The following is a 57,671-nucleotide window of genomic DNA, read 5'->3' as shown; positions in this document are numbered from 1 at the left end:
CCGGCGATCCGAAGCCCCACCCAGCCCAGCGCTGCGTAGAGCAAAATCACCATCAGCGCACCGAGGAACCCGGTTTCCTCACCGATGATGGCAAAAATGAAGTCATTCTTTGCCTCCGGCAGGTATCCCCACTTCGCGCTCGACTGACCGAGACCGACACCGGTGAGGGACCCGTCGGCAAGCGAAAGAAAGCCCTGATAAGACTGGTAGGCGTCACCCTGGACATCGCCGAAGTTACCCATCAGCGAGTCGAAGTAAACCCTGATTCGCGCCGAGCGGAAACCAGCAGTAGCGGTGAAAATCACCATGGCCAATGCGGCAGCGCCGAGAAGACCGGTGATGAATATCCTCGGCAGACCTGCAAACCATGCCAGCGCCACGACAACAAACGCCATAGAAGCGACCATGCCGAGGTCGCGCTGCAACATCACCAAAGCCAGCATTAAAAAGCTGACCAGGCCGAAAGCCGCGAACAAATCGCGGTAGGACACTGCAGTGCGCACCTTTTCAGCCAGCAACTTCGACCCCCACAGGGCCAGCGCAATCTTCGCCAGCTCGGAGGGCTGCATGGTGATACCACCGACACTCAACCAGGAGCGGGCACCGGTTTCCTCCAGACCGATACCAATGCCCGGGATAATCACCAGAATCAACAGCACGAAGGATAAAATCAGCGCCGCTGTCGACAACGAGCGAATTAACTCCACCCGCATTCGCAGCACAACCCACATGGAGATAAGTCCGAACACCACCATGACCAACTGGCGGAAGAAGACGGACCACACGCTGCCCGAATCACTACCGGCGCTGGCCATAGATGCCGACAGCACCATGACCAAACCAATCGATGTCAGCAGCGCGACGATAATCATCAGCAAGTGGTAGTCGAACAGTGGGCGCGACTTCCAGTCGTCAAAACGCTCCACCCACGCAGGCCGCTTCCGAGCACTAGAGCTTGACGACGAGGACCGCCGTGAAGTGGCAGCCGTCGCGCCCTTCTGCTCAGTCGCGACGCTAGCGCTTAAATTGCGTGCCTTGCGCGAGTTATCCATCAGTTGATGTCACCTTCTGTGCCCATTGCGCGAACAAATCACCGCGTTCAGCCATTCCGGAATACATATCCAAGCTCGCACCCGCTGGTGCCAACAACACCACATCGCCTGAGCTGGCAAATTCGCTAGCTGCCATGCAGACCTTAGCCATAGCATCGACCTTGTCGGTGTCATCAATGACAACGACCGGCACCGCAGGCACAATTCGGGTCAGCGCGTCGCTTACTAGTTGCCTATCGACGCCCATAATCACGGCAGCCTGCAAACGATGAGCATGCTTCGCCACCAGCGGGTGAATATCCGCGCCCTTCAGTTGACCACCGACAATCCACACAACACGGTCGTGGCCGGACAGTGCGGCGTCGGCAGCGTGCGGGTTCGTTGCCTTCGAGTCATCAATCCATACGACACCGTTCGCCTCGTGGACAATCTGGCCGCGGTGTGCGCGAACCTCAAACGTTTCCAGCGCTGCCGCAATTTGCTCAGGAGGGGTACCAATGCTGCGCGCCATTGCGGTCGCGGCCACAGCGTCGAGTACGCCTGCGCGGCCGGGAGGAGAAATTCCTGCTACTGGAGCGATGACAACCCCCGGACCCGACTCACCATATGCGGCATCGCCGCCACCAAATGCGCGATCGACAATCATGCCGTTTCGAACGCCGACCTGGTTTGCCTCTGGTGAGGCGTCAGTGAACCCGACTACGGAATTACCGAGCTCATCGTTTTTCATCATGTTTTCCACGTGCTCAACGACATCGGCATCATCCGCACCGTAGACAGCGACAGCACCGCGCAGCGCTCGGGTCTTATCCAGCCCGTAATTTTCGTAAGAGCCGTGCCAGTCGATGTGATCTTCCGCCAGGTTCAGCAACACACCCGCATCTGGGCGAATGTTCGGAGCCCAGTGCAGCTGGAAGCTGGACAGCTCTGCAGCCAGAATCTCAATGCGCGGCTCAGCAGTCAGCGCATCGTAGAGCGCCACACCAATGTTGCCTACGGCTGCGCCCTGCTCCCCGAGCATGGCTGCCAACATGGAGGTTGTCGTAGTCTTCCCGTTTGTGCCTGTGACTACCAACCAGGTGCGCTTAGGCCCCCACAGTTGGGCGCAGTCTCCGGCGAAGGCCAATGCAACATCGCCAACAACCGGGACACCGGCCTCAGCGGCAGCGCCAAACAGCGGGCTGGTCGGACGCCATCCCGGGGAGGTCACAATCGCGACCGCGTCGGCAAGCTCATCACGAGCGTCATCGGTCGTGACATGTCGAACCGAAAAGTCCGCGGCGACGAGCGCGCCGAGGGAAGAGTCGTCGACGACGACTACCTCTGGACACCCGATGTCCTTGAGCATTGCAATGGCGCCGCGGCCGGACACCCCGGCTCCTGCCACCAGAACTCGACCAGAGCGCACCGTAGCGACTAAGTCGAGATTTCGGACATCGGTGAGGTTGGTCGGGTCTGGTGAGTTAATCATTGAAATACGCCTACCTGAGAGAGCCAGTCACTGTAGAAGATGGCTGCGCCGATCATGTTGAAAATACCTGCCAGCAGCCAGAAACGGACGACAACAGTTGTCTCCGCCCAACCGCCGTTTTCGAAATGGTGGTGGATGGGCGCCATACGGAACACACGCTTGCCAGTTGTCTGGAAAACTGCGATCTGAATTGCCACGGAGGCAACCTCCATCACGAAGATGAAGCCAATGATAACCATCAGCAGCTCAGTCTTGGTGACAAATGACAGACCCGCTACCAAGCCACCGAGGGCCAGCGAACCGGTATCGCCCATGAAGATCTTTGCCGGAGCCGCGTTCCACCACAGGAAGCCCAGGCAGGCACCCAGACCCGCGACGGAGATGACCGCAACGTCCAGCGGATCGCGCACGTTGTAGCAGCCGCTTCCGAGCGAGGCCTCACACGAGTTACGGAACTGCCAGAAAGAAATCAGCGTGTAGGTTGCCAGCAGCAAGGCAGTCGCGCCTGCGGCCAGCCCGTCGAGGCCATCAGTGAGATTGACCGCGTTCGTCCATGCAGCAATTACAATGAAGACGAATACCAAGAAGACAATCATGCCAAACCACACCGGCCCCGGAGCCAGGTTGAGGAATGAGATGTCACGAATTAGCGACAGGTTAGTCGAGCCCGGGGTCAGGCCGGACGCATCCGGGAACTGCACTAGCAGGACACCGAAAATCAACGCGGCCGCAAGCTGGCCAACGAGCTTCGCAGTCTTGTTCAGCCCCAGGTTACGGCCCTTGGACAACTTGATGAAGTCATCGGCAAAACCCAATGCGCCCATCGACAGGACAAGGAACATCACCAGCAGGCCCGAAGCCGATGGCCCCACGCCGGTCTGGAAATAAGTAATGAGGTGAGAGAGGAAGTAGCCGGCGACAATCGCCACGATGATGGCGATGCCGCCCATGGTCGGGGTACCCCGTTTGCGCAGGTGGCTCTTCGGCCCCTCTTCACGAATCTCCTGGCCAAGGCCTTCAGCGGAGAACTTGCGAATAAGCACTGGTGTCAAAAAGACGCTCACCAGGAATGCAATCGCACCACTGAGAATAAGTTGAATCACTTACTTTTCCTCTCCGCTATCACCATCTGGTTGTGTTCCCACCTTTGCGACCAACGAGTCAGCGACTCGCCACATGCCGTCGGCATAGGAAGCCTTCACCAGGACCACATCGGCCGGACCTACCTCGGTTGCTACCAAATCAGCAGCCGCCGACGTATCCGACACCCTAGAAGTATTTAACCCCAACTCTTCCGCTTTGGCGGCAAGGGCATGCACGTTGGCGCTCTCTCCTACCGCAACGAGTCGATCGATGCCGCGACTCACCAAATATTCACCCAGTGACGAATGTTCATCCTCAGCAGAGTCACCAAGCTCACCCATCTGCCCCAACACCGCCCACGACGATGCGTCCTTGTGGGTTGGACCAGCCGCAGTGCGCGCAAGTGCATCGATACCGGCACGCATCGAGTCCGGGTTGGCGTTATACGAGTCGTTGATCACCACAATGTTGCCTGTGAGCTGCTGGACGTCCATGCGGCGCTCCGATGCTGCCACATGCTCGGCCATCGCCGTGGCAACCTGCTCAGCATCAATGCCAGATTCAATCGCCACCGCGATGGCTGCCAGAGCATTAGCTACCTGGTGCGCACCGTAGACCTGTAGCTGAATCGGGAATGTACGCCCATCCGGCACATGCAAATCAAAAGATGCCCGCGCAAAATCATCGAGCTGCACATTGGTTGCACGGTAATCCGCGGTCGCATGACGGTTGGAGCGTTCATCGGCAGAGAAAAACACGACCTTCGCCTGAGTACGTGGCGCCATGCCAGTGACATAGTCGTCGTCTGCGTTGAGAACTGCTACTCCGCCCTGTTCAGCGGCTGGCAAAGCTTCCACGAGTTCGCCCTTGGCCTGCGCAATCGCTTCGCGTGAGCCAAACTCTCCCAGGTGCGCCGAGCCCACGTTGAGCACAGCACCAATTGTCGGCGGTGCAATGCGCGCCAGGTGAGCCACATGCCCAATTCCACGGGCGCTCATCTCCGCGACCAAATACTTCGTCTCCGGCGTGCACTGCAGCACCGTGTACGGATGCCCAATTTCGTTATTGAACGATCCCTTCGGCGCCACCGTCGGACCGTCGGTACGCAGCAACGTCGCCATCATGTCCTTTGTCGAAGTCTTACCCGCCGAACCAGTCACGCCAACGACGTGCAGCTGATCCTTCTTCAGCTCGTCGACGACATAGCGCGCCAATCTTCCGAGCGCCTCCAGCACCGCCGCCCCAGATCCGTCAGGGTCATGCGCAAACGCGTCAGCGTTGGAGTCCTGCTTGCCAAGGGGCTTTACGACGACCGCAGGTTGCCCAACATCTCGTGCTGCCAGTGCCAATGTTGCACCAGCGGCCACAGCCTGCTCGATGAAGTCGTGGCCGTCGACACGCGCGCCCGGCAGGGCGAGGAAGAGCGAGCCTTCGCGAATCTTTCGGGAGTCGAATTCCGCAGGCTGAGTCACCATGGCATCAGCGTCCACATGGGCGAGTTCACCTCCCACGATGCGAGCGATTTCCGCAGCGGTCAGGGCAATCATGATGTTTTACAGTCCTTGCTAGTTAGAGTTCCAGACGCTTCGCGAGCGTCTCGGCCAGCTGTTCACGGTCGTCGAATGGATAAATCACGCCACCAACATCTTGGCCGGTTTCGTGCCCCTTGCCGGCCACCACAATGCTGTCTCCGCTGTGCGCAAGCTCCACGACACGCCGGATTGCTTGGCCGCGATCTCCAATTTCCTCCACGACGGTGTCCGAAGCGGCCTTGCCACTGGCAATGGCTTGTCTTGCACCCTCTACCACGGCGGCACGGATATCCGCTGGCACCTCGGAGCGTGGGTTGTCATCGGTGATGATGACGACATCGGCGCCACAGGCTGCCTCGGCGCCCATGATTGGACGCTTGGCGCTATCTCGGTCGCCGCCAGCGCCAACAACAACCAGTACGCGGCCTTCTGTCTGTGCCCGCAGCGTGGCTAAAACTTCAGCTACGGCGGCCGGCTTGTGCGCGTAATCTACGACGGCCAGGAAGTCCTGCCCGCGGTCGATGCGTTCCATGCGGCCTGGCACACGCACCTGTGCCAGGCCGTTCTTCGCATCGTCATTGGCGTACCCAATTACGTCGAGCACAGCCCAAGCGACCGAGGCATTGGCAACGTTGAATGCGCCCGGCAGAGGAACTTCCACCTCTACTGTGTCCATGTTATTTCGCGTCAGCGCAACATGCTGTACCCCATTGGGCGCGACTGTGGCAGCCGCGGCGTGCCAATCGGTGCTCACGTCGGCGGTCGGTACCTTTTCGGTAACACGGTGTTGGGTGTGCACAGTTGTGACCTGAACTTCCGGGGCACCGGCTGCAATATCGGCCATGCGGACTCCCCAGTCGTCGTCAATGCACACCACAGCCTGCGGAGCGTGAGTTGGCCCAGCTGGGTCGAAAAGCTTGGCCTTGGCCTGGAAGTACTCTTCCAGGGTCTTATGGAAGTCCAGGTGATCCTGCGACAGGTTGAGGAAGCAGCCGACATCGAAGTTGACTCCATCGACGCGCCCCAGTGACAGGGCGTGGGAGGAGACCTCCATGACAACGTGAGTTACGCCTTCGGCGAGCATCTCATGGAACAGGCGCTGAAGTGCTGGGGCCTCCGGGGTCGTCAGGCTCGACGGAACCTTGCGCCCGTTAATACGAGTACCGGTAGTTCCGATGATGCCGGTAGAGCACCCGGCTGCCAGCAACGCACCTTCCAACATGTAGGTCGTAGTGGTCTTGCCGGAGGTGCCAGTAACTCCAATGACAGTCAGCGAATCCGACGGGTGCCCGTAGATTTCTGCAGCAACATGGCCCATGACCGCACGGACATCGTCGACAACCACGATTGGGCGTGTCTCCCCCGCTTCCCGCAGGATTTTCAGCCCTTCGTCATCGGTCAGGATTGCTGTGGCAGGTGACTGCTCGGCGTAGCGCGCGCCGTGTGTGCGAGTCCCCGGCACAGCCGCGAACATTCCGCCTTCGGGTACGTCGGCGGCATTGAGTTCGATTGCAGCAATCTCAGTGGTCTCAGCCTCTGAGTTTGTGATGCCGTCGAGTCGGCCGTGTGCGAGGTTACACAATTTCGCAAGGGTGGCGGTCATTGGCTGTTCCCTCTTTCAAGTCAGTCGTTGGTGTACAACAAGTTCGAAAATTTCATTACATTCACTCGGTAGAAACCAAGTTAATAAAAGTCTGCGTGTTAGTGCTGCTGCTATCGCTTCATCGTGGTGGTGACCTCGTTACGGTTGCAGCAGCAAAATACCCTCGCGGGGTGGCGATGGGGGCACGTTGTACCGGTTGAGGGCCCAGGCTGCAATGTCCTTGAACAATGGGGCCGCCGACTGACCGCCTTCGCCATGCACACCGCGCTCGGGCTCATCGAGCATGATGCCGATCACAAAACGGGGGTCGTCAGCAGGCGCAATGCCAGCGAAGGTGATGTGGTACTTAGAGTTCGAGTATGCCCCGGTCTCGGGGTCAACCTTTTGCGCGGTACCGGTCTTGCCTGTAAGCGAATACCCTTCAATACTGCTACCGGCCGCAGTACCTGACTGACGGCCTTCCGAATCGGACTGCATGACGCTTTCGAACATGGCGCGTACCGTACGCGCAGTCTCAGGACTGATGACGTGCACCGGGTCAGGGCGCTGCGTTGCGGTCTTGGTTCCGTCCGGGGAAATGGTAGAGCGGACAATGCGTGGCGGGATACGTTCACCGTCATTGGCAATGGTCTGGTAAATACCCGTCATTTGCAGCAGAGTCATCGCCATGCCCTGACCAATCGGCAGGTTGGCGAAGGTACCACCGGACCACTGCGGACGCTGGGGAACCAGACCGGAGGACTCGCTGGGCAGTTCAATACCTGTGGACTGTCCCAGTCCGAAGAGGTGCAACATCTCAGCGAAACGATCCTGCCCCAAACGCTCTGCCAGCATCAGGGTGCCGACGTTGGAAGACTTGCCGAATACACCGGTCGTCGTAAAAGCTTCGGTGTCGTGCTCCCACGCATCGCGCACGGTGACACCCGCCATATCAATACTGCCCGGAATCTGCAGAACCTCATCCGGCGTTGTCTTGCCATCTTCGATAGCGGTTGCAGCAGTAATGATCTTTGCCACAGAACCCGGTTCAAATGGGTTCGATACAGCGGAGTTGCCGATAGTGCGGCCCTCGTCGAGCTCAGCTCCCATATCCTTGTTCGGGTTAGCCGTATCCGCCTGAGCCATCGCCAGTACTTCGCCAGTCTTCGCATCGAGCACAACCGCCGACGCATCTGCTGCGCCCGAATTGGCCTTGGCCTGATTGACCTGCTGCTGGACGAAGTACTGCATGTCGAGGTCCAGAGTCAGTTCATACGTAGTGCCGTCAACGGCCGGGTGCACATCGCGGGTCGAACCGGGGATTGCCACACCATTAGAGGCAATGTCGATGGTCTTGCCACCGTTAATGCCCTGCAATGTGGCATCGCGTGAGGCCTCAAAACCGAACTGGCCGACACCATCCATGCCAATCTTGCCGATGACATTAGCCGCCGTCGCCCCGTTCGGATACTGGCGGATATCCTGTCGCTCCGCCACCAACTCCGGGTACTTCTCCACAATTGCCGCGGCTTTGTCCGGGTCGACATTCCGCACGAGCACCTCGTAGGTGCTGTCTTCGTTGCGCAGTTTCTCCAGGATGTCCTTCGAGCTCACGCGTGACGGCGCGCTCATCACCGAGCTCTCCTCGGTTTCTGGTTCCGCTTGACGACGGCGGCTGCTCCCCGACTTTTCAGCGTCAATGTCCTTCACACCGAGCATCTTGGGCAGGTCCTTGGAAATCTGCTTGAGCCGCTCGTCATATTCTGCGACATCGTCTGGACGCTGTCTGTGGGCATCACCGATCCACTTGCGCAGAGTGTTTGGGTGAACCGTGATACTGCGTGCTTCCATGGTGAAGGCGAGTTGCGCTCCGTTACGGTCGAGAATTGCGCCGCGCCGAGCGGCGTCAACGACTTCCACTGTGCGCTGATTCTGTGCCGCCGCTGACAGGTTCGGACCGGCAATAAGCTGTACCCACGCCAGACGAGATACTAGAACCACAACAGCGATTGCACCTATAAACTGCAGCCAATTGCGCCGCCGAATGAAGTCCTTATTACTAATGCGCATCTTCTCGCGCGGCGGCAGGCTTCGATTGGTTTTTGCTTCAGGGCTACGGCTGCGCTGACCATCTCGACCACGCCTGCTGTCGGCCCTGCGCTCACTGGCTGTAATTCGGTAAGCACGTTCGCCGAAGTCATACCCCCCTCCACGGTTGGGGTAGTCGTCTCCAGATCGAATCATGCGCTAGTGCTTTCTACTAAGTCGATTCTCCGGCGCGCGATAATGTTAGGCGATATCTCCTGCCATCGCGACAGCTGAATGTATTAGTCTACCGTCGCTTGGCAGGAAACAGTGGACCCGCCAGACTACCGAGCAGTTAACCAGTTCGACTCTACTTTCTATCTAAGCTCTTATGGTGCCGGTACCGGCGCCTCAGGTGCAGGTCCCTCAGGTGCTGGCCCTTCAGGTGCAGGCGCTTCCGGAGCCGGAGCGGGGGCTGGTGCCGGAGCCGGGGCGTGCTGCTGCGGCGCGTACGGAGCAGTCGCCGGCAGACCATTCGGGCGCGGGTGCGCCTCCTCTATGGCAGGCGCTTGCATGCCCGGAACATTCTCCGTGTCCTTCGGGTTCGACGATGGTGCATGCGGATTAGTCGGCGACTCACCATTGAGGTCGATAATCTTCTGCTGCTTCTCATCTCCCGGTCGCACTTCCACGACCTTGCCCTCTGGGTCGGTGGTCAGAACCGCAGGCTGCTCGGGGTTTACCATCCCCTCTTCGACCGCACGCTGCGCGATAGCGCCAGTGGACTTCATGTAGGCCACGTCGCGCTCGAGGACCTCGAGCTGGTTTCGCAGCTCCTTTTCCTTCGTTTGCGCAGCGTCCAATTGCAACGATGTCGAAGTCGAAATACCCGACAGGAACATCGCCATCACGATTCCCGCGACGACGAGAAAGACCATCAGAGCCGCACCGACAAATTTGTGGTTATCCCCCGAGGACGTCGTGACGCGTCGCCCGCGTACCGAGATGACCTGCTGAGACCCTGTGCGGCCAAACCGGCGGCGCTGATACAGATCTTTTTCCGTACGGGTGCTACGACCGCGCTGACGAGTCCTTACTCGAGCACCGGCGGCAGTTGCAGATGAGCCGCGGGAGGTGCGCCGAGTCGGGGCGTGCTCCGTGATTGTCGTTGCCATGCTCGAAAATTCTCCCAGTACTTAGAGTGTGAACGGTGCGGTTGGAATGGTTGGGGTCAATCAGCTCGAATTCGCTCAATACAGCGAACTCTCACCGGTGCGGCTCGGGGATTGTCTTCGATTTCGCTTACCGACGCCTTCTCCGCCCCTCGCGTAATGAGAGCGAAGTGCGGTTCATGTCCCGGAAGCTCCATCGGAAGCCCTGGCGGGGTTGTCGACTTCACTCGCTCTGCAAAGTCCTTCTTGACGATGCGGTCTTCCAGGCTTTGGTAACTCATGAACACTGCACGCCCACCAACCGCGAGCGCGTCGCAGACCTGAGGCAGTACATTTTCCAGCGCCTCGAGCTCACGGTTGACCTCGATACGCAGTGCCTGGAACGTACGTTTGGCCGGGTGCCCGCCCTTGCGTCGCGATGCCGCCGGGATGGTTTCGTACAGCAGCTCAACCAGGCGCCCCGAAGTGGTAAATGGCTCCTTTTCGCGCTCACGCAGAATCGCCGAGGCGATCTTGCCGGCAAAGCGCTCGTCGCCGTAGGTAGACAGGATGCGCGCGATATCACCGTGGGAGTAAGTATTGAGCACATCCGCGGCGGTAATACCCTGGCTCGCATCCATGCGCATATCCAGCGGGGCGTCCACACGGTACGCGAACCCACGGTTGACCTGGTCGAGCTGCATGGAGGAAACACCGAGGTCAAACAATGCCCCCGCAATGCCCTTTTCAGCTGCTCGGCCAACAATGTCCTGCGCAGCATTTCCACCAGTGGCTGCGGGAACCTCGCCGCTGAGCGCTTCGGAAAGCGAATCGAAACGCACACGGAAGCCGGCAAAGCGATTACCGAAGCGTGCGAGCCGCTCTTCTGCCCCCCGCAACGCGTTGTCATCGCGATCAAGTCCAATGACACAAAGGTTTGGGAACTGCTCCAGCAGATACTCCGTGTGGCCACCTGCACCAAGAGTGCCGTCGACGACCACGGCATCGTCGGCAAGCGCCTCAATGCCCGGGCGTAGCAAATCAGTTACCCGATGAAGCAGAACGGGGACATGACCAAACTCGCCGGACTTGCGATCGACCGCAGGTGCCGATTCGTTCATTTCCCCCTCCTTACCGGGTGTGTTTGCTCTGGCCAGAGAAACTATTGAATGTTTTGCTCCGATTTGCTTGACGACGTACACCGCGCCAGCAACCAGACTGCACCGCAAGCGCACTACCGGGAATGCTGCCATTGCTGCTTAAAACCAAAAAGCGGGGATGCTCACAGGACCCCGCCCGACAGAACCTGGTATCGGGGAAGTACACCAGGGGCTATCAGGCAGAGTCCATGCGGACATTCCCTCTTTTCCGTTATTCCAAGCGGTTTATAAAACACCGAACAGCGAGTCATCCTCACCTTCGGAGAAATCTGCTTCATGCTCCGCCTGGTAGGCCTCCCAGGACTCTTTGTCCCAGATCTCCAGAAAGTCAATTGAACCGATAACCACGCACTCTTTGGAAAGATTCGCGTACCGACGATGATCCATCGACAACGTAATTCGACCTGAACCATCGGGGCGCTGCTCATCGGTGCTTGCGGCAAGATTTCGAATGAAAGCTCGCGCCTTGGCATTCGTGCGAGAGGCCTTGGTAGCCCGCTGAGCCAATTTGACGAACTCCTCTTTCGGATACACCGCCAGAGAATGATCCTGCCCCTTAGTGACCATCAGGCCACCAGCGAGGTCCTCACGGAACTTCGCCGGCAACGTCAGGCGCCCCTTGTCATCAAGCTTCGGAGTGTAGGTGCCCAGAAACATGCGTCACTGGCCTCCTATCCCCGTGTCAACCACAATGTCGACGCACAAACGCTTGCCGTGCGGTGAGATTTAGGCATTCCCTTCAAGCGAAGCCAGTAGGCCACGCTTGTCGATGGTGCCGAAATCTCGCCAAACCTTAAGCGCAAATCGGATATTCACTTCTGCAATGTTGACCAACCTCAATCAACATCACGCCCCACTTTACCCCACTATCCCCCACTATCAACAGTGGATGGAGAAAAACTGACGCGATGCCAGAGATATAATCCCATTTCCACTTTCTATTTACCCCATCTGACGTGGCCTTTTAAGAAAACACTGCCAGGAGTAAAGCATCACAAAAAAGTGGGGCACGCACCCGCGCCCCTTCAGGGCGCCGCATCACGCTAGCCCCATCAGCAACATTAGTCACATAAAATAGTGCGCATCACCGCCCCAACATCAAGGTGGGGCGAAGTGGGAACCCTCGGTGGGGCGAAGTGGGAATCCTCGGTGGGGCGAAGGGGTGGCATTCACACATCGATGAGCTATAGCCTGGCCACAAGTGAATAGCTCATCGAAATGAGCGCAGGCAGAACCAACACCGCGCGCATAAGTGCCGGAAAACCATCGACAAGTCGGGCAGACAAATCGGGTTAAGTAAAGAAAAGTGTGTCCGCATTCCACCATAACCCCAGACCACACCCCATAAACCACCAAATAATAGCTCCCCGAAAGCTATTGCCCACCACAACTCCGGCCACATTTGCGCTAACCGCACACCGGTTGGATTAAAGGATGACCACCAACCGTCCCAGCTGCCCACTATGCGGCCAGCCAACAAATAAAAACGACACCAATAGCAAATCAACCACCCGCTGGCGCTGCACCCACTGCGGACACTCCTTTACCCGCAGCACCCAAACACACAACAAAAACACCGCCACCATGGCCTGGTTCATCCAATGGGCTACCGGCACTCAATCTCTAACCACCTTCGCCGCACACCATGGTGCAACAAGGCAAACCATGCACCACCGATTCCGACGAGGCTGGTGGATCATCCCCACACCCACATCGACACCTACCGCATCAACGCACAGTAATGGATTGGTGGCTGTATCTACATACAGAAAAGTCCCTGACAATCCGGTCACGATCGCCAGGGACCAACGATGGGGTCAAGACACGCTTTTCTTTACTTAACACAAAAGTGGCGACAAGCCACTTCTGACTTGTCCCCACTTATCGATTCCGAGCTTCTCAATCCTGAGGCTTTACCCGCTACCGGGCCTTCCCTAACGCCCCTCAAAGCGGCCACGGAAACGCGACTCCAACGTGGAGTCGCCAGAGGAACCACGGCCACCCGATACGCCACGACGCCCCTTGGCCGATCCGGGCTTGGCTTTACCAAAGCTAAGGCCCTGAGAGGAATTCCCCTTCCCCTGCTTGCCGGCACCGGTCAGCGCCCAAACACCGGCACCAAACATAAGGCCAAAACCGGCAACCGATAGCACAATAAACCAAGCACTCACGGAGAACAGAGCGACGCCGCCAATCAGCATCAGCAGACCGAGGAGCATGAGCGCGATTACCTGAATGGAAAAACCACGGGGTGCGCCTTTTTCCTCCGGAAAGCTGAATGCATTTCCGGCCATCGTCGAACTAAATTTAGGATCCTCAGCGTAGAGTGCAGACTCGATTTCATCGAGCATCCGCTGTTCGTGCTCAGATAGTCCCACAATTCCTCCATCGCCTACTTTGAGCATTACCCGCCGCGATACCGACGGGCCTCGACCCCAAACTAACAGTGCCGATACAACAAAGTTAATCACAGGCCACCTGCTGCTAACGCGGCGTCCGTTAGCTTCATTCTTACCCCTTTAACGGGCGACTCCCCCTCTATTGTTCCATGAATTCGACCAATCCCCCATTTATTCAGGAAAGTAACTTTCCGCTACAACCCCACTCCTCCTACGCAACTGCTGGCAAAACGCCCAATTCTGCTCGGACAACTTCCACAAACTCACAGCTGAGCTCCCACAACTCCTGCGCCCAACGCCGATCAATACGACGCGCAATACCCAACCGAACCTCTTCACGTAACGCAGTAAACTGCTCAAACTTGGCCACCCAGCAGGCAAACTCAGGCTGCTCCTTTTTCAAACGCAACCATGCACTCTGTGGCGCCAAACGGCGACGCCTAACCGTCGAGTTCGAGCGCGCACCCGAGTTACCGCCAGTGCCTCCAACCGCCGGCAGGTCACCCCGATTCAATAGCGCACCGGCACAGCGCAGCGCTGCAAGATAGGAAAGCTCCAGCATCTCATCAGAGTCCGCCCCCTGAGCATTCACCAGCAGAGCCTCAGCCCGCCCCAGAAGCTCCAAGGACTGCTTTGAGACACCAACCGGCGCAACCGAACCCGACTGAGAAATCGCCCTAAACTCAACTACGTTCGACATTGCCACCGCACTGCCCTCCTATTCGTATCAGCATTCACATGAGCGCGTATTTCCTTTCCCCTTGCGGGGTCGACTGTAATTTATCCCCAACCCCGGATTGCCCTACCCCACATCTTCGAACGCATGTTCGATTTAACTTTAGTGTCGTAATCCCCTCAACCAATTTCGACTAAGTAGCTAATCTGGTCACTGTGAAATACAGCGTGGTTCCGATGACAGCAGGAGACTTCAACCTCCGCCTGCACGAAGCAGTGGCACTCTACATCACCGCGATGAAATACAACCCCGCAATCTTGCCGGGCCGTATCCATGAATGGCAGAAACAAACCACGCAGCCGGGGTTCATGGCTGTCGCCGCCATCGCCCACCCGGAAGGACTCTCCCCCACTCAAGCCCTCCAGGACCCCCGCTATCCATTAGTGGGAATCGGTTACTGCCGAACGGGTTTGGAGATACATTGGTGGTATCGACAGGTCAGGGATGGCTTACTCATGGAGGGCCGGTCACTTCCGGACGTCGTCAAGCTCTTGCGAAACTACGCCGAGCTTTCCGAGATTCACATTCACCCTAGTTTTCAGGGAAAAGGAATCGGCAAAAAGCTACTACGCGAGTTAATAGACTCACGGCCAGAAGCCCGGGTGCTGTTGTCTACTCCGGAGTACCCAAACGAAGCGAATAGGGCATGGCGGCTCTACCGTCAATTTGGATTCAAAGATGTTTTAAGGAACTTTTATTTCACAGGGGATTCCCGCCCCTTTGCAGTTCTAGGAGTAGATGTACCCCGTGACACCATCACCGAGTGACCCCCTATCGACGCCTCCGCGGCATCCGAGCCTGCGCATCGCCGCAGCGCTCGCCGGGATAGCTGCCATCTTTCCGCTCAGCGGCTGCTTTGACGCACAGGCGGGCATTACCATCACCGGAGACGATAGGATTTCGGGAACAATTCACGTCACTCCGGAGGCGAGGGTCCGCTCCCAGTTTGAACAATGGCAAACGCCTGAAGATCTCGCTGGCCGCGTCTCACGGGAAGTCATCGACCCCTCCACCGGCAAGGTGGAAATCACCTTCGACAGGCTGCACTTCATCGAACTCACCGACACACTCCGCCAGCTTTCCGACGATCGCATCGACATCGACCTGGACCGCACCGGCGGCGGCAAGGTGTCGATGAACGGCCACATGGATTTGACCCACCTGCCCGGCGCGAAGGTTGACTTCGTAGTTGCGTTCCCAGAACAAGTTACTGATTCGAATGGCCGACAAACGGAACCCAACAGGGTGGAGTGGCAACTCGCCAGTGGCGAAGACCACACGGTGTGGGCATCATCGCCCGCGGGCTCCACCAAGCGGAACCAATTCCTGTTGTTTGCCGGTGTGAGCACAGCGGCTGGTGTCTTGGCCTCTGCGCTAGGAATCCTGTGGGCGCGGCGCATCCGCGATATGCAGGACTTTTAGCTGTTAAAAACCTCGCTGTTAAAAACCACCGCGCAGCATATCCTGACCAGTACCCCATGCGGGAGCCATGCCGAGGTTATGCAAAACCTCCTGGGATGCGCGGGCGAAGTTCATGGTCATAAAGTGCAGACCCGGTACGCCCTCGGAGATGAGTCGCTCTGCCATATTGGTCGAGAACTCGATACCAATCTTGCGGATTTCGTCCTTGTTGGCTTGTTCATCACCATCTGCCGCCTTGATTAGGCGTTCCTCCAAATCGGATGGCAACTGTGCGCCGGAGAGCTCAACCTGCCTGCGTACTGAGCGCAGCGACGTAATTGGCATCAGTCCCGGGATGATGGGCTTGGCACCATGTACAGGATCGGCTTCGACTAAGCGATCCCGAAGGCGCAGGTAGTGCTCAATGTCGAAGAACATCTGTGTAATCGAGTACTCAGCACCGGCGCGTAGTTTAGCCAGCGTGTACTGCGTGTCATGGTCCAGGTCCGGCGAGCGGTAATGGCCCTCTGGGAAAGAGGCAATACCGATTTCGAACTTCTCGAACTCCGGCTCGGCCTTAATCAGCTCAATCAGCTCACTGGCGTAGTGCAGACCTCCTTCGGTCTCTACCCAGGGCCCCAGCGGATCTCCTGGTGGGTCACCACGCAGAACGAGGAGATTCGTCAACCCTGCGTCAAGGTAGGAGCGCAAAATTTCCCGCAGCTCATCAACGGTGTGTTCCACCAATGTCAGGTGCACAAGTGTCGTGAGCGGCTGCTTGGAAACGCGCTCGGCGATGCGCAGAGTGCGATCGCGGCTAGAACCACCAGCGCCATAGGTCACCGATGCAAAGGAGGCTCCAAGATCGTGGAAAGCCTCAGCGGCACGGAGGAGTCGTTCCTCCGCCGCGTCGTCACGCGGCGGCATAAATTCAACTGAGAAGGGAATACTGCCCGCGCTCGGCATGGAAAGAGCCTGGCGGATTGTCACTTGACGGCCTGGCGACAGTGGCATTGTTGAGGACATAGTCACTCATACTAAGCGGTGTCCTATCCTTGAGACAGCATTACCCGCCATCGACGAGAGGCTCACATGAGCGAAGAACTGGATTTGGCCGCGCTGCAGCCCCGCGAAGTACCAGCAGTTGTTACCAAAACTCTGGAAGATTACCTCAAAAGCCGCGGTGCCGATGTCGCGTCGGTCGATGAGGGCTACACGGAAGCCATAGATTCGCTCCACTCTTTTGTCCTCAATGGGGGAAAACGTGTGCGTCCCGCTTTCGCTTGGCAGGGATGGTTGGGGACTGGTGGTCTCGAAGGCCGTTTCGCCTCAGCAGAGGACTCCCAGGCTGTGATGAACGCGGTCAGCGCTCTAGAGCTCATCCAGGCCTGTGCGCTCATCCACGACGACATCATCGACGATGCTGATACGCGCCGTGGCGCACCGACGATTCACAAGGTCTTCGAGGCAAAGCATGAGGCCAATAACTGGCACGGTGCCGCCGACCGCTTCGGCATCTCCGCTGCCATTCTCATTGGCGATGTCGCGCTGAGCTGGGCTGATGACATGCTGCATGCTTCAGGTCTCAGTTCAGCGGCACTGAACCGTGCACTGGTGCCCTGGCGTGCCATGCGCACCGAAGTCCTCGGCGGCCAACTGCTCGACATCACTGCCGAGGCCAGCCGTGATAGCCGGGTCGACACGGCGGAGAAAATCAACCTGTTCAAGACTGCCGCCTACACCATCGAGCGTCCCCTTCACATCGGCGCCGCAATTGCAGGCGCACCGGCGGAACTGGTTGAGGCCTACCGCAGCTTCGGCCGTGACATCGGTGTGGCATTCCAGCTCCGCGACGATCAGCTGGGAGTTTTCGGAGACCCCGAAGTCACTGGTAAGCCTGCCGGCGACGATCTCCGTGAGGGCAAGCGAACCGTTCTGGTCGGCCAGGCCCTGAGCCTGTACCGCGATTCCGCACCGGACAAAGCCCGTTTCATCGATGAACACCTGGGGGCGGTCACATCTGCCGCTGACATCGACGAATTGCGCAATCTCATTGCCGAATCCGGCGCTGCCGATGCCGTTGAACGTGAAATCGACCGCCTGACCAGCCGCGCTTTTGCCACCATCGAAAACGCCGACCTGCCTGCAACTTCGCGCGAGAACCTCATTGCCATGGGAGTTCGCGCCACAACCCGCCAGCATTAGACCAGGTGTTGCGCAGTCATGTCCGCCTCTTCCACCACCCATGTCCCGGCTAGGTCACCGCGTTTGCGCCGCGCTGTCGCTCGTCCTCATAAAGGTGCGAAACCACAGTTGACCATCATCGGCGCAGGTCTGTCTGGACTTACCGCAGCACTATATGCCATCGCCGATGGATACAACGTCACCGTGCTCGAGCGGGAAAGCTTCGTCGGCGGTCGCTGCGCCAGCGAACCCATTTCCATTGACGTCGACGGACAATCACTCACCGCCGTCTTCGACACTGGCGCAACGGTATGGACTATGCCCTCGCTTGTCGACGATGCCCTCGCCGCCGTAGGCCTCTACGCGCGTGATATCGACCCGGGTTTTTCTGCCTCGCCAATCACGCCGACCTATCGTGCGGAATTTGCCACCCGCGGCGGACTCGACGTGTTTTCCAATGAAGACATGATGGCCGATGAGCTCGCCCGCTTCGGGGCCGCGGGCTCCACCATCGCCGGTTACCGCAAACTCTGCACGTGGCTACAGGCCCTTTTCAATGCCTGCTTCGACAATTTCATGTCCCGCAGTTTTGACCGCGTTACCGACCTGTTCACTGGGCCCGGCGCGCTTCGCGACCTGACAACCCTTCTCCGCCTCGGAGCCTTCGGTGCACTCGAGCCAAAGATTCGCGCTTTCCTCGGCGACAATGATCTTGCTCGCGTATTCAGCTTTCAGGCACTTTACGCGGGTGTGCCTCCAGCCAAGGCCCGTGCGGTCTACGGCTGTATCTCCCACATGGACACTTCTATGGGTGTCTTTTACCCGCACTCCCCCACATTCGGTTCGGGTATGGGGGCAATCGTTGAGCTACTCGCCGAGGCAGTCCGCCGCGCTGGCGGCACCATCGAATTCGGCGTGGACGTCACCGACCTGAAGCTCGATGAGACCGGTCTCGTCTCTGCTATCACCACGACAGCTGGCGAGCGTCCTACCGATGCCGTTATCGCAACTACCGATTTGCCTGTGGTGCAGGGCTGGCTTCACGACGCCACCACCTCTACCGCTAGCGGTTCATCGAAGCTGCGTGGCCTTCGGGACGTCGTAAAGCGAATCCGATCGCGACGGCTGTTCCCAGTGCGATTTTCGCCGTCTGCTGTGGTGGCGCACGGACTGATTCCAGTGTCGGAAACGGAGAAGTGGCCGAAGCGGCATCACCTGATCTCGTTTGGTGAAAAGTGGAACGAGACCTTCGAAGAGATTTCATCGCCTCACCACGGAAAGTTGATGTCGGACCCGTCGCTGCTGGTCACCAGGCCTGCGGTGAGCGCGTCGGAGCGTATCGTGACAGATGCCAACGGCATCCAGTGGGAGCCCGTCAGTGTGCTCGCGCCGTGCCCGAACCTGCAGTCGGCCAACCTGATTTGGTCGCGGATTGGTGCGGACTATGTGGCGCAGATTACCGCCGAACTGGAGCGACGGGGACTCACTGGAATCTCCACCGAGTGGCGGGTAGGCCGGATTGATACCCCTCAGCAGTGGCAGGAGCGCGGCATGGGCGTTGGCTCACCATTTGGGCTCGCGCATCTATTCCGGCAAACGGGACCGTTCCGCCCCCGCAACTTCTCCCCGAAGATGCCGGGGAATGTAGTGCTGGCGGGATCGACGACGGTGCCAGGTGTTGGCGTGCCGACGGTCATGATTTCCGGCCGTCTTGCGGCACAGCGGTTCGAAACTCCGTAGTTGCCGAGTGCCTCCCGGATGTCTGTCGTCTCTTATTGACCAACTAGGATTAATGCATCAGCAATGTTTCGATTGTTTTAGGTTGACATGAATTTATCGCGGAGTGCTCAGCTGGGTGTCTACGGTGGCATCCTGATTGCTCTGGGCTCCTACGGTTCCGGCGCGAATCGCTACCGTGGCGGTATTGTCCACGCTCTAGGTCTCGACTGGATTACCTACGGTCACGGTCAGATTTTCTGTGAGATTGTGATTTGGATAGGCATCGCCCTGCTGCTGGTCTCATGGCTACGTATCGGCCGAGAACTGCTGTTTTCGAAGGGATCCATCCGGGAGGTTGTGACTGGCCCTGCTCTCGCTGAGGGGACGGAAAAACCTGCTGGCTCGGCCACAGTGCATGCTGGCAGCGATGAGTCCGCACTGCGCCGTTTCAATTCGATTCTGCTGGCCTGGGCAATTCCCCTCTCACTGGCTGCCCCGCTGTTCTCCCGCGATGTCTACTCGTACCTCATGCAGGGCGCGATGGTCCGCGATGGTTTCGATCCCTACACCGAGGGCGCTGCGGCCAATCCGGGGCCGATGCTGCTGGAGGTATCGGCCGACTGGCGCAACACCACCACTCCATATGGCCCGCTACACCTGGGAATTGGCGAGGTCATCACGCGTATCGTCGGCGACAACATCACCGTTGGCGTGATTCTCTACCGCATTGTGTGCCTGCTGGGCTTCGCCGCCATTGTCTGGTCGATTCCGCGAATTGCCCGCGCGCTTGGCGCAAACCCAGCTTTTGCACAGTGGCTCGGCGTGCTCAACCCACTGGTACTGCTGCATCTGATTGCGGGTATGCACAATGAAGCGCTAATGGTCGGCTTAGTTAGCCTGGCGCTGGTCGCGGCACTGCGCATGGAGCGTCTGCAGGGTGGTCTGGTCGCCGCTGTCCTTATCGGTATCGGCGTAGCGCTGAAAGCAACCGCTGTCCTGGCCTTGCCGTTCGTGGTGTGGATTGTGCTGACCAGGCGCGAGCCCATCACCACTGTCCAAGAGATGCTGCGCAAGATTCCGATGATTGCCGGTGTGGGCATCGTGCTAGTAGCGGTGTGCGTCGGCACGCTTGCAGCGGTGACATGGCTGACCGGCTCAAGCTGGGGATGGATCTCCGAGATCAGCGGCAATACCAAGGTGATTAATCCACTGGCAGCACCTTCAGCAGTTGCTGGAGTGATTTCCGCAGTCATGGTGTGGTTCAACGACGATATCGGCTTTAACTTCATAGTTAGCTACGCACGCGTGGTCTCCTCTGTCATCATGTTGGTAGGGCTCGTAATCTCCTGGTTCTACTTCCGAGCCACCCCACGCGACAATGTCGCCGGTATGGTTGCCGCCTACGTCGTGGCCTGCGTGTTCAATGCTGTGGCACTGCCCTGGTACTACGCCAGCTTGCTGACCCCGATGGGCACCATCCGCCCACCACGGTGGATTATTCAAGGAACCGTGATGTTCACGTTCATTCTGTCGCTGTCGTTCGCCGGTGGCGGTAATCACCGCTTCTACGACGCGCCCTGGATGATTATCATCACCATTCTCGGTTGGCTGGCGGCAGGCTGGCTGACCACTGGGGAGTTCAGCTGGAAGTTCCCGTGGCGCGACGATAGGGCCGCCGACGACACTGATTCCACGACTCCGAGCCTGTCGAAATCTACCGAGGCTGCATAGTTGTCCATGCCCGCCTCACAGTCTCCCTCGACCATCGCGCTGCCGAACTCCTACGAGCTTTGCCGCGATATTATGACCTCTCACGGCCGAACGTATTCCCTGGCCACGCGTCTATTGACATCGCGTCAGCAACGTGCGGTATGGTCCCTCTACGCCTGGGCCCGCATCGTCGATGACTACGTCGACTGCCCCGCTGACACCGATTGCTCCCCCGCACACATCGAAGCTACGGTCACGCATTTGAGCGAGCTCTTTCACACAGCTGTCGTCACCGGTTCGCTTGACGACGTTCACCGCGGCCGCGACCGTGCTGTCATCTCGGCAGCCGCACAGACTTTTCGCGACTACGACATCAATCCTCAGCTCTCAGCGGACTTTGTCCACTCCATGCTGATGGACGTTCCCAACACGTCCTGTCACATCGCGCATTTTGAAACCTGGGAGCAGCTTAACTCGTATATGTGGGGCTCCGCTGCGGTCATCGGTCTGGAGATGATGCCGATTCTCGGCACACGCACGGGACTCTCCAGAGAGGACGCTGCCCCTTACGCCGAGTGCCTGGGCAAGGCCTTTCAAGTAACAAATTTCCTCCGCGACATTGCCGAGGATTTCCAGCGTGGCCGCATTTACCTACCGCTGGATCAGTGGGAGGCCTTCGGCGTGGAGATCGACGAGATCGGTTACTGTGTCACCACTGGTCAGACGACCCCTGCAGTGCGCCAGACGTTGGCCTACTTCATTGCCCGCAACCGCGCCCTCTACGCCGAGGCCAGCAGCGGCGTGGAGATGTTAGACATCCCCGGGCGCCAAGCCATTCGCGCCGCAGAGATTCTTTACTCGGATATTCTCGGCGAAATTGAGCGTGCGGACTACAACGTCTTTGCACAGCGAGCTCAAGTGGGATGTGCTCGAAAAGCAAAAATCGCCCTACCACTGCTTTTCACAGCAGTGACCGGGCGATTGCGACAAGAATTGTCAGGTCGTTGAAGACCTCCGCGAGCTAAAAAGCCATAGCCTGTGCGCGGCGCATCACTTCGCGAGCGAGGTGACCGTGCAGGGCATCCACCGGACGCCCAGGCAGAGAATCATCTTCGGAAAACAACCACTCCAGCGATTCTTCTCGCGTGTAGCCGCCGTCGGCAAGCAAGGCGAGTGCGCCGGGAACAAAACGAGCGACTTCGTCGCCCTCGAAGAAGCGAGCGGGAATTTGTGGGATGCCATCGCGGTTGACTGCAATAAGGCGCCCCTCCTGCAGCAATGCGTGAATACGGGTGACAGCGACACCAATGAGGTCGGCGGCATCGGGCAGCGCAAGAGTGGGTTCGTCGGCGCTGAGGACATCGTGGCAAGTTGGAATCTTTCTCACACTGGTCACTTTAGCGCGTTGGCTTCGCAGTAGGTACGTCCCCATATACTTGTTGGAAGCAACTGATTGGAATAGGGAAGGCTGGTTTATGTCGCAGCTTGTCGAGGGGCAGATTCTCGATGGTCGCTACCGTATTGGAGCCACCATCGCACACGGTGGGATGAGCACCGTGTACTGCGCCACCGATTTGCGGCTCGATCGCAGGGTGGCCGCGAAGGTCATGGATCCGCGCTTTGTCAACGATGAGTCTTTCCGTATCCGCTTCGAACGCGAGGCCCGTGCAGTCGCGCACCTCGATGATGAGTCACTGGTCAATGTCTACGACCAGGGCACAGACCCGGCTGGACACGTATTCCTCATTATGGAGTTCATCGACGGCGGCACGCTCCGCGAGCTGCTCCGTGAGCGCGGCCCAATGCCACCGCATGCAGCTGCCGTCGTGATGCGCTCAGTTCTGCGTGCCCTATCGGTGGCACATTCCCGTGGTATGGTGCACCGCGATATCAAGCCGGAAAACGTTTTAATTTCCTTCTACGGTCGCGTGAAGCTGGCGGACTTCGGTCTGGTACGCGCGGCTGCTGATGCCAAGGTGACCTCTAACTCGGTCATCGTCGGTACCGTGGCTTATCTCGCCCCAGAGCAGGTCACGGGCGAATCCATCTCCCCCGCCTCCGACGTGTACTCCGCCGGTATCTTGCTCTTTGAGCTGCTGACCGGCACTACCCCGTTTATCGCCGATACTTCACTCGGTGTCGCTATGAAGCGCCTGAACGAAGATGTCCCTCCGCCCTCCGAACTCATCGACGGCGTTCCAGAGGAGTTCGACGAGTTGGTCGCCCGAGCCTGTGCTCGCAGGCCGGAGGATCGCTTTGAAAGCGCCGAGGAATTCGCCGATGCGCTCGAAGATATTGTGTACGAATTGGACTTGCCGCCGTTCCGAGTACCTTCCCCTGTGAATTCGGCTGCCGCCAACGCCGTCGCTATCGAGGACCCCATCCCGGACATTCGCCGTCCAGTCCCCCGGGACAACGGCCAGGTGGATGACCACCACGACACCGCAGAGACGACACCCGAGCGCTTCGGTCACGATGATTATGCTGGCTACGGCTTGTCGACGGACACCCCCGGCTACCCAGAAGCTCCTCCGCCACCGGGACCACCGAACATCTTCGCCGATTTCGACGACCCAGATGCGGGGCGGACACGCACTTTTGACCGCCATGATGGGTACATCGCCGCTGACTGGGACACACCGGAGCCACAGACCGGAGGACCCGTACCAGCAGAGATTTCGGGTGGCCCTGCGTACCCGCAGTCACCGCATACGCAGGGTTCCCAGCATCCGCAGCCTAAATCAGCTCAGACAGTACCGCCGAAGAGCCGTCGCGCCACCCGACAGCGGACTCGACGCGGGTGCGCACTATGGCTGATTATCGCGCTCGTTGCCACGCTCGGCATGGGCCTCGGCGCATGGTGGTTGGGCTCTGGCCGCTACGGCGAGGTCCCTTCCATCACTGGGCTGTCTCAACCGCAGGCGATGACCGCTATCAGTGAAGCGGGCTTTGAACCGGTGGTTGATGAACGCTACGACAATGACGTCGCGGTGTCCCAGATTATTGGCTCGGAACCCTTAGCCGGTGCCCGGGTTGTCCGTGGCGACGATGTGCGTGTTCTGGTCAGCCTCGGACGCCCAACCGTGCCCGCGTATCCTGCGAACCACTCTAAGGAAGTGTTCAGCGCGGCGCTGGCTAAGCGGACGTTGATAGAAGAAGTTGGAGAGCCCGTCTTTTCCGATGACGTTTCCACCGGTGGATTGGTCTTTGCCGTTCCCGCCCCCGGCCAGTCGGTCGATGTTGGCTCAGTCGTAACTGTGCATTATTCCAAGGGGCCAGCTCCGGTGAAAGTGCCTAAAATCGTTGGCCTTAAAGAAGATGAAGCCCGTGAGCTATTGGGCAAGGCTGGGCTGGAAGTCCGCGAGGTATCGGAGGAATTCTCCTCCTCTGCGGAACCCGACGAAGTTACTTCGGTGTCCCCAGAGGAAGGCACTGGGCTCGAGCGCGGTAGCTCAGTCACTCTGACCATCAATAATGGCATCAGGGTCCCCAATGTAGTGGGCAAACCGGAAGATACGGCCCGAAAAATCCTGCAACGCGAGGGCATTGAGGTCAACGAAGTAAAGGACTCATCATCGTCTTCTCGCGACTTCGGCCGTGTTGATGCTGTCTCACCGAATGCAGGAAAGTTGGTTGACCCCAACAATGCAACCGTTACACTGACGGTCTCCAGAGCGGTGAAGGTGCCACAGCTGATTGGTAAGACTGTCGAGCAGGCACGTCGTGAAGCGAAGAAACAACACCTTGACCTGGAAATTGACGACTCTGCCAGCGACAGCGACCGAATTGTGCTGCAGTCCCCCATGCCGGGCTCGAAAGCCACGGCGGGCGACAGCATTGAGGTCAGCACACTGTAAAAAGCTGTGCTGCAGTTGCAGTTACAGCTGCAGCTAGTCGCAACTAGTTGCAGCTGGTTGCAATTAGTTGCGCAGCATCTCGGCGACCAGGAAGGCCAGCTCCAGCGACTGCTGAGTGTTCAGACGCGGGTCGCATGCGGATGCGTAGCGGCCTGGCAAATCAACATCGGAAATGTCCTGCGCACCACCGAGGCACTCAGTAACGTCCTCACCGGTCAGCTCCACGTGAATACCGCCCGGGTGCGAACCGATTGAGCGGTGCACCTCGAAGAAGCCCTGAACCTCGTCGACAATGCGGTCGAAGTGGCGGGTCTTGTAGCCGTTGGAAGCCGAGTAGGTATTACCGTGCATCGGGTCACACTGCCAAATGACCTTATGCCCGGAAGCTTCAACAGCCTCGACAATCGGTGGCAACACGGAGCGCACCTTGTCATTACCCAGGCGCGAAGTCAGGGTCAGGCGGCCCGGCTGGAAGAACGGGTCAAGCTTGTCGGCGTAGGCGACGGCTTCCTCCGGCGTGGTGGTCGGGCCAATCTTCACACCGACCGGGTTGCCAATCATGGCAGCCAGGTTGACGTGGAAGTCCTCCATGCCACGGGTGCGCTCACCAATCCACAGTTGGTGTGCCGAGAGATTGAACAGCTCCTGGTCGCCCTCGTTTTCGGACAGACGCAGCATTGCGCGCTCGTAGTCAACAACCAGCGCCTCGTGCGAGCAGTAAATCTGCGCGGTCTGCAGGTTGGAGTCAGCAACACCGCAGGCGGCCATGAACTGCAGTGCGTGATCAATCTCGCGTGCCAAGTCCTCGTAGCGGGCACCGGCCGGTGAGCTACTGACGAACTCTCGGTTCCACTCATGCAGGCGGTGCAGGTCAGCAGTTCCCGAACCGGTCAGGGCACGAACCAAGTTCATCGCCGCAGAAGCGTTGGCGTAAGCACGTACCATTCGAGCCGGATCGTGAACTCGAGCTTCTTCAGTCGGCTCAACGCCATTGACCATGTCACCGCGGTAGCTGAGCAAACCGTCACCATCGATGTCCTTCGAGCGCGGCTTGGCGTACTGGCCTGCGATACGGGCCATCTTTACAACAGGAGTGGATGCGCCGTAGGTCAGCACAACCGCCATCTGCAGCAGGGTCTTCACATTTGCGCGAATGTGCGGCTCAGTATTGGACTCAAAGGTCTCCGCACAGTCACCGCCCTGCAGCAGGAAGGCCTTGCCATTGGCGACGTCGGCAAGCTCCTGGCGAAGCTTACGGACCTCAGGCGCAACGACAATTGGCGGCACTGTTTCGAGAATACGACGCACGTTAGCAGCTGCGCGCGCATCCCAGCTTGGCTGCTGTAGAGCTTGGCGAGAAACAACATCAGCAAAGCGGTCAGCCATCTCGCCAGGAAGCGGCGGCAGATCGGGCAGGTCATCTACAGGGAGATCAATAGTCCAACTCACAGAAGTTCATTGTAATGCCCGCGCAAGAAGGGTGTTAGTCAGGTCACCAAATACTGAAGAATCCGCTGATTAGTCGAGTGGCAGCTTCTGCGCGATTCTCTGGAATTTCACCAGATTGTGCTGGGCATCCGCCAGCGCATCATGCTTTCCTGCAGTCTGCCTTGGAAGGCGCGGCTTGCCCGCCATCTCCCAATACTGCTTGAGTTCGCGGGTATAACGCGGCATGACCTGTGGCAACTTGGTCATATCACCCCAGAGCTGCACCAGAGCGATGTGGTCGTAGGCGCCTACCCACGCCCACAGCTCCGGACTGCCGGTACCGGGCTCTGTGAAAAATGCCAGCAGCTCCTCGCGGATAGTATCCCGGTTCTTCCACAGCGGAGAGGAGGGGTTGGGCAGCTGATTGAGCACATTGGCCCGCACCCATGGTCCGGCCTTGCTCTCATCAAACTCGGTTGACACCGCGTAGTATTCGCGGCCATCCTCAGCCACGACACCGATGGAGACAAGATCAATTGTCTTGCCATCCTCAATGAACTCGGTGTCATAAAAATAACGCACGGTGCGGAATCCTCTCTAGCCTCAGTCTCGCCTCGGCTAACTCGCGACAAAACTGTAGAGCCCTACCGAGCAAACCCCTCCCCATGCGCCGAATCGACATCGAGAAGTGCGCAGCCCCACTGTCGCGAAACCTATTTGCGCCCTATTCTATCGAGCGCGTCGGAACCAGCGACGAGGGGTTGGCTTCGGCCCCGGAGCCGGAACTGTTAGTTCACCACCCGGCTCAGTACCCTTCGGATAACCGTTGCCAGCTTCCAAAGACTTCTTCACATCGGTCGCATATGCATTGACATATTCCTGACCCGAGAGCTTCTGAATCTCCTTGATCAAGTCATCCGTCAGTGCTCTAGCTGCCTCGTACTCATCGCTGTACTTCGCTTTGTATTCCGACGGATCGATCGGGTCACCGATAATCGTGCCCACCTTTACCGGACGCGGAATCCAGGTACCAATCGGATTGGCTTTCTCCGTGTCAATCATCGCCATCGGGAACACTGGCACACCGGTCTCCAGTGCCACACGCGCCGCACCGGTTTTACCGCGGTACAGTCGACCGTCTGGACTACGAGTTCCCTCCAGGGAAATACCCAACAAATCTCCGCGCGACAACACCTTCAAACCGGCGTTCAGCGCATCACGAGCCGCATCACCAGAGGTACGGTCAATCGGAACCTGGCCCACCGAGGAGAAGAAGAACTTCTGAATACCGCCAACAAAACCCGGCGTCGTGAAATACTCCGCCTTCGCCAGGAACGTCAGCTGGCGACGACAGACCAGCGGGAAGTAAAAGTGATCCATCACAGCCAGATGATTCGACACCATCAGCGCTGGGCCTTCCTGTGGAATCTTCTCACCACCGATGTAGTAGGGGCGATTATAAATCCGCAGCCAAGGACCGATGAGGATGTACTTAAAGAACTTGTACCAGCGATTATTCACAGTTTAAAACTATACAGGTTCACACCTGTAAAGGGATTCAATCCCACAGCTATTCCCCCACCTTTTCGCGGGCGGAATCCCCTTCCAGCCCCCACATGCCGCTTTACGACGATGCCGTGCCCTCGGCAGCCACGACGCTGCGTGCAATATCCGCGACACCAATCATCCCGGCATCAGCGCCCAGCTCAGCAATTCGCACATCCGCCACCGGACGATACCCAGCACCAGTGAGATTGCGCGCAAACTCGGCCTTCGCCTTGTCCAAATACAAATCGGAAGCCGAGGCGACACCTCCACCGATGACAATCAACTCCGGATCAAAGACATCTCCCACCATCGACAGGCCGCGGCCGAGCCAGGTAGCAAAGTCATCAATCGCCGCCAGAGCCAAACCATCCCCCTGCCGAGCAGCCGAGACGACATCGGTGCCAGTTACTGAGCCGGCCACGAGACCGTCGGTAAGCCGCGAGTAGTAGCGACCGGATTCGACGAGCTCCTGCGCGGTGGTGACCAGCGCCGTACCTGAGCAGTAACGCTCTAAGCAACCGCGCTTACCGCAGGAGCACGGGCGACCATCCGGCACTACGGTGAGGTGGCCGAGCTCCGGTGCCGTGCCGTACGCACCGCGGTAAATCTCACCACTCTGCATCATCGCACCACCAATGCCCGTGCCGAGCGCAAACAACACCCAGTTGTCCGCGCCGCGCGCTGCACCAAAGCGATACTCGCCCCACGCCGCCGAGTTGGCATCGTGCTCAAGCTGCAGCGGACACGGAAGAAGCAAGGACAAACGCTTGACGACGTTCGCATCACGCCAGGGCAAATGCGGAGCAAAGCGAACCGTTTGACGGTCCGAATCCAAGAAACCAGCCACAGCTAAACCGATGGCACTGACATCTGGGAAGCGCTCAACTAAGCGCTCGGAAGTCTGAACAATGCCTCGTTCGATGGCATCCACACTGCCATCGGAGCTGGTTTGGACCCGGTACAGCACCTGCCCATCAGCGCTGACCACTGCAGCGCGCAGGTTTGTTCCACCAATATCGAAACCGATTGCCGGGCTGTCAGCGGTCGTGGACTCGTCTGAGCTCGAATGAATCGGAATGTCGATGGCCATAACAGCTAATTATAAAGGGCTTCCGCAGGTTCGGAGAATTCGACGGGCGCGTGCAGCCATGACTTCCCAGGTCCACGACTCCACCACATGTTCACGACCGCGGCACCCCATGGCAGCCGCGCGTTGCGGGTTGTCCAGAATCTCAAGCAGACCAGCAGTGATGCTACTCCGGGAGCCACCGTCGACAACGATGCCGGTTTCTCCGTCTATGACAGTTTCCGGCGCACCGCCTGAATTGCCCGCTACTACTGGGACTCCGCAGGCTTGAGCTTCCAAGTAGACGATGCCGAGCCCTTCCACGTCGAGCCCTCGGCCACGGGTACGAGCGGGCATGGCGAACACTGTGGCGGCGTTGTAGTAGGCAGGAAGGTCCTCAAAGGATACCTTCCCGGCGAAGATAACTTGCTCGGAGACTCCGAGCTTTTCTGCCAGCGTTTCCAGCTCCCGCTTCAGCGGACCAACGCCCACAATCAGCAATTGAGCGTCTGGGTGCTGCCGAAGTACCTCAGGCATAATGCGGATGAGCATATCCTGCCCTTTTCGGCGCACCAACCTGGAAATACAGACAATAAGCGGCTGCGACTCGCCAATTCCGTGACGTTGCCGAATCTCCTGTCCAGCCTCGGGATTCGGGGAGAACCTTTCGATATCAACGCCGGAAGGTAGGCGCTCAAACGCTGCACGAGGGCCAAAAGCTGCTGCGAATCGACTGCGAGTGTAGCGGGAAATATAGGTAACAACATCGGAGCTCTTGCCAATGCGCCCCAGCACCTGTCGAGCCACTGGCAGCATCGACCAGCCCACTTCATGGCCGTGAGTGGTAGCGACAATGCGGGTTGCACCTGCGCGGCGGCACGCGTCGGCAAGCAAACCCAGTGGGGCGGCGGCACCAAACCACACGGTGTCGATGCGTTCGGTGCGGATAATCTGAGCGGCGCGGCGGGCGACATGTGGCAGCGGCAACAATACCGAGTCTCGCATTCGGTAGACGCGGTACGGTAGCGATTCGTCGTAGGCGCGGAGCTTATCTTCGGCAGCGCGCGAAGACGCGAGGACCACGAGGTTTTCTGAATCCAAACGTGCACAGAAATCTCGTAGGTAGGACTCAATTCCACCGTCGCGAGGTGGAAAGTCATTCGTGATGAGCAGTACGCGCGCAGACATGGAGACGAGTTTATCTACCTTGATGAAAAAGATGCGAAGGCAGGACCAAAATGATTAAGCGGCGGGCATCGCGGAAGCCCTATAGACCTCCACCGATGCCCGCCGCCGTATATCTCGCCCTAGTTAGAAGCGAACTGCACCCTGGTAGGGGCCACCCTGATCGATAGAAACGACCTGGACTGGAATGCCGTAGTCGGAAGCGTGGACAATCTGGCCATTGCCGATGTACATGCCCACATGGGTGATGCCCGGGTAGTAACCAATAATGTCGCCCGGCTGCAGCTGGTCACGGCTAACCGGGGTGCCACCGGCAAGCTGGGCCTGCGAGGTACGGGGAATGGACTTGCCAACCTGCTGGTAGGCCCAGTACATCAGGCCAGAGCAGTCAAAGGCAGACGGACCAGCAGCTCCCCACGAGTACGGGGCACCCAGTTTAGACATCGCGGCATCAACAGCAGCGGACGAACCAAGCAGGTTATCCAATCCCTCGGTGACTGGATTGTTCTTCGATGTCCAAATTTCGCGCTGTTGGGCGTTCAGCGAGTCAACCATGGACTTAACGCGCTCTGCACGCTCATCGAATTCAGCGCTGCGCTTATTCAGCTCATCGCGGCGTTTGGACAGATCATCGAGCTGCTTGTGGATGTCATCCTGCAGACGCACTGCATTCGCCTTGCCGTCCTCCGCATCCTTGCGAGCCTGGACTGCGCGGCTAACGATTTCGTCGTTATCGCGGAACATCTTGTTGATGTATCCGGCACGGTCAATGGCATCCTGCGCACTAGTAGAACCGAGCGCGGCGGACAATGGGTCGACAATCTCGCCGCGCATGCGCTTCTTGGCAAAGTACGAAATCTCACCAGACAGCGCATTAAGGTCGTCTTGAGCTCGAGCAACCTGATCTTCGGAGGCCTGCAATTCGGTTTCGGCGCGGTGGAGTTCGTCTTCCTTGGCCTGAACCTGGGTATCCAGCTTCGTGACTTCCTCAGATACCGCTTCGGTGTCTCGGGAAATCTTTTCCAACTCGGCAATGATGCCTTCAGCGGTTGCCAAATCCGGAGCTGCCTGAGCGTCCTGCGCGGAGGCAATCGGAGCCAGCCCAACGGAGCCAAAAGCCACACCGGTCACCACTGTCAGCCCGACTACACCACGGCCAGACTTGTGAAGACGGCGAGATGCGCGAGACCGAAAGAATTCACGACGGGTTGCGCCGGCATCAAGACTCGGCAAATCCGCACCCTTTTCAAATTTTGTATTCAAATTTCTTCCCCGAAGATTAAAAACGTCAAACCACTTGACGCATTCGAGCAAATTGTAGCAGCCTTACCCCGGAACGACACGCCGACAAACGCCCAGCGCACAAGGGCATCAAAGAGGAGCGTCCTGGCTGGTTACCCGCACCGACATTCCCCACAAAGCAAGGAAGACGAGCACGCTTAGGTGCTTCACGACGCGCGTAGCGTCGACACCCGGGTGCTCGCCCTATTAACTCTTAACCGAGTTCATGGTCTGCAGGGGCACTAACCCCTGCGAAACTTCATCCAGCTTTATTAATTAGAAGCGGACGAAGTTGTGAACCGGCATGTAGTTCATCGGAGCTTCCTTGACACGGTCACCAGCCTGCGGTGCGTGAATCACGTTGCCGTTACCGGAGAAGATACCAACGTGGGTTGCGCCAGCGTAGAAGGAGACGATGTCACCCAGTGCCGGGCTGGAAACTCGCATGCCCTGGGAAGCCTGCTGCTGAGAGGTACGCGGGATGTTCTTGCCAACCTGCTTGTATGCCCACGAGGTCAGACCGGAGCAGTCGAAGGAGTTCGGACCGGTAGCGCCCCATGCGTACGGGGAACCAATCTTGGAACGAGCAGCGGAGACGATACGTGCACCAGTGGACGGAGCCGGAGCGGGTGCCGCAAATCCCGGAGAGCCCTGGCTAGCGAACTGGTTGAATTGGTTGACAGCCTGCTGCAGAGCAGCAGCTTGCGGGGTGTCAATGTTGTTCAGCGCATTCTGGACATCGTTCAGCGGATTGGCGTCAGCAGTCGGAACAGTGAGCGCGGTAACGCCCGCGACAGTTGCGCCGAAAGCGATTGCGTTGCGTGCGAAGTTAGAACGGCGGTGGTGCTTGCCCATTGTTTTGAAACTCCAAAATCTTCCCGTTTAGCCGGCCGGGTTAGCTGACGGGTTCGGAAGAATGGAAGACTTCCTACCCTCTGGGTTTCCCCTTTGGGATTCACCCCATGATTCGAGGTGGGTCCCCGGCTCGAATCTCTTGAAGCTCTCACTACTTAAATCTTCAAGATCATCGATAAGGCTCTTTGTTTTCTTATCAATGACCGGCACCATCTGTGTGGCCCCGTTTCAATGTCTCGATAAGGTTACGAAATGGCATCAAGTTTTGTCTAGCCGCTCGGCAAGAAAACACCCCAAAACCGAATTGTTACCATTGATAGAACCAAACCGTTACCAAGTTGTTACAACTAGACAGCTCCATCACAACGGAATGATAACGGTTTAATAAACATAGAACTACCTGGCGTTTTGAAGTCAGGCGAAAACTTTACACATTCAACCCGAGGTCAAGGCAATTACCCCATTACGCTCCCAATGTGTTTTATGTCACATCGCGAGTTTGTCGGGCACAATTTTCGCAACTTTCCCAGTGTTAACACCATAGGGCGCGCTCAGAATAGGATTATTGACGTGGATTCAGGACAGCAGCACTTCCCCCTCGAAGGTGCCGTCGATGATTCTCTTTTCCACACCACTTTTGTCGTTGTAGACCTGGAAACCACCGGACTGAAGGCAGAAACCGACCACATCATTGAAATCGGGGCCGTCAAAACCCGCGCTGGTGAGACGATTGATACCTTTTCCAGTTTTATCGACCCCGGCATGGAAATCCCCGACCACATCACCTCTCTCACCGGCATCATGACTGCCGATGTCGAGTCCGCCCCACAACTCGGCACAGTCCTCGCTCAATTCCTCACATTCGCCGAGGGAAGCGTGTGGGTCGCGCATAATGCCAAATTCGATATTGGATTTCTCCGTCAGGCCTGTGCGGATTTGGGTGTAGATTGGCCAAGCCCGAGCGTCGTTGACACGCTCGCGTTGGCCCGCCGAGTCTTGAACCGCTCACAAGTTGGCAGTTTTAAACTCTCACAGCTCGCCCGACACGTCGGTTCGCCCAATCGCCCCACGCACCGTGCACTTGACGACGCCATCGCAACCGTCGATGTTCTCCATTACCTCATCGAGAAGCTGGCCGGCGACGAGGTACAGACGGCAACCGAGTTGGTGCATTATTCCCCCACCGTCGCTCCTGAGATTCGCGCAAAGCGTCATCTTGTCGATAACGCGCCACATTCTCCCGGTGTCTACGTTTTTCGCTCAAAAAACGACGACCCCTTATATATAGGTACAGCGCTGGATTTACGGCGTAGGCTCCTGCAGTACTTCAACGGCACTGATTCTCGCCGCAAGATCACCGAAATGGTCTCCCTGGCCGAACGCGTCGAGATTATCGAGTGCCCTCACGGCTTTGCCGCCGAAATCCGCGAAGCTCGCCTAATCTCCGCGCTCCGCCCGCCCTACAATCGGCAACGCACCGAACCGACCCGCGGCTGGTACATTGTCCCCGTTGACCCCGGCCGGCCAGCCAAAATCAGCCGGGCAGCCACCGATGCTCGCAGCCTTGGCCCCTTCCGCACACGCGACACCGCCACCGCCATCCGCGATAGGTTTTCCGCGCTTAACGACGACTTTGCGATAACAACCGCCCAGATCTCCACCACCGGCACCGATGAAATCGCAGACATGATTGCAGAAGTATCAGCACTTGCCGAAGCACACCGCTTCCAACGCGCGGCACTGCAGCGTGACCGCACTGCGGAATTCATCATCAGCTTGGACAAGCAGCAGCGCCTGAGCATGCTTGCAGCCATCCCATCTCTACAGGCCGCATTCCCTGATGGCAATGGCGGCTGGCATTTAGCGGAAATTCGCTACGGCAGATTGGCCGGTGCCGCCACCGCGCCGCGCGGTTCGGATATGAACTACATCATCGACCTCATGGAGAGTTCCGCCCAGACGGTCACTCCAGATGACTCCTTATATAAAGGAGCATCGATTGATGAACTCAGTATTATCTGGAAATGGCTACAACGCCCGGAGGTACGAATAAAGCCCACCGGAGGTGAATTTTCCTATCCCAGGCTGGGCGCAGGAAGATACCTACAGTGGGCTATTGATGCGCAGCAAGCACGTCGTCAAGCGCGACGTGAACCTTAACCCTTGATTGCAGCGGTAAGGATTTCCATACACAGCCCCGACTGGAGCGTTTCCTTGACCTCGTCGATCGAGTCGGCCATGACTTCCTTCAGCGGACGGCCACCCAGACCACGCGAAATGGCAATTGCGGCCGCTGAGTTGAGAATGACTGCATCGCGAATCGGACCTTCGAGCTCGCCAGCCCAGATACGGCGGGCGACATCGGCGTTATAAGCGGGATCGCCGCCTCGAAGAGAGTCAATTTCGGAGTACTCCATCCCATAGTCATGCGGATCGATGACGTCCTCGGTGACTTCACCATTTTCTACGATGAAGACCTTGGTAGGACCAGTAACGGTAATCTCGTCGAGACCGTCGCTACCCCGAACTACCAGCGCGCGCTGACCACGGCGGGCGAAGGTGTCGGCCATCGTCTCCATCTGATCTTCAAAGGCACAGCCAATCAAGCTCGCCTGCGGTCTTGCCGGATTTGTCAGCGGGCCCAACAGGTTAAAGACAGTTGGCACCGCTAACTCCTTGCGCACGGGCCCGGCAAAGCGCATCGCCGGATGGAAGCGGGCGGCGAAAAGGAAGCGAACATAGAAATCCGGGTGTTCCGGAGAGGTAACGAGACCGTCCTCAATATCAATACCGAAAGCCTCCAGCATGTCAGCGCCACCCGACTTCGAGGAAGCCGCGCGGTTACCGTGCTTGAGCACTGGTACACCGCACGCGGCGATGACAATCATGGACATCGTGGAGATATTGACTGTATTTGCACCATCGCCACCTGTGCCAACGATGTCGACCGCGCCGCGCTTGATGACACCGGCAAGCTGTGGGTCGTCGACAGGGCGGGCAAACGAAAGCATGCCCTCGGCGGCAGCGTCGAGTTCCGCAGCAGTGATCCCCTTGGCCAGGAGACCAAATGCAAATGTTGCAGTCTGTACATCGCCGGAGGCACCAGACATGATTTGATCCATCGCAAATCGAATGCCCTCATCGGAGACCTCGTGGCCCGCGCCAATCGTGGAGAGAACATGGCGCCAGTTCTCGACCGCCCTCTTATCGCCGATCTCGCTCATCGCCACTCCCTTCCACTAGATAGTCAAGTCTGTATCCGTACTTTTTAGGCCGGGACCTTGATAAAACTGCTCATAACGAGAGCTTGGCGCACCGACCCCTCAGTGTGACATTGGGACTTCCCCACTGTGAAGTACGTAATAAATCAAGATACCTCCCCCTTATCTCCAATGCATCACCAGGTCTGCTTTTGGCACTCACGTGCTATCCCTACCCCCATTGGGGCAACTGAATAAATACAGTACAAAACAGAGTCGAACCTGAGATAAACTATCCGACAGCTAACACGCATGTATCGCTGATACTTGGACCGGTGCTGACGCCAACAGGGGACGTCCCTAGAAGTCCAGGGGGGATGGACGCGAAGTAGCTCAGCAGAACAAAAGGCAGAATTTCGACTACGTCGGATAACGACACCGAAAAGTTCCCAATAGGGGGAAAAATTAGTGAAATTCTCAGAAACCTCTCTCCGCGACCTGCGATTTTAGGAATTTTTTTACAAAAACGGGGGTTGCAACGTGACTACTCCTTAAGAACAGTCCATACTGTTAGATGTGACGAGCGCAGTTGAAAATCAAGGTATGACAGCACCACGTCGTGCTGCGACACTGAACCGACCGAATATGGTCAGTGTCGGCACGATTGTGTTCCTGTCTCAGGAATTAATGTTCTTCGCCGGTCTGTTCGCGATGTACTTCGTGTCACGCGCGAACGGCCAGGGCGAATCGTGGGATTGGGGTACCGGCCACCTCAACGTCCCGTACGCACTATTGATCACCGTGATCCTAGTGTCGTCTTCGTTCACTGCCCAGTGGGGCGTGTTCGCGGCCGAGCGTGGCGACGTTTTCGCACTCCGTAAGTGGTACGCACTGTCGACCGCCCTGGGTGCGATCTTCCTCGTTGGCCAGGCTTACGAGTACTACACCCTGGTCAGCCACGGTCTGACCATCCAGAACTCCATTTACGGTTCGGTCTTCTTCATCACCACCGGCTTCCACGCCGCCCACGTTCTCGCGGGTGTGCTGGCCTTCGTCGTGGTGCTGATCCGTACCTCTAAGGCGAAGTTCACCCCGGCACAGGCCACTGCTGCCATTGTGGTCTCGTACTACTGGCACTTCGTCGACGTCGTGTGGATTGGCCTGTTCATCACCATCTACTTCATCCAGTAGGCCGTATCGGCCGTCCTTTGTTGAGTACGGCCTACAGCCCATCCACTTTCCACGAACAGTCTTAAAGGGAAAAAGATGGAAAACACTACCTCCGAAACCAAGGACACCACGTCCTTGGCTGCGGCCCCGAAGTCAAAGGGCCGCCGCAAGATGCGCCGTACTGCCTCCGGCATTATGGCTATGGCCCTCGCCCTCACCGGCGCGGGCTTCCTCGCGAATGCTCTGACCCCTGATGCACAGACGGCTACTGCTCAGCAGGACGAAGCCGCCATGATTCAGCAGGGTAAGGAACTCTACGACGTTGCCTGCATTACTTGCCACGGCGCCAACCTTCAGGGCGTTAAGGACCGCGGTAAGTCCCTGATTGGCGTCGGCGAGGGCTCGGTTTACTTCCAGGTTCACTCCGGTCGTATGCCAATGCTCCGCAACGAAGCTCAGGCAGCACGTAAGACCCCGCGTTACTCCGAAGAGCAGACGCTGGCTATCGCAGCCTACGTCCAGGCTAACGGTGGCGGCGCTGGCATCGTCCGCGATGAGGACGGCTCCATTGCTATGGAGTCCCTCCGTGGTAAGAACGCCGGCCCGAACGGTGAGCTTGACAAGGCTGACGTTGCTCGCGGCTCCGAGCTGTTCCGTCTGAACTGTGCCTCCTGCCACAACTTCACCGGTCGTGGCGGCGCACTGTCCAGCGGTAAGTACGCACCGGTCCTGGATCCTGCAAACGAGCAGGAGATTTACCAGGCTATGCTGACTGGCCCGCAGAACATGCCGAAGTTCTCTGACCGCCAGCTGTCTGCTGACGAGAAGAAGGACATCATCGCCTACATCAAGAACTCCAAGGAAACTCCAACCCCAGGTGGTTGGGGCATTGGTGGCATCGGCCCGGTTGCTGAGGGTCTTGTCATGTGGATTGTAGGCATCGTCGCTCTCGTAGCGGCCGCTCTTTGGATTGGATCCCGCCGATGAGTAATCACGAAAACAAGAAGTACAGCTCCGAAGAGCTGTCGAAGATGAGCAATGCGGATCTCGCTCGTCTGGGTGCAGAACTCGATGACGTAACCATTGCTTACCGCAAGGAACGCTTCCCGATTGCCAACGACCCGGCTGAAAAGCGCGCGGCTCGTGGTGTCACCATTTGGTTGGCACTGTCGGTCATTCTTGGCCTGGCATTCATCGCCATCTACCTGTTCTACCCGTGGCACTACAAGGGTCACGGCGAAGAGGGTCTGTGGCTATACACCATCTACACCCCGCTTCTGGGTATCACCCTTGGTGGCTGCATCCTCACCCTGGGTATTGGTGCGGTTAAGTTCACCAAGCGCTTTATCCCGGAAGAGATTTCGGTTCAGCGCCGCCACGATGGTCCGTCCGAAGAGGTCGACCAGAAGACCATCGTTGCTCTGCTGAACGATTCTTGGCAGACCTCCACCCTGGGTCGCCGCTCCGCTATCAAGGGCCTCCTTGGTACCGGTGCCGTCCTGGCTGGCATCGGCATGATTCTGCCGATTGGTGGCATGATTAAGAACCCGTGGAAGCCACGCCACGACGTAGACGTCACTGGTGACGGCACCCTGTGGACCACCGGTTGGACCCTCGTTGAGAAGGGCCACAAGGTTTACCTGGGCCGCGACACCGGCGCTATCGCCGAAGAGGGCGAACACGGCTACACCACCAAGGGTGTTTCCCGCCTGGTTCGCCTCCGCCCAGAGGACCTGTCCGCAGGTTCCATGGAGACTGTCTTCCCGCTTCCGGCTGAGGACGTCAACGACGGCGACAAGTACTCCAAGGACGCCGATGTTTACGAGGCTCACATGCACTCGATTCACGGCTCCCGTAACTCTGTCATGCTGATTCGTCTGCGTTCCCAGGATGCCGCTAAGGCCATCCTGCGCAAGGGTCAGGAAGACTTCCACTACGGCGATTACTTCGCATACTCGAAGATTTGTACGCACATCGGTTGCCCGACTTCTCTGTACGAGCAGCAGACCAACCGCATTCTGTGCCCGTGCCACCAGTCGCAGTTCGATGCACTGCACTACGGCAAGCCAGTCTTCGGCCCAGCTGCTCGCGCTCTTCCGGAGCTGCCGATCAGCGTCGACGAAGAAGGCTACATGTACGCAAAGGGCAACTTCATTGAGCCCGTCGGTCCGGCATTCTGGGAGCGTCAGTCATGAGCAATCCAACGAAACTAGCCAATGCTGCTAAGAATATGGATGACCGCTACACCCTGTCTGGCGGCATGCGTAAGCAGCTTAATAAGGTATTCCCTACCCACTGGTCCTTCCTGCTGGGTGAGATCGCACTCTACTCCTTCGTAGTGCTGCTGTTCTCGGGTGTTTACCTGACCCTGTTCTTCGACCCGTCGATGTCGAAGGTCATTTACGACGGTGCCTACGCACCGCTCAACGGTGTCGAGATGTCTCGCGCCTACGAGACCGCTCTGCAGATCTCCTTCGAGGTCCGCGGTGGTCTGTTCATTCGCCAGGTCCACCACTGGGGTGCGCTCCTGTTCGCTGTGTCCATCATGGCGCACATGTTCCGCATCTTCTTCACCGGCGCATTCCGCAAGCCGCGTGAGGCTAACTGGGTCATCGGTTCAATCCTCCTGCTGCTCTCCGTGGCAGAGGGCTTCATGGGCTACTCCCTGCCGGACGACCTGCTCTCCGGTGTTGGTCTGCGTATTATGTCCGCAATCATCATTGGCCTGCCGATTATCGGTACCTGGCTGCACTGGATGATGTTCAACGGCGACTTCCCGGGTGACCTCATTATCCCGCGCCTGTACATCGCACACGTGCTGATTCTCCCGGCTCTGCTACTGGGTCTGATTGCAGCTCACCTGGCTCTGGTCTGGTACCAGAAGCACACCCAGTTCCCAGGCGCTGGTCGTACCGAGAACAACGTCGTCGGCGTTCGTATTCTCCCGATCTTCGCAGTCAAGTCCGTTTCCTTCGGCCTGATTACCTTCGGCTTCCTGGCGCTGTTCGCTGGTATTTTCCAGATCAACGCAATTTGGAACCTTGGCCCGTACAACCCATCGCAGGTCTCCGCTGGTTCCCAGCCGGATATCTACATGCTGTGGACTGATGGTGCTGCTCGTGTCATGCCGCCGTGGGAGCTCTACATTGGCTCCTACACCATCCCGGCAGTCTTCTGGGTTGCACTCCTCTGTGGTGTTCTGGTCGTCCTGCTGTTCGCTTACCCGTTCATCGAGACGAAGATTACTGGCGACAACGCTCACCACAACCTGCTGCAGCGTCCGCGCGACGTGCCAGTCCGCTCCGGCCTGGGTGCCATGGCTCTGGTGTTCTACACCCTGCTGACGCTGTCCGGCGGTAACGACCTGATTGCCTACCACTTCCAGATCTCGCTGAACGTGATGACCTGGGTTGGCCGTATCGGTCTGATTATCCTGCCTCCGATTGCCTACTTCGTCACTTACCGAATCTGCATCGGCCTGCAGCGCTCCGACCGCGCTGTTCTGGAGCACGGCATCGAGACTGGTGTCATCAACCAGCTGCCTGATGGTTCCTTCATCGAGGTCCACCAGCCGCTGGGTCCGGTCGACGAGCACGGCCACGCCATTCCGCTCGAGTACCAGGGTGCTTACGTCCCGAAGACCATGAACGAACTGGGCGCCGCTGGTAGCCCGGGTCGCGGTAGCTTCTTCACTCCGGATTCTCCGGAGATTGCCGAAGAGGCAGCTCGTATCGAGCACGAGAACCACGAGCAGCAGGCTCAGATGTTCCGTGACCTCGAAGCTCAAAACGCTGAAGAGCGTCGCCAGCTCGAGCAGTAAAACGCGGCGGTAGGTTTTCTACTGCGCTCAAATAAGACCACCTCGGTCGACATCCAATGCGGATGTTGCCCGAGGTGGTTTTTTGTTGCCTGATCACTTTCGCGCTCGCCGTGAGCGCGACATGCGTCTGATACCAAATCTGCTGTCTACCAGTACTAAAATGGACCTATGTCTACTAGCCCCTCCCCCACTGGTGACCTTTCGAACAAGGCCACGCAGCTTGTCGCAAATGGTGTCAATTTTGACTACGAAGCCACGCCGGTTCTGCGCGATGTTTCGCTCACGCTTTCCGACGGCGATGTCCTGGGCTTAGTCGGAGACAACGGGGCTGGCAAATCCACTCTCCTCTGGCTACTGTCGGGGCGCCGTCGGCCCACCAACGGGACCGTGACCCACATCGGTACTCGTGTGCTCGGCTCGCAGGAGTTGGAAGCTCCTTTTGATTCCACCGTCCAGATGCTTATCGATGAGGCCCTAGGCCCCTCGAAACGTCGTCTAGCGGAGCTGGAAGAGGCGGCTGAGGCGATGGCAGTCGCGAAGACCCCGGAGGCCTCAGAAGCGGCTGAGACGGAGTACTCGAAGATCTTCTCCGATGTCATGGCTCATGACGACTGGAACGCTGAACACAACGCCGAAATTGTCCTAGACTACCTCGGCCTGACCGGCACGGCGCCGGATGGCACTCCCCTGACTGAGCAACTCACTACTGAGATTTCGGGCGGACAGCGGGCGCGACTTGGATTGGCAATCACGTTGATTCGCAAACCAGAGATTTTGCTTCTCGACGAGCCGACCAACCACCTCGATGAACGCGGTCGCCAGCTTGTGATCGATACGATTCAAAATCACCCGGGCGTGGTCGTGGTGGCAACACATGATCGTGACTTTCTGGATGCCGTCTGTACCGTCATTGGAGACTTGGTTCCGGGACGGCCCGGTATCGGACTTTTCCGTGGTAACTATTCCGATTACGCGAAGCATCGCCGCCACCAGCGCGAGCTTTGGGAGCACCAGTGGCGGTCCGAGGAGCATGAGCGCAATCGGTTGGAGGACACCATCGAAAGCGGCGCCCGTGAGGTCTCTCCCGGCCGCGCCATGACTGATAACAACAAGATGGCCTACGACCGCCGTGCCGGCCGCGTAGAGCGACAAATCGCCCGTCGCGTTCGTTCGGCTAAGCAACGGCTCGATGAGCTTATTGAGGAAGGCGTAGAGCGGCCCCCTGCCCTGTTGGGGTTCGATGCTCCGCTGACGGCCCCTTTGCCCACCAAGCGTGCAGCGTCGGGCAGCGATGAGGACTTTCACGTCAAGATGCGTGGTGTCGTCGTGCCAGACCGAATTCGCGTTGGTTCACTGACCATTCGCCCCGGTGACAAAGTTGTGATCACCGGCCCGAACGGCGCCGGAAAATCCACATTGTTGAAGGCCATCATGGGGCAAGTTGAGACCCAGGCCGGCGAGGTGCGAATCGGTGAGGGCTGCCGTGTGGCCATGCTTGCTCAGGAACAAGACTGGGAGAACCCGAGGAAATCCGCACGCGAGATGTACGATCTCGCGCCACATGCCAGCGTGCCTCTCGACGACTTTGGGCTGTTGAGCCCCGAGGATGCCAATCGGCCTGTAGGTGACCTCTCCATAGGCCAACAGCGTCGTGTAGCGCTGGCGTTGGTTGTAGCCAACCCGCCGGAGATTCTTCTGCTCGACGAGCCGACTAACCACCTCAGTGTGGACCTTATCGAACAGGTCCAGGACGCGATTGTGTCTGCGGAGGGCACGATTATTGTCATTACCCACGACCACCGGATGATTAACTCACTCGAGGCCCGTCACCTGCAGGTGACCGATGGTGAGGTCATCGAACTGCCCAAGGGACAGAAGCCAGTCGAATTCGCTTAATGCCGAATCGTAAAACAAAAAAGTCTCTCCCACTAACGCCCTTGTTAGGGGGAGAGACTTTTCGGTTATCTACGACTGTGGTTCAGTCGGCTTGCACTCGGACTAGTGCTTCTCCGGCGGAGTGATGTACTGAGTGTTGAGCTTGGTGCTGGCGACAATCAGGATTACCGCGCCAAGAACAATCAGCCAGTAAGCCATGAATGCGATGCCGTAGCCCATGAGCAGGATGCCCATGGTCATCACGAACGGCCAAATCGAACTAGCGGAGAAGAAACCGAGGGTGCCAGCACCGTCGGCAATCTCTGCCTCTTCGTAGTCAGACGGGGTGATGTCGGAACGGCGCTCAGTGAAGTGGAAGTATCCACCGAGCATCAGAGTCATCAGAGCTGCGAGTACCAGGCCGGTTGCGCCGGCCCACTCGAGGCGACCCTGGCTTTCGTTGATGACGTTACCGGTGTCCTGGAGGTACTGAGTGCCGAAGATGTAGACGACAGCCATGAACCCCAGGAACACGGTAAGTCCGTAGAAGAGCTTTGCTGCAGACTTCATTTGAGAACTTCCTTTAGGTAAGAATCTTGCTGGGTTTACTTGGCGGTAGCGTTCAGGTCAATCGTGTTAGCACCACGGTCACCCATGTCGCGGGTGTCGACACGACCGGAGTTGAACGGCGAGGTGGAGACTGCGAATGCCGGCTCACCGATGTGCTTCAGAGCATCAGCGTTGGTAGCTTCCGGGTTCTCCTGGCGGAACTTGATGTACTCGGTGAATGCCTCGCGGGAGACAGCACGAATCTCGAAGTTCATCATTGCGTGGTAGGTACCGCACATCTCGGCACAGCGACCGACGAAAGCGTTCTTTACCTTGTCGCTCGGGTTGTCCTCCGGGCGGTTAGCAATCTTTTCCGAGTCGATCTTCTCGATCTGGAAGACACGGTTGGACTTGTTGGCCTCCGGGTGCGGGAACACGTCGCGCTTGAAGAGGAACTCCGGAACCCAGAAGGAGTGAATCACGTCAGCGGACGCGAGGTCGAACTGGATTGCGGTGTCTTCCGGAACAACGAGAACCGGAACCTCTTCGGTGGTGCCGAGGGTCTCAATCTCGTCGTAACGCAGGTAATCGAGGCTCTCCTTGGAGCGACCGTGAACCGGGTACTCCTTCTGCTTTGCGCGGTCCTCATCGGAAACGACCTCGTGGCCACCCTCGGTGAAGAACTGCTCGTCAGCTGGCTTCTCAATACGTCCGTTGTACTCCTCTCCGCCCATCAGGTCAGCGGAAATGTTGGCGTAGCCGAACTTCCAGTTCCACTGGAAACCGGTGACGTCAACAGTCACCTCCGGATCCTTATCCAGAGCAGTGACCTTGTCCTGAGTCTGAACGGTGAAGAAGAACAGAGCCATGACAATCAGAATCGGAAGAATAGTCAGAGACAACTCAACCGGAACGTTGTATGCAGTCTGGCGCGGGAACTCACCCTTGCCCTTCTTCTCAGCCTTCTTAGCCGTGAAGTTAGCCATCGAGTAAAGGGTCACGCCCCAAACGATAATGCCGATAATCCACGCTGCGACCCAGGTCCAAACCCAGAAGTTACCCATGGACTGCGCTTCCGGGGTAACGCCTTCCGGCCAACCAAAGCGGAGCAGCTTGAAGAAGCCGTTCTCCGGAGGATTAACATCACAGCCGGCAAGCAGGGCTGCGCTACCGGCGGCAACGCCGAGGACGCCGAGCTTACGGGCGACTCCGAACTTTCTACGCTGATTCACGTGTGTCTGCCTTCCTGATCCACACAATTTTCGATAACCGATTAAGGTTTCGTCCTACCCAAGCAGAGTAGTCGATTCTTAAGCTTTCTCCACAATAAATATGGCTGTGGGGTGCCTTTGAGTATATCTGCCCTAATAAAATACTGAGAAAGACCCGCCTATCGGGGGTGGCATTCTCACCAGTTACACCCAGTTGACGCTCCCAAGCCTATGAATTTTTTAGTGTTTGCGCCACGAAGCAGCTCGACCGCCGCCCACTAACCACCTCGCGGTCAGCCGCCAAATTCCTTGCGTTTCATGTTGCAACCTAGACACGGCAGCCAGAGACATTCTCTCTTTGACTCAAAAGGCATTAGAGTAGGTGCAGCATTTCTTTCGTGGCGCCAATCTAGGTTTTAACCCAACTGCGGTTTAACCAAATTACTCAGCCACGCGGCGGTTCTTCACGGCCCCCGGCTCTACCGACACCCCAGTCACTCTGAGTCTTTCGCCACGAAACCGTCGAAATCCACCAAGTGACACGAAGTGAAAGGTGCGCGCACGAAGCATGTGTGGTCTTCTCGGAATCCTGACTGCAAACTCTGACGCTGCGGAGCTCGTTCCCGTTATCGAAAGGGCTCTGCCTTGCATGCGGCACCGCGGTCCTGACGATGCGGGCACGTGGCACGACGAGGATGCCGTTTTCGGCTTCAACCGTCTGTCCATTATTGATATCGCCCACAGCCACCAGCCGCTGCAGTGGGGACCGGAGGATCAGCCGAACCGTTACTCCATGACGTTTAATGGCGAAATCTACAATTTCGTCGAACTTCGCAAGGAGCTGAAGAAGGAAGGCTATACCTTTAATACCTCCGGCGATGGCGAACCTATTGTCGTTGGGTTCCACCACTGGGGAGCTGACGTCGTCAAGCACCTGCGCGGCATGTTCGGCATTGCTATTTGGGACAGCGTCGAGCGCAAGCTTTTCCTGGCACGCGATCCTTTCGGCATTAAGCCGCTCTACTACGCCACCACCGAGCGTGGCACAATTTTCGGATCGGAGAAGAAGTCGCTGCTCGAGGCTGCGCCGGAGATGAGCATCGATGCGAAGAAGCTGAATAAGCGCGCACTCGAGCACTACGTCGATCTGCAGTACGTGCCGGAGCCGGAGTCGCTGCACACCGACATTGTCCGCCTGGAGTCGGGCTGCACTGCAACTGTCACGCCCGGGGGCGAGGTTAAGCAGACTCGCTACTTCAAGCCGAACTTCCCGATTCAGCCGGTGGCTAAGGGCGCCGAGCAGGACGTATTCGACCGCATTGCCCGTGCGCTGGAGGACAGCGTCGAAAAGCACATGCGTGCCGACGTCACGGTGGGCTCGTTCCTGTCGGGCGGCATTGACTCCACTGCTATTGCAACTTTGGCCAAGCGCCACAACCCAGACTTGCTGACGTTTACCACTGGCTTCGAGCGCGAGGGATTCTCCGAGGTCGATGTGGCTGCCGAGTCCGCGGCCGCCATCGGTGTCGAGCACATTGTGAAGGTTGTCTCGCCGGAGGAGTTCGCCGGCGCGATTCCGAAGATCATGTGGTACCTCGATGACCCGGTAGCCGACCCGGCCCTGGTCCCGCTGTACTTCGTGGCGGCCGAGGCCCGTAAGCACGTTAAGGTTGTGCTCTCTGGTGAGGGCGCAGACGAGCTCTTCGGCGGTTACACCATTTATAAGGAGCCGCTGTCGCTGAAGCCGTTTGAGAAGGTCCCTTCTCCCCTACTGCGAGGTCTGGCTAAGGTCGGCGAGGCTCTGCCGGAGGGCATGCGCGGCAAGTCGCTGCTGCAGCGAGGCACTACTCCGCTGGAGCAGCGCTACTACGGCAATGCTCGTTCCTTTAACTTCGAGCAGCTGCAGGAGGTCCTGCCGTGGGCGAAGAAGGAATGGGACCACAGCGACGTCACGGCGCCGATTTACGCGCAGTCTGAGGGCTGGGACCCGGTGACCCGTATGCAGCACCTGGATTTGTTCACCTGGCTGCGTGGCGACATCCTGGTCAAGGCCGACAAAATCACCATGGCTAACTCCCTGGAGCTACGCGTGCCGTTCCTCGACCGCGTGGTCTTCGATGTCGCGCAGACTCTGCCTGTGGACATGCGTGTCTCCCACGGCACCACCAAGTACGCGCTACGTCGCGCGATGGAGCAGATCGTTCCGGAGCACGTGCTCAACCGCCGCAAGCTGGGCTTCCCAGTGCCGATTCGCCACTGGCTGGCAGGCGACGAGCTCCACGGGTGGGCCGAGGACATCATCCGCGAGTCCCAGACTGATGAGTTCATTAATAAGAATGCCGTACTCAAGATGCTCGCCGAGCACCACCCGACCGAGCGCGATCACTCCCGCCGCCTCTGGACCATCCTGGCGTTCATGGTCTGGCACGGCATCTTCATCGAAGACCGCATCACGCCGGACATCGAACAACGCGACTACCCCGTCGAGCTCTAGTTCGCTAGTTTTCTAGTTCGCTAGTCCGCTTTACGACGGCTGCCGCGCTCCAATCTCATCCTGCCCCGGTAGCTCCTGGCTGCTCTCGGTACCTATAACCCGGCAGCTATGGCCACTCTTGGCACCTATGGCTCACAACTGACGTTTGGCTCCAAAGTCAACCTATGGTCGCCTTATGTGACCAAACGTCAGTCTCGAGCAATAGGTCATGCTTGAGCCAAAAGTCACCCCTGGCCCCTAGCCCGCTGGCCCCCACCAGCCCTGGCCAGCTGCCACCGTATCGGGTTAATAGACAAAACTGTGTCTGACGCTCAAGATAGTGACCGGACAGACCCCATAGATAGGGCTTATAGAAGGTCTCGCTCCTTATATAAGCCCATATATAAGCCCATTTTTCATTCAATCCACCATACTGGCACGCGCATGTGGTAACGGGGGTCCTGGTTTGCTTTCCAGACGACACGAAACAGACCCCGCAGCCCCATATGCGCAGGCCAGATGAAGAAAAACCGCACCATCCCCATAAATTGCGGGCTGTACACGTGGATGCACATGTGAATACGGGCTGCAAATGTGAAACTGTCCAACTTTATAGCACTTTCAGGCCATAATTCGGACCATTTTTGCTATAAGCAAGGTCACTAACTTGCAGTGGCCCGCCGCCTGCCATAATCGCAGTCACTAACCCGCATCGACCCACCGCCGCCAAACATAAACGCAGTCGCCAACTCGCATTGAGAGCTAAGTAGCAAAAGATGCCCACCCGGCGACACTCCGGACGGACTCACTTTTGTCCTTTAACCCCACCGTATCTACGGGAACTAAAAAGGCTCGGGCCCCTCTAACTACCTAGAGTGGGCCCGAGCCTCTTACTATCCGACGCTTTTGCAGCGTCTGCTAGCAGCGCTTTTCAGCTGGTGGCTTAGTTGAAGGAGTCACCACAAGCGCAAGAACCGGTGGCATTCGGGTTGTCGATGGTGAAACCCTGCTGCTCAATGGTGTCAGCGAAGTCGATGGTGGCACCGGACAGGTACGGAACCGACTGGCGATCGACGACCAGCTTGACGCCGCCGAAAACCTCGGAGACATCGCCGTCGAGGCTGCGGTCATCGAAGTAGAGCTGGTAGCGCAGGCCGGCGCAGCCGCCCGGAGCTACGGAAATACGCAGTGCCAAATCGGTGGCACCTTCTTGGTCCAGAAGTGCCTTTGCCTTGGCAGCCGCAGCTTCGGTCAGGGTAACGCCAGTGCTCTGAGCAGTAGTCATAGCGCGTGTCCTCCTTGTTGAAGTGTTTAAGTGTGCGAGTCGACCCCAAGGTCGGCTACGTCATTATTTATCACAACCTTACCGACCAATCTTTAATTCCCAATTCTGAGTTCTCTTTTTCTGGATTCTGTGTCGCGGTCACGTCACGCCGCACCAATCTCGCCTCCAAGCCACGCCCGCACCGTAGCCACCCCAAAGTCACGCCCGCCCGCCTCAACCCGCAACCTAATTAGGGAAGGGCCTTGGAGGCCTTATAATCTGGGGTCGTGGATCTACCGTGGAAAAAGAATGACAAGAAGTCCAAGGCTGACGCAGCCGAAGCAACCTCCGGCGCGTCCGCGGTCAGCGAGCCCAAGGCCACTGCTGGGGACTCTCAGCAGCCGGCGAAGAAGCACAGCGGTGCTTTTACTCCAAAGAAGGGACGCCCAACCCCGAAGCGCAACGAGGTTGAACGCGAGCGCGGCATCCGTCGCGGCCCTGTCGAAGCACCGCTGACCGCTAAGGAAGCTCGTCAGCGTCGCAAGGAGCTCAAGGCCTCCATGTCCAAGGAGGAGCTCAAGGCCACCAAGGCCCGTGAGCGTGCTGAGCGCCGCGAGCAGCGTCGTATTGCCGACGAGCGCATGGCAGCCGGCGACCCGCGCTACATGCTGCACGTGACCAGGGCGCTGAGCGCAAGTTCGTCCGCGACTGGGTCGACTCTCGCCGCTTCCTCGCCAACGTGTTCCTGCCGTTCGCTCTGGTTCTGCTCCTGGTCATGATGATTGGCACTTCCCTGCCGAAGCTGGCCAACATCGCCTCCTTGATTGCGATGGTTCTCATCGTCGCCCTGATTATCGAGGGTATCTACATCGGCCGCCGCGCCAACAAACTCACGCGTGAGCGTTTCCCGAAGACCACGGAAGGCTCCTGGGGACTGGGCTTTTACGCCTACTCCCGCGCTTCCCAGCCGCGTCGTCTGCGCACTCCGCGTCCGCAGGTCAATATCGGCGACGAGATTAAATAGCTCCTTCCATGCGCACTCTGGTTCTCGGCGGTGCCCGCTCGGGCAAGTCTTCGTGGGCTGAGCACGAGCTGTTGGCCACCACCGCATCTCCAACCGCCACAGCTCGAACCGGCGGCGACACGAGCGGCAAAGCCCCGACCGTGCTCCACTACATCGCAACGGCACGGCCCTGGCCAGGTGATAGCGACTTTCACTCCAGGGTCGAGGAGCACCGTGTTCGTCGTCAAGCGCAAGCGCGGCAGTACGGCGTGTCCTGGCGCACGATTGATGACGTCGATGCGGTGGAGGCTCTCGCGAGACCAGAGAGGCGAATGCTACTCGACGATGTCGGCACCTGGCTGACGCACGTCATCGACGCGCAGGGGCTATGGGAGGCGCCCAGGGGCAGCGTCGCGCAGTGGACGCACTCGCTTATCGACGCCGTGCGCAACTTCCCCGAAGATTCCGACCTATTCATTGTGTCGCCCGAAGTGGGCTTCGGTGTCATTCCCGAGCACCGCTCAGGGCGGCTTTTCCGCGATGAAATTGGGTTGCTTAATCAGCAGCTCGCAGCTGTCTGTGACCGCGTGGTGCTCGTCGTGGCTGGTTGCCCCATGGAAGTCAAGGCGGCCGACTAGATTCAGCCGAATACCTTTCGCAGCTATCCGACAATTGGGGGCGAATAGCTGTGCACCAGTAATCGGTTCACAAATCATTTCGGGTAGCGTTTGAGAGTATGAACGCGGATTATTTTGGACCGGTAGCACGCCCTGACGAAGAGACTGAACAGGCGGCCCGTACGCGCCATGAGCAGTTGACGAAACCCGCAGGTTCGCTCGGACGCTTGGAAGAACTTGGCATTTGGATTTCGGCTTGCCAAGGCGAATGCCCTCCTCGGGAGCTGAATGATTGCCGCGTTTATGTCTTCGCTGGTGACCACGGTGTTGCCCAAGGTGGTGTGTCCGCATTTCCACCGGAGGTGTCCATCCAGATGCTCGCCAATATCGTCGCAAAAGGCGCCGGCGTGAACGCCATCGCTGACGTTTCAGGGGCCTCTGTCACTGGTGTGGATATTTCCCTTGACCACGATGCCGAGGGGCCTTACCGCGTTCGCCGCAGCTGTGGCTCCATCGACCGCGAGGATGCCATGAGTGAGGAGGAGGTCGATAAGGCAATTCGCGCGGGTATCGCCATTGCCGATAACGCCGTCGATGAGGGCGCTGACCTGCTTATTGCCGGCGACCTGGGCATCGGCAACACCACCCCGGCCGCAGCATTGATTGGTGCCGTGACCAACTCCGAACCGGTTGTTGTCGTCGGCCGCGGCACTGGCATTGATGACGAGGGATGGAAGCTCAAAGTCGCCGCCGTCCGCGATGCCATGTTCCGCGTCCGTCGCCTGCGCAATGACCCCGTTGAGGTTCTCCGTCGCATTTCCTCGCCGGATATGACCGCGATGGCGGCTTTTTTGGCGCAAGCAGCCGTGCGTCGCACACCTGTCATTTTGGACGGAGTGGTTGTCACTTCCGCCGCCCTGCTGGCTGACCAGCTCGCCCCGGGGGCTCGCGAATGGTGGGTCGCTGGCCACCAATCCGCCGAGCCCGCACACGCGCTTGCCCTTCGACACCTGGATAAGGAGCCACTCCTCGAATACGGGATGCGGCTCGGCGAAGGCTCCGGTGCCGTCGCTGCCCTTCCGCTGGTCAAGTCCGGCGTATCCGTACTGCGCAACATGGCAACGTTCGCCGACGCAGGCGTGAGCAACAAGGACTAAGAGACTTGTCCGGCAAAGCAGGCCCTTCCAGCCAGGACAACCTCGACGGCGACCCTTCTGCTCACGGCAATGCCCTCGTCGAGGCCATCACCACTGCCCTGTCCTGGCTCACGATTCTGCCTTTCAAAGGCGCGAGCGTATTCGACCGCATCACTGGCCGCCGCGCGATCGCCGCATTGCCGGTAGCCGGGCTCGTCCCCGCCGCTGGCGCCGTTCTCATCACCGCGGGGTTGTTTGCCACAACGTCGTTACGCACGCCCACGCTTTACGACGTCACCCCAATCCTCAGCGGCGTCCTAATTATGGTGGCAGCGCAGATACTAACCCGCGCAATGCATCTGGACGGGCTGGCTGATGTGGCGGATGCCCTGGGCTCGTATAAGCCACCGGAGGGAGCGCGGGAGGTGCTGCGGGATCCAGCCACCGGCCCAATGGGAGTAGGCACTATCGCGCTGACGATGTTGACTTCCGCGACTGCTTTTGGGGCGATTGCGGCGAGCGTGCTGACGCAGTGGGCTGCTGGTCAGGTGTGGCCTGGTGTGGTTACTCTGTGCTTGCCTTTTGTGATTTCACGTGCAGCGGCGACAACTGCCTCCTGGCGTGGCTTTCCACCTTTTTCGAAGACCGGCTTCGGCGCCCTGACTGCTGGCACTCAATCGACAGTGACAGTGGCGTGCTGGTGGGCGCTATTGTTCGCGGTGTCGGGCTGGTCGGTTAGGCTCGTCGGAGTGATTGCCTGTGCGCTGAGCTTGGGCGTTTCGCTGCTGCTGACTCGGCACTGCGTTAAACGGTTTGATGGTGTCAATGGCGATGTCTTCGGTGCAATCATCGAAGTGACATGTGCTGTCAGCGCAGTGGTGCTTGCAATGGGGTTCTAGCAGGGAAAATACCCCTATTGCCCCCGTTGGGGTTTTCTTTAAAAAGAACTATTGACGGTCACTTTGGCACGGGCGTATTCTGAGGGCACACCGCCGGGAAGGCGGAGTACAGGAGGCTCGTTTCGGGGCTCGCCCAAATTATTTTGCGCCGACCGTTTGCCGGGGCGCCAAGAACGAGCACACCTTCTAGCCTCCCAGCTAATTAAAAAAGCGCGTCTCTTCGCAGCAATGCAAAGGGGCGCGCTTTTCTGTGTGGGGTAATACGTTGGGCTAGTACTCTCGGGTTTGGGTTAAGTGGGGGTTAATGACCGCGTTTATGGCTGGCGACGGTGGGTCGATGCGAGTTACTGACCGCGTTTATGTCAAAAATTGCTCAAAAAATAGCTTGAAAGTGTCATAAACTCACACAGTTTCACATCTGCAGCCCGGAGTTTTTGGTCTATTACCCCTTCTTGCTGCCCCCCCCCTGGTTAGCCTCTGCTGTCCAGGGGCTTGCTGTACCTTACAGTCTTGCTAACCTTGGCCGGTCTTCCTAGCCCTTGCGCTTCTTGTTCTGGTAGACGATTGCACCAGCGATACCGATGAACACGACCACAACGGCAACAATCGTGCCTATCACCAGCGTGCTCATTCCTTCATCTTCTAAATCCGACGCTGATGCGGATGCCTGAGAATCCCTGTCCGAAGAGTCAGATTCCTTCGACGCATCTTCCGATGAATCCTTTGACGACTCCCCCTTGGCGAGAATCGGCTTATCCGACGGGGTCGGGCCGTTCTTGTCCGTCGGTCGCCAATCAGGCCCCTTGGTTAGCTTGTTATCCAGGAGGAACGCGAGCTGGAATGGCTGATCGATACCGCTGACCTCTTCATCCGGGCGGTAGTTAGCCATTCGGACAGTCGCGTAGTAGTAACCGGCGTTGGCTACGGGTCGTCCGCCAACATTAGATTCTCGGTTGTTGTATTCAACCGGACGATCTGTCGTCAGATTCAGGTCCTCGGAATCCCGATAAAAGTGCATCGTTCCATGCGCAACGGAAACCTCGAATGGATTCAGCAGGGCAACCCCCATGGAATCGGCATTGTCGCGCTCCGAATTACCGGTGCGGGCAGCAATCACTGGGCGCTGCCCCCACTCGACAGGGATCTTGTAGAACTTCTGCTCACCGGGCACGATTGTGTCGGAGATAGTATCTCCAGATTTAACTCCCGGCGCTTGGGCTGCGTTATTGCCACCGTTTACGGGCTTGGCTTCTCCAAAAGTGGCTTTTTTGTAGGATTTGTCGCCAGAGGAAGACCGCCCTTCATTGAGCTTGTCAGCATCCTGTTCCTTCAGCACTGGCTCAAACTGAACGCTAACCTCGACCTTCACAGGTTCATCACGATAATCTGCTACTGAATCACCGTCATAGACCCACACGTTGTTTGCGACGAGCCACTTGGTTTGATCGCAACTGGATTCGATGCGGTCGCTATCCCATGCAAGAATGCTTGCATCAGCCGAAGTCGGAGTCCAAGAATCGGCACTAGCCTCGGCACCGGTCAGCGACCCCATGCGGCCGTCGTCCTGGCATTTTCCGCCGGTTTCATTGATGATTTCGTCAACTTCAGTTCGGACATCCTGCTGGCCCTTGCCCTCAGCATCGATGTTCGCTAACACCTTTGAGGTAACAATCGCGTTGTGCCCCTTCGGCACTGCGATTCGGTAATAAAGCGGGGTGCGATCGTGTCGGGCAACCTCTGGCACCAGCGTCGTCTGGTACTTGCCCTCGCCGAGCCACTTCGCGTCTTCCTTAGTCTCGGAGAATTCGAACGGGGTACCCGTGGTTTCGTAGCCCTGTACTGACCGCTGAGTCAAGAACTTCATGTGGTCTGCGAGCTGGGTGGCATCGTCCGCAGTCATGCTCTGGCCACCAGATACCTGCGCAACGCACTCAAGCTCGGCTCGAGCCTCTTCATCGACCTTGAATCCTACGGTGTGGATAGTCAGGCCAACGCCCTGCCCTGCCAGTTCCTTCGCAACCTCACACACCGGCGGCGGCGCACAAGTGTCAATGCCGTCGGAGACCAAGATAATGGACCGCTCCCCGTCTGGGCCTAGCTCGTCCGCGGCCTTACGCAGTGCGTTGCCAATCGGCGTGTAGCCCTTGGCCTGCAGTCCGGAAATCTTGCTCTTTAGCGCATCCTTGTCGACCTTTTGAACCGGCGACAGCACCTCGATGTCCTGACAACCACGCTCGCGGTTGGATTCATCACTGGATTCGCGCTGGCCATAGACCAACATTCCAAGCAACGCATTCTCCGGGAGGGAGTCAATCAGCTCAGTGGATGCACGCTTTGCCGCATCGAGGCGGGTACCTCCGGCATCGTCGGCAAGCATGGAGCCAGACAAATCCATGATTAGCTCTGCTTTTGCTTTGCCCGAGCCACTTTCACTGGAAGAAGTTGGCTTCTCTACCCCAGATGGTGCTGACGTCTCCTGAGCTGCAGCGACAGGAGTCGGTATAGCGCTAAAGCCGATTGTCCACACCGCCAGTAACAGACTAACGACGACCCAGGCCTGCAGGTGCTTGGCACTACTTAACGAAAAACTACCTTTGAAAAATTCGCGATTCACTATCATGACAGCGCCTTAAACTGTTTCCTACGTACAGAGAACGAACAGTGGTTAACAGTTTTTCATAGTGACCCACATCACGCCAGAGGTATTTTTATCACTAAACAAATACCCGATGAATAATGCGTTAACCCCAAGCTACATCTCACGGCCTTGAGGTACCCCGAATCACAAAAGGAGGCCCCTGACCAGCAAATGCTGACCAAGGGCCCCCGATGCACTTATCGAAGTACTTATTCTTTATTTCTTCTTTGCCAATTTAAAAATCGACGCCGAAATTACGCCTCAACGAGCTTGTAAATCCAACCGTGGGTATCTTCAACCTCACCGTGCTGGATACCGGTCAGGCGCTCACGCAGCTTCATAGTCCACTCGCCGGTCTCACCGCCGTTGACCTCGAACTCGCCCTCAGCGGACTTCACGAAACCGACCGGGGTAATAACCGCAGCAGTACCGCAGGCGAAAGCCTCGCTCATCGCACCGGAAGTAGCGTCATTCTTCCACTCCTCGGTGGAGATGCGGCGTTCCTCAACGTTCATGCCGAGGTCCTGAGCGGCCTGCAGCAGCGATGCCCGGGTAATGCCCGGCAGCAGCGAACCAGACAGCTCTGGGGTAACCAGGCGAACGCCAGCCTCAGCGGTTTCATCCGGGTAGATGAACGCCAGGTTCATGCCACCCATTTCCTCGATGTACTTGCGTTCCACAGCGTCCAGCCACACCACCTGGTCACAGCCCTTTTCCTCTGCCTGCTGCTGGGCAGCCAGGGAAGCGGCGTAGTTACCCGCGAACTTGGCAGCACCGGTACCGCCCGGAGCGGCACGCACGTACTCGTGGGAAATCCACACGGTCACCGGGTTAATGCCGCCGGAGAAGTACGCGCCGGCAGGGGAAGCGATGAGCAGGAAGGTGTAAGAGTTGGACGGGTGCACGCCCAGGGTGCTCTCCGTGGAGAACATAATTGGACGCAAGTACAGGGATTCTTCGCCACCAGCTGGCGGCACCCATGCTGCATCGGCGTCGACCAGCAAGCGGATTGCCTCGAGGAAGGTCTCCTCAGGCAGCTGCGGCATTGCAATGCGATCAGCAGAGTGCTGGAAACGACGAGCATTCTGCTCTGGGCGGAATGTAACAATGGAGCCATCCGGCATGCGATATGCCTTCAGGCCCTCAAAAATCGACTGCCCGTAATGCAGGACCGAAGAAGACGGCTGCATTTCAATCGAACCGTAGGCCTGCAGCTTGGCGTCATGCCAACCCTTGTCTGCAGTCCAGTCAATACGGACCATGTGGTCGGTGAAGTGCTTACCAAACCCAGGGTTGGCCAGAATTTCCTCGCGCTCGGCATCAGAGAGTGGGTTCGGGTTACGTTCGATTGCAAATTCCAAAGCAGACATGTCTTTCATCCTAAACCGTCGAGGATCGAGCCGTATTAATACTCGCCCCCGAAAGACCGTGTTAGTCAGGTCAATGTCAGCGTCGCGGGCACTAGGCGCGGGTACGGTCCAATAGTCGTGGCGCTGTCTCGTCGGCGCATTGTCCAGGGGTGAAGGACACGAGCCGACAAATAGGGATACGGTGGTGTACCACATAGTACGACTACAAGGAGATGCAGCTACATGTCAGTCCCCGCTAACAATGATTCGGCGCAGTTCGGCGCCTCCCGTAACGCCGCAATTTTGTCCGATTACCTTCCGGCCATCGGCACTCGCGTGGTTATCGCCGGCGGCGAATCGCTGCCTAAGGACGCCGACGCGGTTCTCGTCGCGCTTATCGACGGCGAGGAGGGCCTCGAGCTAGTCGCCCCAGAGGCCATCGGTTCGGTTGCAGAGCAGCTTCTCGCTTCCTTTGAAGCCGTCTCGGCCAGCGCTAAGGCCGAGTCTGTGACCACGATTCCCGCTCCCGCTGGTCTGGATGTCGACGCCGTCACCGGTATTGGCGTGGGCTCCGAGGATTTGGATGCCGAGGACATCCGCCGCGCCTGTGGTGCCGCTGCACGCCGTATGACCAAGGCTGAAGTCGTCTTTAACACCCTCGGCACCATCGATCCGCAAGCCGCCGCCGAGGGCTTCGCACTGGGCGCTTACTCTTACTCCGGCCAGAAGAACGTTGAAGACACCGACCAGGCCACTCAGAAGGTGGTGGTGCTCGGCGCTGATGACGCCGTCGTAAAGCGCGCCGCTGCGATTGTGGATGCCGTTGCTACTGCGCGCGACTTCGTCAATACGGCGTCGTCGCACCTCTACCCTGAGACGTTTGCTGATGCAGCTGCGGCGTTGGGTCGTGACGCGGGACTAGAGGTCGAGGTGCTTGACGACGATGCTCTGCGCGCCGGTGGTTTCGGAGGCCTCAATGCCGTGGGTGGTGGATCCTCGCGCGGGCCGCGCCTGGTGCGCCTGGTCTGGAAGGGCGACGAGTCGGCGGAGAAGTCGCTGGGACTGGTCGGAAAGGGCATTACCTTTGATACCGGCGGCATTTCACTGAAGCCGGGCGCCAGCATGGAGAACATGATCTCTGATATGGGTGGCGCTGCGGCCGTTATTGCCACGGTTGTTCTGGCTGCTCGTTTGGGTGTTTCCACGCCTGTGACCGCGACCGTGCCGATGGCGGAGAACATGCCGGGTGGTAAGGCATACCGTCCGGGGGATGTCATTACGCAGTACGGCGGTAAGACCATTGAGATTCTCAACACCGACGCAGAAGGCCGTCTTGTACTGGCGGATGCCATCGTCCGTGCTTGTGAGGACAAGCCGACTCACCTGATTGACACCGCTACCCTGACCGGTGCGCAGCTGGTCGCGCTGGGCGAGCGCACTCCAGGTGTACTGGGCAACGACGAGTTCCGTGACCGCGTTGCGGAGCTGTCGCAGGGCATCGGCGAAAATGGTTGGGCGATGCCAATTCCAGTTGAGCTGGCGGAGGCTCTGAAGTCGCCGGTGGCAGACCTGCGCAATGTCACCAATTCCCGTTTTGGTGGAATGAGCGTCGCTGCTGCATACCTGCGTGAATTCGTCGGCGAGGATGTCGAGTGGGTTCACATTGACGTTGCCGGCCCGGCCTTCAATACGACCGGAGAGTATGGTTATACCCCGAAGCGGGGCACTGGTGTTCCGGTTCGTACGATGTTCTCTGTGATTGAGGATTTGGCAACGAAGTAGCCGGTCATCCGACTACTCCTCCCCCGGCTGGAATCGGGGCTGTAATGAGCTATTCCACGCACCAGCCGAGGGTGGAAACGGCCCACGGGCAAGCAGAGTTTTCAACCTGTAAGCTTATTTGTAATAACCGTCTTAAAACGAGATTTCTTTACTTTTCGAGGAGTGCACAAATATGGCGACCTCTATTGAGATGCCGGAGCTCGGTGAATCAGTCACCGAAGGCACCATTACCACCTGGCTGAAGAAGGTCGGCGACACCG

45 protein-coding genes, 2 pseudogenes and 1 riboswitch (1 of these 48 running past the window's edge) are annotated in these 57,671 nt (G+C 58.2%); of the genes and pseudogenes, 21 read left to right on the top strand and 26 right to left on the bottom strand.

Annotation, left to right across the window (positions count from 1 at the left end):
* From Q0U90_RS04780 to mraZ, 9 genes are all read right to left on the bottom strand, one after another.
* Nucleotides 1-1,052, bottom strand: partial view of a putative peptidoglycan glycosyltransferase FtsW gene (locus Q0U90_RS04780; protein ID WP_297452259.1) — the 5' portion only. 769 nt of this gene lie to the left of the window's left edge; the window shows 1,052 of its 1,821 coding nt (coding positions 1-1,052); it begins with the start codon at nucleotides 1,050-1,052; its stop codon lies beyond the left edge, outside the window.
* The gene (gene murD / locus Q0U90_RS04775) at nucleotides 1,045-2,523 is read right to left on the bottom strand and encodes a UDP-N-acetylmuramoyl-L-alanine--D-glutamate ligase (protein WP_297452257.1); all 1,479 of its coding nucleotides are present in this window, start codon (nucleotides 2,521-2,523) and stop codon (nucleotides 1,045-1,047) included. Before murD ends, Q0U90_RS04780 begins: the two co-directional genes overlap by 8 nt.
* Nucleotides 2,520-3,626, bottom strand: coding sequence for a phospho-N-acetylmuramoyl-pentapeptide-transferase (gene mraY / locus Q0U90_RS04770; protein WP_297452255.1), 1,107 nt, complete (start codon nucleotides 3,624-3,626; stop codon nucleotides 2,520-2,522). Before mraY ends, murD begins: the two co-directional genes overlap by 4 nt.
* Nucleotides 3,627-5,153 carry a UDP-N-acetylmuramoyl-tripeptide--D-alanyl-D-alanine ligase gene (gene murF / locus Q0U90_RS04765; protein ID WP_297452253.1) on the bottom strand — a complete coding sequence of 509 codons (1,527 nt, stop codon included), beginning with the start codon at nucleotides 5,151-5,153 and terminating at the stop codon, nucleotides 3,627-3,629.
* A gap of 22 nt (nucleotides 5,154-5,175) precedes the next feature.
* Nucleotides 5,176-6,741, bottom strand: coding sequence for a UDP-N-acetylmuramoyl-L-alanyl-D-glutamate--2,6-diaminopimelate ligase (locus tag Q0U90_RS04760; protein ID WP_297452251.1), 1,566 nt, complete (start codon nucleotides 6,739-6,741; stop codon nucleotides 5,176-5,178).
* A gap of 138 nt (nucleotides 6,742-6,879) precedes the next feature.
* Entirely contained in the window at nucleotides 6,880-8,964 is a 2,085-nt protein-coding gene (locus Q0U90_RS04755) for a penicillin-binding protein 2 (protein WP_297452249.1), read from the bottom strand.
* A 170-nt stretch (nucleotides 8,965-9,134) separates the two neighbouring features.
* On the bottom strand, nucleotides 9,135-9,920 hold the full coding sequence (locus tag Q0U90_RS04750) for a hypothetical protein (RefSeq protein ID WP_297452247.1): 786 nt from the start codon (nucleotides 9,918-9,920) through the stop codon (nucleotides 9,135-9,137).
* Between the two features lie 56 nt (nucleotides 9,921-9,976).
* Nucleotides 9,977-11,017 carry a 16S rRNA (cytosine(1402)-N(4))-methyltransferase RsmH gene (gene rsmH, locus Q0U90_RS04745; protein WP_297452245.1) on the bottom strand — a complete coding sequence of 347 codons (1,041 nt, stop codon included), beginning with the start codon at nucleotides 11,015-11,017 and terminating at the stop codon, nucleotides 9,977-9,979.
* Nucleotides 11,018-11,281: 264 nt separating this feature from the next.
* A complete protein-coding gene (gene mraZ / locus Q0U90_RS04740; RefSeq protein ID WP_005510286.1) occupies nucleotides 11,282-11,713 on the bottom strand; it encodes a division/cell wall cluster transcriptional repressor MraZ in 432 nt (143 codons plus the stop codon).
* A 777-nt stretch (nucleotides 11,714-12,490) separates the two neighbouring features.
* On the opposite strand from mraZ, the pseudogene Q0U90_RS04735 reads away from it, so the two are divergent.
* A pseudogene (locus Q0U90_RS04735) lies at nucleotides 12,491-12,795 on the top strand (IS256 family transposase); the annotation flags it as partial.
* A gap of 195 nt (nucleotides 12,796-12,990) precedes the next feature.
* Here the strand turns inward: Q0U90_RS04735 and Q0U90_RS04730 are convergent.
* Together Q0U90_RS04730 and Q0U90_RS04725 are read right to left on the bottom strand one after the other, a co-directional pair.
* Complete coding sequence (locus Q0U90_RS04730) at nucleotides 12,991-13,434, bottom strand: DUF3040 domain-containing protein (RefSeq protein WP_297452235.1); 444 nt, start codon at nucleotides 13,432-13,434, stop codon at nucleotides 12,991-12,993.
* 232 nt (nucleotides 13,435-13,666) lie between these two features.
* Nucleotides 13,667-14,155 carry an SAV_6107 family HEPN domain-containing protein gene (locus tag Q0U90_RS04725; protein ID WP_297452233.1) on the bottom strand — a complete coding sequence of 163 codons (489 nt, stop codon included), beginning with the start codon at nucleotides 14,153-14,155 and terminating at the stop codon, nucleotides 13,667-13,669.
* A 212-nt stretch (nucleotides 14,156-14,367) separates the two neighbouring features.
* On the opposite strand from Q0U90_RS04725, the gene Q0U90_RS04720 reads away from it, so the two are divergent.
* Both Q0U90_RS04720 and Q0U90_RS04715 read left to right on the top strand, forming a co-directional pair.
* Nucleotides 14,368-14,958, top strand: coding sequence for a GNAT family N-acetyltransferase (locus tag Q0U90_RS04720; protein ID WP_297452231.1), 591 nt, complete (start codon nucleotides 14,368-14,370; stop codon nucleotides 14,956-14,958).
* Entirely contained in the window at nucleotides 14,939-15,613 is a 675-nt protein-coding gene (locus Q0U90_RS04715; protein ID WP_297452229.1) for a DUF3153 domain-containing protein, read from the top strand. Before Q0U90_RS04720 ends, Q0U90_RS04715 begins: the two co-directional genes overlap by 20 nt.
* A gap of 18 nt (nucleotides 15,614-15,631) precedes the next feature.
* Here Q0U90_RS04715 and metF read toward each other — a convergent pair whose 3' ends face one another.
* A complete protein-coding gene (gene metF / locus Q0U90_RS04710; RefSeq protein WP_297452307.1) occupies nucleotides 15,632-16,606 on the bottom strand; it encodes a methylenetetrahydrofolate reductase [NAD(P)H] in 975 nt (324 codons plus the stop codon).
* Between the two features lie 78 nt (nucleotides 16,607-16,684).
* Between metF and Q0U90_RS04705 the strand changes: the two genes are divergently transcribed.
* From Q0U90_RS04705 to Q0U90_RS04690, 4 genes are all read left to right on the top strand, one after another.
* A complete protein-coding gene (locus Q0U90_RS04705) occupies nucleotides 16,685-17,797 on the top strand; it encodes a polyprenyl synthetase family protein (RefSeq protein WP_297452227.1) in 1,113 nt (370 codons plus the stop codon).
* Nucleotides 17,798-17,815: 18 nt separating this feature from the next.
* The gene (gene crtI, locus Q0U90_RS04700) at nucleotides 17,816-19,516 is read left to right on the top strand and encodes a phytoene desaturase family protein (RefSeq protein ID WP_297452225.1); all 1,701 of its coding nucleotides are present in this window, start codon (nucleotides 17,816-17,818) and stop codon (nucleotides 19,514-19,516) included.
* Between the two features lie 87 nt (nucleotides 19,517-19,603).
* Nucleotides 19,604-21,226, top strand: coding sequence for an alpha-(1->6)-mannopyranosyltransferase A (locus tag Q0U90_RS04695; protein WP_297452223.1), 1,623 nt, complete (start codon nucleotides 19,604-19,606; stop codon nucleotides 21,224-21,226).
* A gap of 6 nt (nucleotides 21,227-21,232) precedes the next feature.
* Complete coding sequence (locus Q0U90_RS04690) at nucleotides 21,233-22,213, top strand: phytoene/squalene synthase family protein (RefSeq protein WP_297452221.1); 981 nt, start codon at nucleotides 21,233-21,235, stop codon at nucleotides 22,211-22,213.
* A 13-nt stretch (nucleotides 22,214-22,226) separates the two neighbouring features.
* Here the strand turns inward: Q0U90_RS04690 and Q0U90_RS04685 are convergent, their stop codons facing one another.
* Complete coding sequence (locus Q0U90_RS04685) at nucleotides 22,227-22,601, bottom strand: Rv2175c family DNA-binding protein (RefSeq protein ID WP_297452219.1); 375 nt, start codon at nucleotides 22,599-22,601, stop codon at nucleotides 22,227-22,229.
* 79 nt (nucleotides 22,602-22,680) lie between these two features.
* Between Q0U90_RS04685 and Q0U90_RS04680 the strand changes: the two genes are divergently transcribed.
* Nucleotides 22,681-25,062, top strand: a complete 2,382-nt coding sequence (locus Q0U90_RS04680) for a Stk1 family PASTA domain-containing Ser/Thr kinase (RefSeq protein ID WP_297452217.1) — start codon at nucleotides 22,681-22,683, stop codon at nucleotides 25,060-25,062.
* A 63-nt stretch (nucleotides 25,063-25,125) separates the two neighbouring features.
* Here Q0U90_RS04680 and Q0U90_RS04675 read toward each other — a convergent pair whose 3' ends face one another.
* From Q0U90_RS04675 to Q0U90_RS04645, 7 genes are all read right to left on the bottom strand, one after another.
* Nucleotides 25,126-26,511, bottom strand: coding sequence for a class II 3-deoxy-7-phosphoheptulonate synthase (locus Q0U90_RS04675; protein WP_297452215.1), 1,386 nt, complete (start codon nucleotides 26,509-26,511; stop codon nucleotides 25,126-25,128).
* Between the two features lie 69 nt (nucleotides 26,512-26,580).
* The gene (locus tag Q0U90_RS04670) at nucleotides 26,581-27,072 is read right to left on the bottom strand and encodes a polyadenylate-specific 3'-exoribonuclease AS (RefSeq protein ID WP_297452213.1); all 492 of its coding nucleotides are present in this window, start codon (nucleotides 27,070-27,072) and stop codon (nucleotides 26,581-26,583) included.
* Between the two features lie 147 nt (nucleotides 27,073-27,219).
* On the bottom strand, nucleotides 27,220-28,011 hold the full coding sequence (locus Q0U90_RS04665; protein WP_297452211.1) for a lysophospholipid acyltransferase family protein: 792 nt from the start codon (nucleotides 28,009-28,011) through the stop codon (nucleotides 27,220-27,222).
* A gap of 103 nt (nucleotides 28,012-28,114) precedes the next feature.
* On the bottom strand, nucleotides 28,115-29,128 hold the full coding sequence (locus Q0U90_RS04660) for an ROK family protein (RefSeq protein ID WP_297452209.1): 1,014 nt from the start codon (nucleotides 29,126-29,128) through the stop codon (nucleotides 28,115-28,117).
* A 9-nt stretch (nucleotides 29,129-29,137) separates the two neighbouring features.
* Nucleotides 29,138-30,292, bottom strand: a complete 1,155-nt coding sequence (locus Q0U90_RS04655) for a glycosyltransferase family 4 protein (protein WP_297452207.1) — start codon at nucleotides 30,290-30,292, stop codon at nucleotides 29,138-29,140.
* A 123-nt stretch (nucleotides 30,293-30,415) separates the two neighbouring features.
* On the bottom strand, nucleotides 30,416-31,429 hold the full coding sequence (locus tag Q0U90_RS04650; protein WP_366516628.1) for an NlpC/P60 family protein: 1,014 nt from the start codon (nucleotides 31,427-31,429) through the stop codon (nucleotides 30,416-30,418).
* A gap of 417 nt (nucleotides 31,430-31,846) precedes the next feature.
* The gene (locus Q0U90_RS04645; protein ID WP_297452202.1) at nucleotides 31,847-32,425 is read right to left on the bottom strand and encodes a C40 family peptidase; all 579 of its coding nucleotides are present in this window, start codon (nucleotides 32,423-32,425) and stop codon (nucleotides 31,847-31,849) included.
* A 14-nt stretch (nucleotides 32,426-32,439) separates the two neighbouring features.
* A riboswitch (cyclic di-AMP (ydaO/yuaA leader) is annotated at nucleotides 32,440-32,582 on the bottom strand.
* Nucleotides 32,583-32,995: 413 nt separating this feature from the next.
* Between Q0U90_RS04645 and Q0U90_RS04640 the strand changes: the two genes are divergently transcribed.
* Nucleotides 32,996-34,585 carry a DEDD exonuclease domain-containing protein gene (locus Q0U90_RS04640; protein WP_297452200.1) on the top strand — a complete coding sequence of 530 codons (1,590 nt, stop codon included), beginning with the start codon at nucleotides 32,996-32,998 and terminating at the stop codon, nucleotides 34,583-34,585.
* Here Q0U90_RS04640 and trpD read toward each other — a convergent pair.
* Nucleotides 34,582-35,649, bottom strand: a complete 1,068-nt coding sequence (trpD, locus tag Q0U90_RS04635) for an anthranilate phosphoribosyltransferase (protein ID WP_297452198.1) — start codon at nucleotides 35,647-35,649, stop codon at nucleotides 34,582-34,584. The genes Q0U90_RS04640 and trpD overlap by 4 nt on opposite strands.
* 552 nt (nucleotides 35,650-36,201) lie before the next feature.
* On the opposite strand from trpD, the gene Q0U90_RS04630 reads away from it, so the two are divergent.
* The 5 genes from Q0U90_RS04630 to Q0U90_RS04610 all read left to right on the top strand — a co-directional run bounded on the left by Q0U90_RS04630 (nucleotide 36,202) and on the right by Q0U90_RS04610 (nucleotide 42,511).
* Complete coding sequence (locus tag Q0U90_RS04630; RefSeq protein WP_297452196.1) at nucleotides 36,202-36,816, top strand: heme-copper oxidase subunit III; 615 nt, start codon at nucleotides 36,202-36,204, stop codon at nucleotides 36,814-36,816.
* Between the two features lie 75 nt (nucleotides 36,817-36,891).
* Nucleotides 36,892-37,782 carry a cytochrome c gene (locus Q0U90_RS04625; RefSeq protein ID WP_048759010.1) on the top strand — a complete coding sequence of 297 codons (891 nt, stop codon included), beginning with the start codon at nucleotides 36,892-36,894 and terminating at the stop codon, nucleotides 37,780-37,782.
* A complete protein-coding gene (locus Q0U90_RS04620; RefSeq protein WP_297452192.1) occupies nucleotides 37,779-38,990 on the top strand; it encodes a ubiquinol-cytochrome c reductase iron-sulfur subunit in 1,212 nt (403 codons plus the stop codon). Before Q0U90_RS04625 ends, Q0U90_RS04620 begins: the two co-directional genes overlap by 4 nt.
* Nucleotides 38,987-40,615, top strand: a complete 1,629-nt coding sequence (locus tag Q0U90_RS04615) for a cytochrome bc complex cytochrome b subunit (protein ID WP_297452190.1) — start codon at nucleotides 38,987-38,989, stop codon at nucleotides 40,613-40,615. Before Q0U90_RS04620 ends, Q0U90_RS04615 begins: the two co-directional genes overlap by 4 nt.
* A 168-nt stretch (nucleotides 40,616-40,783) precedes the next feature.
* Nucleotides 40,784-42,511 carry an ABC-F family ATP-binding cassette domain-containing protein gene (locus tag Q0U90_RS04610; protein ID WP_297452188.1) on the top strand — a complete coding sequence of 576 codons (1,728 nt, stop codon included), beginning with the start codon at nucleotides 40,784-40,786 and terminating at the stop codon, nucleotides 42,509-42,511.
* 102 nt (nucleotides 42,512-42,613) lie between these two features.
* Here the strand turns inward: Q0U90_RS04610 and Q0U90_RS04605 are convergent, their stop codons facing one another.
* Both Q0U90_RS04605 and Q0U90_RS04600 read right to left on the bottom strand, forming a co-directional pair.
* A complete protein-coding gene (locus Q0U90_RS04605) occupies nucleotides 42,614-43,060 on the bottom strand; it encodes a cytochrome c oxidase subunit 4 (RefSeq protein WP_297452187.1) in 447 nt (148 codons plus the stop codon).
* Between the two features lie 35 nt (nucleotides 43,061-43,095).
* Nucleotides 43,096-44,271: a cytochrome c oxidase subunit II gene (locus tag Q0U90_RS04600; protein ID WP_297452184.1), complete on the bottom strand. Its 1,176-nt coding sequence runs from the start codon at nucleotides 44,269-44,271 to the stop codon at nucleotides 43,096-43,098.
* A 547-nt stretch (nucleotides 44,272-44,818) separates the two neighbouring features.
* Here Q0U90_RS04600 and asnB point away from each other — a divergent pair.
* Nucleotides 44,819-46,744 (top strand): asparagine synthase (glutamine-hydrolyzing), encoded by a 1,926-nt coding sequence (gene asnB, locus Q0U90_RS04595; RefSeq protein ID WP_297452182.1) that lies wholly within the window; start codon nucleotides 44,819-44,821, stop codon nucleotides 46,742-46,744.
* 922 nt (nucleotides 46,745-47,666) lie between these two features.
* On the opposite strand, the gene Q0U90_RS04590 is transcribed toward asnB, so the two are convergent.
* A complete protein-coding gene (locus tag Q0U90_RS04590) occupies nucleotides 47,667-48,008 on the bottom strand; it encodes an iron-sulfur cluster assembly accessory protein (protein WP_048759023.1) in 342 nt (113 codons plus the stop codon).
* A gap of 266 nt (nucleotides 48,009-48,274) precedes the next feature.
* Between Q0U90_RS04590 and Q0U90_RS04585 the strand changes: the two are divergent.
* From Q0U90_RS04585 to Q0U90_RS04570, 4 genes and pseudogenes are all read left to right on the top strand, one after another.
* Nucleotides 48,275-49,011: pseudogene (locus Q0U90_RS04585) on the top strand (DUF3043 domain-containing protein).
* Between the two features lie 8 nt (nucleotides 49,012-49,019).
* Nucleotides 49,020-49,628, top strand: a complete 609-nt coding sequence (locus Q0U90_RS04580; RefSeq protein ID WP_297452180.1) for a bifunctional adenosylcobinamide kinase/adenosylcobinamide-phosphate guanylyltransferase — start codon at nucleotides 49,020-49,022, stop codon at nucleotides 49,626-49,628.
* Between the two features lie 98 nt (nucleotides 49,629-49,726).
* On the top strand, nucleotides 49,727-50,764 hold the full coding sequence (gene cobT, locus Q0U90_RS04575; protein WP_297452179.1) for a nicotinate-nucleotide--dimethylbenzimidazole phosphoribosyltransferase: 1,038 nt from the start codon (nucleotides 49,727-49,729) through the stop codon (nucleotides 50,762-50,764).
* Between the two features lie 5 nt (nucleotides 50,765-50,769).
* The gene (locus tag Q0U90_RS04570; protein WP_297452178.1) at nucleotides 50,770-51,642 is read left to right on the top strand and encodes an adenosylcobinamide-GDP ribazoletransferase; all 873 of its coding nucleotides are present in this window, start codon (nucleotides 50,770-50,772) and stop codon (nucleotides 51,640-51,642) included.
* Between the two features lie 532 nt (nucleotides 51,643-52,174).
* Here the strand turns inward: Q0U90_RS04570 and Q0U90_RS04565 are convergent.
* Nucleotides 52,175-54,037, bottom strand: coding sequence for a VWA domain-containing protein (locus Q0U90_RS04565; protein WP_297452177.1), 1,863 nt, complete (start codon nucleotides 54,035-54,037; stop codon nucleotides 52,175-52,177).
* A gap of 497 nt (nucleotides 54,038-54,534) precedes the next feature.
* On the bottom strand, nucleotides 54,535-55,650 hold the full coding sequence (locus tag Q0U90_RS04560) for a branched-chain amino acid aminotransferase (protein WP_297452176.1): 1,116 nt from the start codon (nucleotides 55,648-55,650) through the stop codon (nucleotides 54,535-54,537).
* A gap of 222 nt (nucleotides 55,651-55,872) precedes the next feature.
* Here Q0U90_RS04560 and Q0U90_RS04555 point away from each other — a divergent pair, with 222 nt between their 5' ends.
* Both Q0U90_RS04555 and Q0U90_RS04550 read left to right on the top strand, forming a co-directional pair.
* Nucleotides 55,873-57,411 carry a leucyl aminopeptidase gene (locus Q0U90_RS04555; RefSeq protein ID WP_297452175.1) on the top strand — a complete coding sequence of 513 codons (1,539 nt, stop codon included), beginning with the start codon at nucleotides 55,873-55,875 and terminating at the stop codon, nucleotides 57,409-57,411.
* Nucleotides 57,412-57,583: 172 nt separating this feature from the next.
* On the top strand, nucleotides 57,584-57,671 hold an 88-nt coding region (locus Q0U90_RS04550; RefSeq protein ID WP_246818318.1), incomplete at its 3' end, for a biotin/lipoyl-containing protein.

The sequence above is a fragment of the uncultured Corynebacterium sp. genome (genome assembly GCF_946998835.1).
Lineage (GTDB): Bacteria > Actinomycetota > Actinomycetes > Mycobacteriales > Mycobacteriaceae > Corynebacterium.
The sequence above is the reverse complement of the archived record's forward strand: the minus strand, read 5'-3'. Positions and strand labels throughout refer to the sequence as shown.

Excerpts from the sequence above, each read along its gene's own strand:
- murD (WP_297452257.1), bottom strand. The coding sequence starts at position 2,523 with ATGATTAACTCACCAGACCCGACCAACCTCACCGATGTCCGAAATCTC.
- murF (WP_297452253.1), bottom strand. The coding sequence starts at position 5,153 with ATGATTGCCCTGACCGCTGCGGAAATCGCTCGCATCGTGGGAGGTGAA.
- Q0U90_RS04760 (WP_297452251.1), bottom strand. The coding sequence starts at position 6,741 with ATGACCGCCACCCTTGCGAAATTGTGTAACCTCGCACACGGCCGACTC.
- Q0U90_RS04755 (WP_297452249.1), bottom strand. The coding sequence starts at position 8,964 with ATGATTCGATCTGGAGACGACTACCCCAACCGTGGAGGGGGGTATGAC.
- Q0U90_RS04750 (WP_297452247.1), bottom strand. The coding sequence starts at position 9,920 with ATGGCAACGACAATCACGGAGCACGCCCCGACTCGGCGCACCTCCCGC.
- rsmH (WP_297452245.1), bottom strand. The coding sequence starts at position 11,017 with ATGAACGAATCGGCACCTGCGGTCGATCGCAAGTCCGGCGAGTTTGGT.
- mraZ (WP_005510286.1), bottom strand. The coding sequence starts at position 11,713 with ATGTTTCTGGGCACCTACACTCCGAAGCTTGATGACAAGGGGCGCCTG.
- Q0U90_RS04725 (WP_297452233.1), bottom strand. The coding sequence starts at position 14,155 with ATGTCGAACGTAGTTGAGTTTAGGGCGATTTCTCAGTCGGGTTCGGTT.
- Q0U90_RS04720 (WP_297452231.1), top strand. The coding sequence starts at position 14,368 with ATGACAGCAGGAGACTTCAACCTCCGCCTGCACGAAGCAGTGGCACTC.
- metF (WP_297452307.1), bottom strand. The coding sequence starts at position 16,606 with ATGCCACTGTCGCCAGGCCGTCAAGTGACAATCCGCCAGGCTCTTTCC.
- Q0U90_RS04705 (WP_297452227.1), top strand. The coding sequence starts at position 16,685 with ATGAGCGAAGAACTGGATTTGGCCGCGCTGCAGCCCCGCGAAGTACCA.
- crtI (WP_297452225.1), top strand. The coding sequence starts at position 17,816 with ATGTCCGCCTCTTCCACCACCCATGTCCCGGCTAGGTCACCGCGTTTG.
- Q0U90_RS04695 (WP_297452223.1), top strand. The coding sequence starts at position 19,604 with ATGAATTTATCGCGGAGTGCTCAGCTGGGTGTCTACGGTGGCATCCTG.
- Q0U90_RS04690 (WP_297452221.1), top strand. The coding sequence starts at position 21,233 with ATGCCCGCCTCACAGTCTCCCTCGACCATCGCGCTGCCGAACTCCTAC.
- Q0U90_RS04680 (WP_297452217.1), top strand. The coding sequence starts at position 22,681 with ATGTCGCAGCTTGTCGAGGGGCAGATTCTCGATGGTCGCTACCGTATT.
- Q0U90_RS04660 (WP_297452209.1), bottom strand. The coding sequence starts at position 29,128 with ATGGCCATCGACATTCCGATTCATTCGAGCTCAGACGAGTCCACGACC.
- Q0U90_RS04655 (WP_297452207.1), bottom strand. The coding sequence starts at position 30,292 with ATGTCTGCGCGCGTACTGCTCATCACGAATGACTTTCCACCTCGCGAC.
- Q0U90_RS04645 (WP_297452202.1), bottom strand. The coding sequence starts at position 32,425 with ATGGGCAAGCACCACCGCCGTTCTAACTTCGCACGCAACGCAATCGCT.
- trpD (WP_297452198.1), bottom strand. The coding sequence starts at position 35,649 with ATGAGCGAGATCGGCGATAAGAGGGCGGTCGAGAACTGGCGCCATGTT.
- Q0U90_RS04625 (WP_048759010.1), top strand. The coding sequence starts at position 36,892 with ATGGAAAACACTACCTCCGAAACCAAGGACACCACGTCCTTGGCTGCG.
- Q0U90_RS04620 (WP_297452192.1), top strand. The coding sequence starts at position 37,779 with ATGAGTAATCACGAAAACAAGAAGTACAGCTCCGAAGAGCTGTCGAAG.
- Q0U90_RS04615 (WP_297452190.1), top strand. The coding sequence starts at position 38,987 with ATGAGCAATCCAACGAAACTAGCCAATGCTGCTAAGAATATGGATGAC.
- Q0U90_RS04610 (WP_297452188.1), top strand. The coding sequence starts at position 40,784 with ATGTCTACTAGCCCCTCCCCCACTGGTGACCTTTCGAACAAGGCCACG.
- Q0U90_RS04605 (WP_297452187.1), bottom strand. The coding sequence starts at position 43,060 with ATGAAGTCTGCAGCAAAGCTCTTCTACGGACTTACCGTGTTCCTGGGG.
- asnB (WP_297452182.1), top strand. The coding sequence starts at position 44,819 with ATGTGTGGTCTTCTCGGAATCCTGACTGCAAACTCTGACGCTGCGGAG.
- Q0U90_RS04590 (WP_048759023.1), bottom strand. The coding sequence starts at position 48,008 with ATGACTACTGCTCAGAGCACTGGCGTTACCCTGACCGAAGCTGCGGCT.
- Q0U90_RS04580 (WP_297452180.1), top strand. The coding sequence starts at position 49,020 with ATGCGCACTCTGGTTCTCGGCGGTGCCCGCTCGGGCAAGTCTTCGTGG.
- cobT (WP_297452179.1), top strand. The coding sequence starts at position 49,727 with ATGAACGCGGATTATTTTGGACCGGTAGCACGCCCTGACGAAGAGACT.
- Q0U90_RS04565 (WP_297452177.1), bottom strand. The coding sequence starts at position 54,037 with ATGGATTTGTCTGGCTCCATGCTTGCCGACGATGCCGGAGGTACCCGC.
- Q0U90_RS04560 (WP_297452176.1), bottom strand. The coding sequence starts at position 55,650 with ATGTCTGCTTTGGAATTTGCAATCGAACGTAACCCGAACCCACTCTCT.
- Q0U90_RS04555 (WP_297452175.1), top strand. The coding sequence starts at position 55,873 with ATGTCAGTCCCCGCTAACAATGATTCGGCGCAGTTCGGCGCCTCCCGT.